This window comes from Nostoc sp. LEGE 06077, assembly GCF_015207705.1.
GTDB lineage: Bacteria > Cyanobacteriota > Cyanobacteriia > Cyanobacteriales > Nostocaceae > Nostoc_B.
The window spans coordinates 1-45,142 of record NZ_JADEWI010000052.1; the positions used below are offsets into that span (position 1 = coordinate 1).

The following is a 45,142-nucleotide window of genomic DNA, read 5'->3' on the forward strand; positions in this document are numbered from 1 at the left end:
TCCATTTATCCACAACTACAGATGCAAGCGCATCAATGTTAACTGCTGATACAGTCTTATCAACCAGCGATGCTAGTTTGTTTCGCCCACCGATAATTTCTAATAAGCCATTATCAGTTAGATAGTTAGTTACCATCAGCAAATCTGTCGGCAATTCAAGTGCATTGAGTTTCAGGACAGCATTATAGATTCGACCATGAGCGCTGATATAGAAGTGATACGGTTTCAAAATGTCGCGGACACGTTCTATAGCTACGGGGTCAAGTAAGATACCCCCAAGTATCGCTTCTTCAGATTCAATGCTTTGTGGTGGCAGCTTAGAGGCTGTAGTGCCAAAAGGAATTACGTTGTCGTCACTAGCGTACATATTCAGCTTTGATTCCCATTAAGGCTAAAGTTATACATTTATGCACTTAGGAAGTACAAGCAGTGGTGTGATTGTCGTTCCATCAATCGGGAATATCGACAAATCTTTCAGGGTATCTGGCACTCGCCCATTCATACCATTTGGCAGATACAATATGCTTGCAAAACTTAGACAGCCCTTCACTTAGGAGCATATTGTAGTAGTGATCATGCTTCCACGCCTCCCAGTTGAGAAAATCATACTTCTTGCGCTGTTTTTCTTTCTCTGTGGGGTCATCAGCGAAGTTGTTAATTTTCTGCTGTAATGTCCGGCAAGCCGCCTTCCATTGCTCGAACATACAAAGTACTTCAGTACTACCTTCATCTTGTTTAGAAAGTACTGTGGTCACGTATGAAGCAACGCTGTTAATGTCTTTGCCTTGCGCTCGCTGATAGGTTTGATAGTAAAGCAGGAAATCAACCTCTTTAACTGGATCTGAGCTAAAAACTAAGCTTTGAGAATCGTTCTCACGCGCCGCGCCGGAAAAATGGTTTTCATGAATGGATTGGTCGTTAGTTGTAGAGACTTTCTCTTTATTAACAGCGTGGCGATGATCTTGAACTACTTTGTTTTGTCCAGTGGCTTTGCTTTCTTTTTCCTCTTTTTTCTCTGTCCCTCCAGTGATCGATTGAGTTAATATTATTTCCTTGATCTTATTAGAGGGCTGAAAGCTTTGCTGTGAAGGAGTTTCAAGCTGAGTAGCATCCATTTTTGGCACTATGCCATCCACTTTTGGCACTATGCCATCCACTTTTGGCACTATCGGTGGTTTTGTATTATTTACATCATCCATTTTTGGCATCATGGATACTGATTCAGCCGATGTATTATTTACATCATCCATTTTTGGCATCATGGATACTGATTCAGCCGATGTATTATTTACATCATCCATTTTTGGCATCATGGATACTGATTCAGCCGATGTGTTATTTACATTATTGATTTTTTGTACTACAGATAAGTCTTGCAACAGCAATGCGCCAACTTTTACGGGGTCAACACGGTAAAACTTAGCCGCATTGCCCTTATTTTTTTTAAATTGACAAGAAATTACGTAGCCTGATTCCTCTAGCCCCAGTAACAAACGTTGAATACTACGTTGTGACCCTAGTGCTGGATATGCGTTTTCCCACTCTTTGTAAGTAGCACTAGTCCACCATTCCCCATGATGAAAGTAGCCATGCTTGTTGAGTTTGGCATTGCTTAAACACCAGCTTTCAATGACTTGAATCAATAAAGCTTGGTTAACACCTACTACGTTTGCTACGCTCCAATAGAGCTTAGTATATGCAGGTTCATAGCCGTGAGTAAGTCGATAAGCTGTAATCGGGCTTGCTGCGGTTAGTGTTGTAGTTCCCTGTATAGGATTCATTTGTATTACCTCGAAATCTTCTAGATTTCGGGTAACTCCTCATCTTGCAAACTCGTGCCGCTAAGTTATTATGATTATAGCGAGCGCGGTGTACCCAGTACCAAGAAGTGTCCAGCCTCTTATTGCACTTGGAGTTACCCGGCGTGTTTAAATCAATAAAAATCCAGCCTCCGCTGGTACGCGTCCCCTCTAGTTTCTGCTAGTGGGGATATCCGTTTTAAGGAGCGGTGCTAAATTTTCTACGCCTTTTCCAGGGCTGTCGGTTCTATATCGCCGCTTCTCTTTGGAATTGGGACTAGGATTTATTTTGAAAGATTTTTGCATTGCACTTTTCCTAAATACAAAATTGGTTTTACGCGATCGCTTAATCTTCGCTCCATTCCAACAATTCACCGGGCTGGATTTTATAGAAGTCACAGATTTTGTTAAGCGCTAATCTATTAGGTATTTGCTCAGGATTTTCATATAAGCTGTAGACAGTCGTTTTGCTTAAGCCTGTGCGCTCGCTGAACTCATAGCGCGTAATTTTGAGCTTTTCGTCAATAAACCTCCTTACTGTGTTGCGAACTGGCATAGAAACTCGTCTGGTAATAACAGACTCCTATTAAAGCATCTTACAAGGAATGTTGTTATACACAGCGTTATTTGATTAAAAGCAATTTGACATTAAAAGCTGTCTTGTATTAATATAGCCATTGTAAGGCTAAAAAGACAAGGGCAGTCAAAACAGTCAAGGGCTGACAAAGGTTTCACCCACAACGGCTTAATGACCGCAAGTATCCAAAAGTCTTGCACGGTAAATATTTTCAAAACCTTAATAACTACATAGAGCGGTAGTCATTCCGCTCACTAAACTTGATGCCTGCATTCATCAGGAGTTATTTATCAATGCGAGTCAGTATTAGACAGCCATTGCAGCCATTTATTAATGCAAAGGCTAAAGAATTGGGTGTTGATGATGCTGGCGAAGTGGTTAACTATTTGCTCTTGCAAATTATGTCAAACAACGCCACGAGCGAACCCGTACAGACACAGACTAAAAAGGCTTAAACGATGAATATCAATTTACGCAACTTAGAAGCAATCAACGAACTGCCTTCTGAGAGAGCAATATTCAATCAAAATCAATTACGAAGGTTAAAAACTTGCTCTCGCTGGCTTAGAGAAATTCAAAATTCCTCAGAATTCAAACAACTGCAATACTCTCCAGATGTAACACTTGGCGACGCAATTCAAGCTTTGGATGAACTACTTAATGAACAAGATTACTGTGACTGGGGGGAGAAAATAAGATGACTGATTTGCAACTTGTTGGATGCGTTACTTTGCTTACCCAGTCTAAAACCTACAGCATTGACGGCATTTTGTATCGATATCTATACAGCAACGGCAGTATTAAGCACACACAATATATGTTCCGTCCTCTGCCAAAACAAAGAAAAACCGCCGATTTGCAACTCAATCGAGACAAGGTATTACGCAGGGTTTATGAAGTACCAAGCTTGTACAACCAGCATCTAGCAACACAGACAGCTACAGCAATTCAACAGAGTTTGTTTTAAAGGTGATATCTGCTACCGCGCGGAGCGGACAAAAGCAAGAAGCGAGCGCGTCAACTAGCCCTAAAAGGGGTGTATACGCGGGGGTAAAATCGATAATTCAGTAAGTCTGCAATCGGTAAGTGCTTTGTTATTACGCGGTTCTAGCCATTGAGTGCAACACCGTCAAAAGCTTCTAAAAAGTTATTTTCTAAGGTTATTGACAGCCTCTAATAACAGGGGCATATCCATAACTCTGAATCAGTCTTGGGGGCTAGTCAAATACCTGAGAATCTCTGGACAGTCAGTTGGTTTTATACACACTTAGACAAGATTACAGAGGTAATGTGGCAACAAAGAAGTATTTAGCTAAGTATCGCAAGCTCAGACAGATTTATGAGCGAGCGCTAGATAAGACAATTTCAGACGAGACTTGGTATCGGGTGGTGTCTTTTCTCAAGCAGCGTTTTAGCTTGAGGGTTGAATCGGAGAATGCAGAAACCATAGTTGAGACATTTGCGGGACTTAAACGGCGTTACAGTGCGCTAAGTCCAACCAGAGAGGGATTTGAGGAGCGTTGGCAAGCATTCAAATATTTTTATGACTCAGAAGGTGGCTACAGCGGTATTGAAGCATTATCAGCCCTGTCCAAATATCTAAAAATCAATCTTGACGACGTACCCCGCAGCACTCGTTACTACTGGTTTAGTCAAGCTGGTCTGTCTTACAGCCTTCATGGCAGCTATCACAGCAAAGATTTAGCACTTGTCGCGTTTGTTGCAGCTAAATGGGCAATTAACAAGCGTTCGCAACCAGTTAAATCTGCTGAACCAAAAGTTTTAACACTAGCTAAATAAAGAGCAATCACCATGTCTGACAAATTTACTAATAACGTCCGCGCTCGCTTGTACAAGCAAGGCTATCAAGGATTTATTAAAGACGATTACACTCAAGCCGCCCTCGCTGTTGAATGCGATGACCTGAACAATCCCACCAAAGAACAATTGAGCCAAGCCGTTGACTATCTCAAAGCCAAAGCGACAAGTCAATTATCTGTAACTGATGAAAGAGTTGAAGAAAAATTTCTCACACCAGTAGAGTTTGAACAGGCCGAGACTGAAATTGAAATAGGTACGCTCACGGTGTCCCCTCAAGATGTAGGCGAGATGATCACGAATAAAGCCTCACAAATGGGTGTAATCCTTTCAGAGCAACAAATTAATGACATAGCCGATAGCGTTGACATCTCAGCCAACACCTTTGACGAAATTCTCGAACAGGTAGAAACAGCACTACTCGCTTATGCTGACTTTTCAGCCAATCAAGTTGACGCAAAGATTGACCAGACGTTGACCAGAGTACAAGAACGGGTAGTTAATCGCCATGAACAAAGCAGAGACAAACTATCTCGTGGACTAACGGGCATTAGTGCGGCTTTGGAGAATAGCCGTAATCAAACTAAAAGCCAACTTTCCGGGATACTCACCAGACTCAACGCGGTTCAATAGTGACGACTTAACACTGCTTGAATGCTTAGTAATTCGCTGTTCAAGGATGAATTACTTCTCCAGAATTGCTGTTAGTTTAAGTGCGCTTGCTGCTGTGATTTTGCCGTTACATTACTGGGTATATCTGCCAATTAAAGAGCATGATAACTATCAGCAATATCTCAAACGAAAGTCAGCTATTGAGCAATACGTAAAACGAATGGAATATCACTGCCACAAAATATTTACCCCAGAAAAAGAGTATGGCTGTAAAAAATTCAATGAAGCTCAAAAATCAGGTAACTTCCAAATCTCGCCACTTGGAACGCCAGTTAAAAAATAAGTTCAACGCATCTACTAACTTAGTAGTCAGAGCCTTAACAGGTGATAAATCAGCATTGAAGCTGATAGGACAAATGGGTAATGACGGGGCAAAGATTAGCGAATTCGCCCCACAAGTAAGAGAGCAAATGTTAGCTGCTATCAAAGGCACTGAGGACTTAAATCTAGTCCTGGGTGATATTTATAAACAGGCTGGTGTAAGCGGCGAAAAAATTGAAAGAGCAGTGCAGTCAGCAATTTTAGCTGACACTCATTTAGCGAACATCCTAGAAGAGATGAAGCTTGATTTCGCTTCGTCCCAGGATAAAGAAACGCTACGTCATCAACAAGCGACAGACCACATCAAGCTGAAAGCATGGGTCGATAAACACATGATGCAAGTTGATGGTGAATATAAGATGTTACAGACCGAATTACAGACAGATATTAGACAACAAACAATTGACCTGCAACATGATAAAGAACTGGGCAAGTATTACTTAGAAATGGGTGATAACGCTCGTGATGATTTTAAGCCGAAAAAGCAATATGCTCTACGTTCAATTGTCCAAAAAATCAAGGATGCCCTACTAGGTTTTTGACAGTTCAATCCCGATAGCTACCACCTAAATTGACTGTCGGGCAAGTAAATATCTTAGTGTTAACATGACATACGATATTGAGGAGAATCAAGAAGAATTAGTCAGTGAAATCTCCCCCGATACGCCCCTACCAAAAGATTTAATAGAACATCTGGAATCGCGTAAACAGCACCGTAAAGATGTTATTAATACAACTGATAAATTGACACGATTCTTTGTTACTTGGTCGCTAAATTCTACAGGATTATTTATAGCTAAGTATCTCTTAATAACTGGCGGTGGCGTTAACTTGTGGCTGGCAATTACGCTCTCGTTTTCTATATGCAGTGTTGGCTCTCTGGCTGGGCTAACGGGCTTGAGAGTTAATTACAACAGTGACGGACTAGAGGTAGATAATATGCAAAATCTGTTGAAAACTGCTGGGGGTTTGTTGTTTGCAGGTGTCACTACTTTGTTAGCAGTTAAAGACTATCAATATTTTGAGAATTTGACTAAAGAAACAGTCAGCCAGATTAGCCAAGACATCCAAACTATTGAAAAACAAAATCCACAATCAGACCCTTGGTTAAGTATTGCAGTCGCGTTGGCTTTATTCATTGGTTCCATTGCAATTATTTTTAGGGGACGAGAATGAAACAAGGTGTTTTCGAGTTAACGCTGGCTGGTGTGTGTGGTGTAGCTGCAATCATCGGGCTGGCAACATCGCAAACACGTCAGCCCTACGATTTGACACAGATTCAGTTCTGCCCCACGTCAATTAATGGTGTAGAAAGTCAAGTAAAACTAGATAAACGTTTTTGTAACCAGCCGCGTTTTGTCCTGACTGAAGAATGGCGACGCTACGGGCTGTATGGCAGTATCATTCCCTACAAAGGTGATGCCATTCAATGGGTGCGTGATTTGCCTACAGATAACCCTAATCAGTTGCTTGGATATGGGGTTGCAGTTGTGGGGCTATGGGGTATTGTGGGTTGCTTGCTTGTGCGTTCGCAACGGCTCAAGCGCACTGATTATGAATTGGGAGAGCTTGAAAAGACAGGCGACTATGCAACTTGGCAGCACAATTTGCACAAACGTGAAGTTAAGCAGCATTCAACCCAGCTTTACACTGAACGCTTGAAAGATGGGCTGTCAGGACTGGACACAGAAGAACGTTTTGCGCTGGGCTTGACAGATGAGGAAAACGAACGCGCTAAGGCACGTATCCAGCTAGAGGACTTTATGAAAGCCCGTGCTGTTAATCATTCTGTGATGGATAAAACCATTGCTGAGAACCTGAGAGATCAAGCCAAGGCTGAACAAGAACGCGGCAAGATTGAGGGTAAAACCAAGGGAGCGATCGCAGACAGCGACAATCAGCAGTCAGTTGATCAGCAACGAGCAACTGAACTCATAGAAGCGCTCAAGGCTCATGAGGATGGTTGGTTGTGGAAGATTATCGACAACTTAACCCCACTGTGGTTAATCGGTCGCCAGGGGTCAGGTAAAACTTACACGAGCGCGGCTATAGCTCTTGTTAGAAAGCATTGCTTAGGGATTCCTATTTACTACTTAATTGACCGTCACGCAACTGGGGACAACTCTAAAGCATGGCGATATCTTGATACTCAAAATATTGCAGAGTCCGAGTTAGAGATAGGTACTGCGCTTGATACTCTCTGTGAGCATTGGCTATTAAGAATTAAGGGTAAAAATGACTTAAATCAACCTGCTCAAATAACGCCGGAACAAGTTCTTATTGATGAATATACCAACCTGAAATCATTGATTGGTGAACCCGCAGAAAAGTTTTATAAACTGCATTTGACAGACACCAGAAAAGCAAAAGTAAATGTTACTGGTATTACCCATAATGACACTAATTCTAGCTATCCCGAAGGGACACAAGCAATGAGGGAGGCAGGTACAATCCTCATTCAAAAATTCTCAGCTAACGGTAAAACCCCACTGTCTAGAGTCAAGATTGTTCGTGGTTTGCTTGATGATAATGGGGAGGAGTTGAAGGATGCAGAGCGTACACTGCCAAGCTGGTTTAATCCAGAGGATATTTACAACCATTTCAACGGTAAGCCAATTGATTTTGATGCGTAAATTAATGTGCTTACTGAGGAGCATACCTGCAAACATAAGGGCGTTCTGCAACCATAAATAGACTGTATCACCCAGAAGCGCAGCAGAGCAAGTAATAAAAGTTACATAATTTATGTGTCTGCTTTTGCATAATTTTATGATGCTTATAAAATATAAAGATTGGTTATTTCCGCTCCGATGCAATAACCCGCTCCAACCCCTACCCTATGCGTACATTGAGGGTAGGGACTGCCGCGATTATTTCAAACGTGTAATAAACATACCAATTTCGCTTTCTTTCCAACAAAGCGACTTTACCCAGTCACCGGGATTTAAATATCACTATTATAGCGTTTTACTAAAACTATCAGCTAGCTAACCAATAAAGAATCTATAACTGCTAGAGTTAATCATTATGAGCTATTGTAAAAGTTGTTGAGCGACCAACAATACTCGACTCGCCCTTGACTGGCTAAAATACCTAAAACTCAAGCCAATAACGATAATTTTGAATTTATGACTCACCGATATACAGACATTGATTACAAAAATCTTCAGATAGCTATAGACAAGGTTGTTCTAAAAGGGGAACGTATTATTCTTCAAAGAGAAGGAAAAACTGTAGCGGCTATAGTTCCTATCGAAGAACTAGGTATACTACAAGAATTGGAAGAGTTGGAAGATGGTTTTGATTTAAAAGCAGTTCAGGAAGCGATGAAAGAGCCTGGAATAGTTCCTTGGGAAGAAGTGAAACTAAAATTTGGGCTTTAATTGTTCTTTTGTCTAATTTTCAGCATTTGCAAAATAAATTTGCTTGTGCTATACGTTTAAATAATCTATACACTCACTGCGGAGTTTCAACCGTGATAAAGATACTGCTAATCGATACAGGCTAACACGAGGGGAAACCCTGAGTATTTCAAACGTTGAATAAGCATAAAAATTAACTATAAAGCAAAATGGAATACAATACTGACCTAAAACCTTGTGCTGCGAGAGATTTTGGAAAACTTGCACAAGATGTTCAGAAGGCTGTTGCGGATGTCATAGACTCCTTGAAAGAAAATCCGCGACCTGTAGGAGTGAAAAATTTTTCTTTTAATAACCAAGACCTGTATAGAATTCACGAAGGACATTACCGAATCATCTACGAAATTAATGATGAAGCCCACGTAGTGTTAGTAGTAACAATTCGGAATCAATACGAAGGCTATCTGAATATTTGATACAAATGACATAGATAATACTTATTATTATCTATGTCATTTGTAGCACTTTTAATCAAATCTGCATCCTCTACTATATAAATCGAGAATACTAGCACTATGTAATGCAGATTAGACAAGCGCAAAATACGAGAAGTATAGTATTGACTTTGGCACACCTCAAATACAACCTCTTATGCTGTAACTAAGGTGTAAATTATTCAACTTTAAACAAATAGCATGTATCTGAATTGATGTCTACTACCATCTACACAGCCATCACTTTTGCACCCACACAGGAATTTATTGAAAAGTCTTGGAAACTGCGCGACTTGTACGGCAGTTCATTTATCCTTTCCTACCTAGCTCGTGCAGTATGCGAAGCTGCTAAAAAGCAAGGTTTTCATGTTGTCTCCCCAGCGATAATTAATGTTGTCGAAGGTATTCCTAACCAAATAATTATACGGGGAGCATTTCAGGAAAAGGATGCAATCGCTGTATTCAAAAAAGCCTGGAAAATTATCACTCGTACCTGTCAACAGTGGATGGAAAAACACCTTAAAGGAAAACCCCAGTGGCGTAAGGAATGGGAATTATGGACAAATCATGCTTGGGAGTTTTTTTGGGTACAGGGTGAAAGTATCCGTGATGTCTGGTGCAAGCTCCATAACATCAAGCTTCAGCGTAATTGGATTGGCATCAATTGGCAAGGTGAAAGTTCTATGCTTTCTGGTGTAGATGCTATTGCCTACTTTGGCATGGGAAGTCATCGCAACCCCACTCAACCCAATCTCAGCGTCGAAGCAGAAGAGATTCGCTTGTTTTACAAACAGTTGAGTCAATTAACGCTAGTAGAGAACGTATTTGTAGATGAAAGCGAACAGTTGAGCATACCTGAATTAATTAAGCGGCTAATTACTTTTGATGCTATTGCCAAGCAACTCAACCTTAAACCTGATGAACTCCCAAGTGTACAAATTCCCGAAAATTTCCGCGACTTAAACCGCTTGGCTGATAAATGCTGGACAGGGTGGTTTCAAGGCAATTGCGACAAAATCGTTACATTCTTAACAACAGTCTCAAATCATGAAAATGAAGAAGATATTCTCAACCAATTCAGTGAAAGGATGCTGAACTGGGGTAAAAATTGCTTGAAACCTTCTGTAGCAAACGGTCTTGGTCAAATTATTTATGCAGGCAGTGACGATTTTTTGGGAGTATTTTATCGCAATTCGCTAGGGAAATTAACAGCCCAAAAATGTCTGCGTTGGTTCTACGGTTTCCCCAGAGTTTGGCGTAAACACGAATATGCAGAGGATATTACAGCCAGCATCGGTTTTGTGTGGGCGGCACCGAGAGTGCCACAGAGCGATGTCCTGCAACATTGTCGAGAAGCAGAGAAGTCAGCAAAGGATAAGGGGCGCGATCGCATAGCATTGCGAATATTGTTCAACAGCGGTAACTGGCTCGAATGGGTTTGTCCTTGGTGGTTTTTGCAGGATGTATTGGAAAGTTATCGTGACAGGAACTATGGGCAAAAGTGGACACATATATATGATGATGTCGCGATGCTGGAGTCCCGCCATGCTTTCGATGGTAATCAATCAGAAGTAGCTTTGGCACTGTTTGAGGTTTACTTTGGTAGCGTCAATCGAGCCACGTTGGAGAAACACCTGTGGGATGTTCGGGCTAAAACAGGAATTTTAGTAAATCGTCAGGAAGACTGTAAAGACCTACATCAAAGTCTCAACGAATGGATTATCAATTTGGCGAAAGTCGGGTTTCATTTAGCTGATAGTTGACGTTCAATAGTTCGCTGTTAATTGTGATTTTTATTTTAACTCAGTTACGTATGTTTAAGTTCCTAATCATTATCGAACCCTTGGGATTTCTGTATGGCAGTGCGGGGCGTTTCCTCGAAGCAGAAAATTTAGTTGGGCGTTCAGGTAATAGCTTTCCTCCCAGTACGGCAACGGTGTCAGGGTTATATGCTGCTACAATAGAAACTGAATTAATCGCCTCACTCCAAATTGCTGGCCCGTTTTGGGCATATAATAACGAACCACAAAATTTTTACGTACCATTGCCGTTTAACTATTTGGTGCAAAAGGGGAAAATCAAACACCTATTGCATTGGGACTCCAACGCGCAGGAATGGCAAACGGAAACGGGCGACTCGCCAAGAGGCAAGTTTGATAAAAGCGAACGCTGGATTGCAATTAACTCTTGGCATAAACCGCAACAAGTGCATCAAAATCCTTGGAAATACCTACCGCACTTACATCCTCACTTGGGATTGGAACAGCGCAAGGTTGAAACTGACAGCAATCAAGGCAATTTGTTTTTGGAAAACGCCGTACAAATGCATCCTGATACCTGTCTAATATATCTTAGCAACACACCTTTAAATGATGGCTGGTATCGCTTCGGTGGCGAAGGGCACATGGTAGATGTGTATTGTGCAGAAATTGCGTATTCAACTCAAAAGTTGTTTGATCAACCTGTTGGGAGGCAGTTTGCCCTAATTACCCCTGCCGTTTGGGGTTCCACTCGCTTATCTTACCCCGAACCAATGACTTACAAGAATAACAACTGGGAACCTGCTTGGGACAACGAAGCTATCCTCACGGAACGCCCCAAACCTTTTCGGTATCGGCTTGGTGGTAGCGGCAAAACTAAACGCCTATCTCGCGGACGCTACGCCGTTCCTCCAGGTAGCGTGTACGTTCTCAAAAAACCACTGAAACAACCTTGGTATAAATGGTCAGAGCTATGGTTTCCCACAGAGGCTTATAACTTCAAACGTTGGGGATGCGGTCTAGCGCTTCCTTTGGGAGATGGTAAATAAAGGAGAAATAATTTTTAGCTGACTCGTTTCTAATTAAAATTTACCACTTTAAAACAGGAGCTACATATAAATGTATTTGAAAGGCTACGGCATAATTAAAACTTTAGCACCCCTGCATGTGGGAGCAAGTGCAGACGAAGAAAGTGGGAACTTAAATTTTATCTTCCGTGACCAATTTACACAGACTGGTATTGTTCCTGGTAGTTCAATTCGCGGTTCCTTCCGTGTAAATATGCGTCAATATTTTGGAGAAGCTGAGGCTAATTATTGGTATGGTGAAAGCCTTACTTCTGAAAAGTCGAATATTAATAAAGAATCGATTATTAAATTTGAATATGCTTCGATTGTTTGGCTTCCTGTATTTTGTCCTGGTCAACCAATCGTTTGGGTGAGCTGTCCCTATTTACTCAGACGCTACAAGCGTATTACTGGTAGAAAATTTGATATTCCTTACCCATATACAGGTTCAACAACCTTAAGAGCGCGTGAATCAAAAGGTAGAAAAACCTTATTTTTTAACTTGGGTTTTTTGACAATTAATCAAATTGAAAATATTAGCGATTGTTTTCCATCCGGAGAAGAATTACCCGCAGTTGTCGTAGACGATGCAGATATTTCTATGATTCACGATATGGCATTATATCGCCAAAGCCGCATTCGCTTAAAAGAGGATGAAAAAGTAGTAGTAGGTGGTGGTTTCTTTAACACCGAAGCATTACCTGAAGGAACACTACTAATTTTTCCTATAGCTATCAAGACTACTGAAGATAATCGTTATAAAGGGTTCCCATTTGGTGAATATCGGAAAAACGAATTAGAAATGTATCTAGGTGGATTAGAATCTATTGGTTTTGGTCATTGCTTAATTACTTTGGAGTGGAGCTAAAAATGACTTGGCAACCCTATAATTTAGACCAAGAAGCACAGCGTTTAGTCTTAAAATATCGTGATTTAAAAGGCGTAATTGGACAATCGCACAAAATGCGGGCAACCGTTGCTTTTGGATTAGAACGATTTTGGGGAGAACACCTGCGACTAATAGATAAAAGAAACTATGAGTATCAAAATCCAGGTCAATACTGGCACGATACTTGGAAAAGTTTTACAAACATTATGCGACCAATAGGGATATTAATTCCCTGTGAAGAAATTGAAAGCAGCGATACTAAAAATATTCAAGAAACCGCAGAAAAACTGTGGAGTATTCCTCTAGAAGACCAAAGAATATGTTTAGCTGTTCTCGCACAATTTTGTGACAGCTTAGTGTGGTGGAGTCAGCGATACAAACTTCCCGGAGATAGTGATGACGAATAATAACGCTAATGAAGTTCCCTTAATGTTTCAAGCGCCAGTTAGAGGACGCGGACAAATTCAATATATTCAAAACCCAGAAAAATTTGAAAGATGGGTTGATGAATGGGTAGAAGGTGCTGCAACAGACGTTCCTCAGTTTAGTAACAATATCAGAACAAAAGAATATAAAATCACCTGGCGTTTTGTTTCTAACAGTGGACAAAATGAAGATATGATTCGACCAGTCATCGCTGCAAAAGGATTTCCATTTTACCCTGGTGCAAGCATGAAAGGTGCTTTTTTACGCGCTTGTACTCCAGAACAAGCGCAAAGATATTGCGGTGGGAAACTTCATAGCAGCGATACCCAACCTGGATTTCTCCGTTTTCACGGTGGTTATCCCAAAGATGCAACTTGGGGTGAACAAAAGTTAATTGATGTTGTTCATCCTCAACAAGATTGGCAAGTTAAAAATAACAGTGGACACTCAGCATTTATTCAGATATCCCTTTATCAACCAACCTTAGTATTTGGGATTTCCAGCACCGAAACATTAGAAACAATTGAATGGGAGACTATTTGGAGTATCTGGGATAAAGCCATAGAAAGGGGTATTGGTTCGAGAGTTAGTGCTGGTTATGGTCAACCTATGAACCACTCACACACAAAATTAGTCACTGTTAATTTGTGTGGACAAGGATTAGCATCAAAATTAATTGATAGAACAGGCGAATTTCGTCCGAATATGTTTAAAGCCGCTTTACGAAATCATACGTTACGTTTATTTAGCGGTGTCACTGATGAAAATACAGCAGAGGAATTAACTAGAGAACTTTGGGGAGGATTCGCTGGTCTAAAAGGTGCTGTTGTCGGACAGTTAGGAATTGCTTTTCATGCTGTTGATTTAGAGATGAAAGCGTACCGATATGGTAAGGTAGCTGTGCCTATCTATGAATTAAATTCAGGAATTCTGAATATTGTTTGCATGGGTAACTTCTTAGAGGAATACAAGAAAGAATTAAAGAACTTAGCATTACTAATTTTAAGATTTTCTATGCTGCTGGGTGGTTTTGGTAAATCGTGGCGAAGAATTGACCATAGCTTATTCTTCCCAGAATATGAGAAACATCCGATAGGTTGTCATTGGGAATTTACTAAGCAATCAAATAAATACTACTTTCCGGTAAATCGCCTCAATCATATCACTAATATTTTGGATTTTGCTTACAATACTGTCAACAACTGGCTCAAATTAAAAGGTAAAAACCCAAGTAATAAAGTTAGTTCATGGCGCGAATCATTCCATCCTCAAAAAGTTCAAGTATGGGGGCGCATTGCAGAAGATGAAGACGATAGTTTAGCAGTGAAATGGTTTCACTGTAATTACAAAGAAAACAAATCAATTAAAAGCTCAAGCCTCACGGGTAAGATGGGTCAAATCGGTCGAATTTGGCATCGAATGTATCCGCATTATATCAAGACTAAGGAAGGAGAAATAAGGCGTAAAGGACGAGAATATGTAGAGTTACTCACGATTTTTCCAGATAAAAATGATGAAAAAACACAAGATTTTTTAAAATTTATAGAAACTAGCCAGTTTACCAAGCTTTGGGGTGAATAAATATATCTATTTGATTTGTGTCAACTGGTAATAGGGGCTAAACTAGCAAAAATACAGTAGTCACTTGTCATGAATCTGCATCCTCTACTCTGGTGGTAAATCCAACTGGGTACAAAAATCTTTGTCGTATTTTGCCTTCTCCCAGTTCATAGCAGATTTAATTTGATCAATAGTTATGTTTGTGGCACCAGTTAGGTCAGCACCAGTTAGGTCAGCACCAGTTAGGTCAGCACCAGTTAGGTCAGCATCAATAAAATAGGCACCATTAAGATAAGCACCATTAAGATAAGCACCATTAAGATAAGCACCATTAAGGTTCGCACTTTCGAGGTTGGCAATTCTAAGGTTAGTACTAGCGAGGTTGGCACTAGTCAGGTCGGCACTTTTGAGTTTGGCACAAAATAGTTCAGCATCTTTGAGGTTGGCACTAGTCAGGTCGGCACTTTCGAGTTTGGCATTAATGAGGTTGGCACTAGTCAGGTCGGCACTTTCGAGTTTGGCATTAATGAGGTTGACACTTTCGAGGTTGGCACTTTCAAGCTTGGCACCGCTTAGATTTAACTCACTTATAAGTTCTGCATCAATTAAAAATTCGATAACGTTACCTTTTCTTTCGCTATCTTTGTCTAGCCTCCGTAGCACAGATAATGTTCTAGCTCGTGCTACATCTAATGCTGCATCTCGCAAAGGGTTTTTAATGTCTAAAGTCTTAAAATTTTTATCAAGCAACAGTTGTGACATACGATCAATATAAGACTCTAAAGCTTCTTCTCGTAAATTTTTATCTGCTATTGCTTTTTCCACTTCAGCTTGTTTTTCAGCACTTTCTTTTTCTTCTTGGGCGCGTTTATCTGCACGCCTCTGTTCCCTACGCTCAAATTGGAATAGCACAATTGGAATTGCTAATGTACTAGCTAAACCTAACCAATCCCAAAAAGTTTTACCCGATTGAAAATTCTCTGTTGTCTCTGTAAGCTTAATAATTGTTCCATTTTTGGGATTTATTACCTCTCTGATAGCCACTGATTTATTTGAGTCTTCACCAAAACCACTCCAGTTAAATTGATAGAGAATAGTGATAACTCCAGCAGCAATAAAAACACCTATAAATAATTTTTGTTTATTAGGTAAAGACTTTATCAAATTAGTAAGCTTTTCGCGCCATTCGCTCATATATATTTTCAAGCATAGGTATCTAACTATACTTTACTATTAAGCACTCATTTACAAGAGTAAGCTTGTTTACTTCTCTAATTTTTTGAAAACTTTACTAACATGGGGTAGCCTCCTTTTCGAGCGTTTGTACAAAAAACCCCAGGTAGTAAATTCTCAAACCCACACAGGACAAGATGATCGCACAGAGTAGGTATCTCGGCGGCCACCCAAATAGAGTTACCTGCAAGCTGCTTTCCATCCTGCCCTATAGCGGGGTACAGTTTCAGCAGATTGGCCAGTCCCGTGACGAGGGCGAAGATGTAAGGTGATTTCCGTATCAAGTCGAGAAAAAATGATATCCGTTTTGATAGCAACGATTGATTAAGCAGGGGTATAGAAGCGAGTATAGACAGTTGAGACAGCCGCAATATGAGCAGATCCTATTTGCGTGGATTATACCTGTAAGTGGTCATCGCGCTGCAAACATAAGCAAGTTTAATCAGCCAACGAAAGAACAAGGGTTGTAGCGTTTGTGCTGTCGGGCTGAAGTATAAGTCTTGGTTAAGGGTGTGTCATCGCTGACGAAACAATAGGCTTTTCGGTCGCTTAGATTGTGATTTGACAATTAGTTGGTCATAGATTACCTAAATCCCAAAGTATGGATGCCCAATCTAAAAAAATTTTGCATAGGTTTGCATAGGTAAAACTAGATAATGCTATATTGAAAAACAAGAATTGAGGAAAAACCAATTTCAGAGTATGTAAGCCCAAAAGAGGCAGCACGACGGCTGGGAGTGAGCGTTGACTCCTTGAGACGATGGGAAGCTGCGGGCAAAATTAAGGCAATCCGAACCCCATCCGGGCAGAGACGATTTGACATTAACTCCTACGTGCCTGGCGATAAACCTGATACAAAGCCAAAGACAAGCTCAAAAAATGTCAAGACAACAGATGAACCAACCCTGCGTCAGATAGCTAAAGGAATAGTTCAGTATGCACAACAAATGCAAAAGCTCAAACTTTTCCCTTACCCAGCAGTTCTGCAACTGGGAGTAGAAAAATTACAAGCTAATTGTGTGATGCAAAGTAAAACCCAACCTCAAGGGGTTCCAGATTTCCTGAGTAACTGGGCGGAACATCCTATAAAAGATTGGACTATTGAAATTGACTGTCCAGAAGAGTGGAAGGATGTTCAATTTGTTGAAGACCAAAAGCCTAGTGGTTTTTGTATTGAATTAGATGGTTCATATATTAGCGAAGCCGAGCGAATTCAAAAAGAGGTGATGGAAGAAGTTTTTAGAAAATCTGCACAAGACCCAAACTTATATATAGAGTTTCGCCGCTTACTTGTTAGTAACCCTGTGATCACAAAAGGAGAGCGAGATGTAAAAGCAGTTCTGCAACTCAAGCCATTACAAAAGGTCTTAGAAGATAGTTATGAAGAAGCTCCAGCTTCTTACAAAAAACAGGGAAAGTTTTATTGCTGTGGTCACTGTAGCGGGTTAATGCATCGGACTGTGGACAATCAATTAAACTGTGAGAACAAACACTGTGCTAAACAAAAAAAAGCTCCAGTTCCTTTTGAATGTGATAAAGATGACCAAGTTTTATGGCTGAAAAAAGGGCTGCGATATTTTATTCATCGACCAGGGTGTGCAGAACTAAGAATAGAAAAACGTATGAAGGAGTTAGGATTAGAAGTAACTCTCTATCCAGATTTTGATAAATACGACCTGCATATTGTCTTTCCTGATAAAACAGTCTGGGCAGTTGACGTAAAGTTTTGGGAATCTGCATATAACTTAGCTAAAAAGGTTAACGAGCCTATACCTAGACTTACCCATCAGCCATACCACGAAGCATTTTTTGTATTCGCTGATGAAATTAAAGAGTATGGAGACGAGTATATTCAAGAGTTTATAAATCACTGTCCAGTTAAATTAAAAAAGTCTCAGGCAATGTTTGAAGGGACTTTTATGAAAGCAGTTGAGAAAAAATTAAGAAATTGTCAACTATGAGAAATACAAAAGAATGGCGGACTCGACTAATCAAAGAAGGATTAGTCGATAATTTATGTGATGTAGAGTTAGGACTGTATTTATTAAGTTCTTTAGTTCCTAATGCTCCCGCAAGTAGTCTATGGGTATTGCTGACTGGTTATCCTTTCTCTATTCCAGAATCCAAAAGCTGGAGTCAATTGCAACATAAAATGTATGCCTCTGGGCGTTATCTATTAACAGAGTATAGAAGACCTTATGTATGGTCAGAAGCACTGAATAATTATCGTAATTTGCCCACAGACCAGCGAGGCTATGAAGTATCTGAATCTCTAAAAGAGTTTAAAATTAATAGCAATATAACAATTGCCAATTTTAGATTTGACGTATATGCAAAAACATTAAAAAATCCTATCCCATTATATAAAAGACGCGAAATAAAATGGGCAGAAGCTGACCAAACATATAAGTGTGAAGTAAATGGAATCATAGAAACAATTGCAATCCCTTCTGCTCTTGTAAAGTCTCCGCCAAACGGACACAATTTAAGTGGTAAATCCCTACGAGAGCCACTTTGTATAACTTGGAGAGAGCTAGAAGATACCGCAGCATGGATGGATAGACAATGTAGTAAGCGGGGGCTAAAATCCCAGTGGAAAAGATGGATAAAGAATGTCAAATTACAGGTTTTTAATGATAATGATTGTTTAGTCCAAGTTGAATCTCTAACCATCAACAAGATAATGCATCTAGTAGGGATGGTATCATCAGGCAAATCCAACTTAATGAAAGTTCTGGCAGTTTGGGCAGCAATAAAAGGATTACACATCACGTTAATCGTAGGAGATATCCTTCAAATTTTTGAATTGGCTAAGACTTTTGCTGATGTAGGAATAACCGATGTTGCCCCAATTTTAGGAAATTCAAATAGAAAGAGTCATATTAATCGATTACATCAAGCTGTTTATAATAACCATCCTGAAGAACCATTCAATCAAGAACATCCTGCTTTTCAATGGATAAGTAATACTTGCTTGTTGAGCGGTTTGGTTAACCCTGAAATGTCAAAACCGTTTGAAATAGGAAAACAACCTTGTCTCTCTCTACAACTTATTAAAAAATCAGAATCAACGGATATAGAAAATCATGAGGCAGATGAGAAACAGTCAGAGTCACCAAAAGCGAAAATGGCTTGTCCTGCTTACAGCGTATGCTCTTACCATAAAAAGGAACGAGATTTAGTAAAAGGTTCCATCTGGATTGCTACACCGGGGAGTCTAATTTATAGTAGGTTGCCAAAGCAGATAAATCAAGAAAGCTTACTTTATGCTGAGTTGGTCTGGAGGCGTAGTGACTTAGTAATTGTGGATGAAGTAGACCAATATCAAGCTTATTTAGATAAGGCATTTAGCCCAGAGCAAACATTACGCCGACCAACAAGAGATGCTTGGTTAGATGAAGTTTTGCAAAAGGTTGAAGCTGAATTGGTACGTCAAAATTCTCAACCACTTAGCAAAAAAATCGTCAGCGATTGGTGGGATGCTTCTCAACAAGCTAAACGAGTCACAGACCAAATTTATTGGATGTTAGGAGGAGACTATCCTGAATTATCTCAATGGCAAAATAGTAAAAAATATTTTACAGATTGGTTGCTATTGCGAGAAGTTGCTATTGATTTAGCCGGAACAGAAAATGCCGATAATTTAATGAAGGATATATTTGAACCTTATATAAATAATCTAGACAATGACAAGGATTTACTTTTTACCCTCACTCATAAAGCCATTGATAAGAAAAATTCCCTTATTGAGTGGGTCAAGAAACAAGCCACTATTCCTTTAGAACCACAGAAGATTCAAGAAATTGCCGTTAAATTAGAGTTTGCATTATTAGTCTGCGTTTTACAAAACAAACTTTACTTTATGATGCGTCACTGGAGGCAAGTACAAGATACCCTCAAACTAGAAGCAGAAGATTCAATGTGGTTTCAAGCACCACCCGCAGACTACAACGCAATAATTCCCGCAATGCCAATGGGAAATCAGTTGGCATTTCAGTATCACAAATCTTATAAAGAACAGTTAGGAAGTCTGCGGTTTTTTCGTTGTACGGGTGTTGGTCGTTGGTCACTTCTACATTTCAATGATTTGTTCGCCAGTGACAACATAGCAAGTCCCCATATATTGCTGATGTCAGGAACAAGTTGGGCTGGTAAATCTCCGGCATACCACGTTGATGTACCAGTAACCGGAGTCCTGTCACCAAATACTAATAAGGGATTTTCAATCTCCTCTGAATTTTTACCGTTATACGATGAGCAAAATCGACCAATCTTTGTATCAGGAACAGGGGATAAAAAACAGAAGAACTTGGAGAAAATTGTCACGAAGTTAGTAGAGGAAGAATATTTAGCTCAGAAACTAATAGACCTTAAAGGACGAAAAATATTGTTAGTAGTTAATAGCTATGAACAAGTAAAAATAGTCCACGAACATTTAGTTCGTCTAGGGTGGGGAAATCGAGTTATAGCTTTAACAAGAGATGATAATAAATCTGAATGGCTAGATGATGATTCAGAGAATGAAAACCATAACACATTGCAAAGAGGACGAGTATCTGAGTTTGCCAATAAACCTGACAAGGTAATTCTAATAGCCCCGCTAAAAGCGATAGAGCGTGGTCACAATATTGTTGATGAGAAAGGAATGGCAGTAATTGGAGCAGCTTACTTCTTGGTTTTACCACACCCAAGTCCTGATGACCTCAGCTATGCAATTCACTCCATAAATCGTTGGGCAATTGAAAATTACAAAACATTTGAGGAAAAAAATCTGGAAGACTTAGGTAATAATTTTCGAGACACAGCTTATCGTCAATGGTTGCGGTTGCTACACCTACCAGTAAGGCTAAGAACTCTTGATGAGAAAAACTTACCTGCTATGCATTGGGATATTGCTGTTTCACTTTGGCAGGTAGTAGGTCGGCTTATTCGCGGCAGTAGTAATGCAGAACTCTTTTGGTGCGATGCCAAGTTTGGACTTAATGTTGCACAGATGAATGAACAAGAGGATACCCCTTCAACAAGTATCCTTATTGGCATCCGAGATTTGCTACAACCTTATTTTGAGGAGGATGATCTTCAGATTACACAGCGAGATAGACAGATAGTTCAAGCTCTTTATCGCCCATTTTATGAAGCGATCGCCAAAACTAAAAATCTTTTCTGATGTTCTTCTGTAAACATTTCACAAATTTACAAATAATTTGATTTATGTCATCACCTAAATACAACAAAATCCGCCTGTGTGCTTTCCGCCTCAAACACAACTTAGCCGCTAAAAATTTTTATGCACTGAATTTTCCAGAAACAGTTAAAGACTCATTAAAAAATCTTGTAGCCGAGAGAGATAGCCGCCCCAAAGATAAAGTTGGTATTCCCATCACATCACTCAATGAAGCTCTACGGGCAAGTATCCCTGGTTTAATTTACATTGGTAGAATTTGGGAGAAAATCTGGTTATACAGTCCAGTTGAAATTTCAATAGATAAATTATCAGTAATTTTCTCTCATTGGCTAGATACTGAGTTTCCAGATGAACACCCAAACAAGCGCAAGAAAGGGATAACCTTTGACCAACGACAAGCTGTAATGCAGCAACTGTCGAACCCTAACAATTTCAAGTGGGAAATGGTAACTCTAGAAACGGAATTATGGAAAAAATATGCTAATGGAACCGCCAATATTACTGAAAATGCAGATGGATTTATCCTATTGCCTGATATTCTAGCAACGCAATTGAGTGACCCAAACTTAAAGTTCAAATTAAGTGATGAAACAATTCAGTTCTATCGCTGTGCGCCAATAGAAGGAGCAGGAGCAGAGTTGATATCTTGGCCTCCGCTATCGTACACAGAAAACAAACATACTTACTATTACTCAATAGTTCTGACTTTGAAAGTACAAACGGTTCCATTCCAGCCATATCCTCAACTGCAATGTGATATGAGTATCCGGCGGTGGTGCAGTAGAAATGATACTGGTTTGCTACTAGGAGGGCAAGCTAGTTCTGTGTATATTCGTACCAAGCTTCAATGGAAGGGATTAAATCCTTACGGTTATACCGAATACTTTCAAGTCGCTCCACTGGTATGGAAAGGAGAGCCTAAGTGGAATAATAACTTAGCTGGGTTATTAGCTCAATTCAACCCGCTTCCATATACCCCAGAGCAAATTTTAGCTAATCCCACACAAGCACTTAATTTCTCAAATATTCCTAACATTTGTGTTACCTACAAAGATGGGATAATTCCAGGTCATAAAGTAGGTAAAGGATTGCCACCAAGCAACCGTCGTCAATTAGCTGAACAAATAGCATTGTTGTTAAAAGATCATTGGGAACTAATAGAATATGAGCGGTTCAATTATCAAATAAATACTAAGCAATCTGCTAAAATATTTGATTTACCCAAGCCTGATGGTACATCTTGGACTATGGGTATCCCAAAAAGAAAAAAAGCGGAATCAGAAGAGCAATTTAAAGATAGGTACGATAAATTTTTTAAAAAACAAGAATTAGAGAGAGAGCAACTTAAAAGTAAATATAATGTTTCCGAGGAGCAATTTAAAGCTAGGTACGAAAAGCTTTTAATAAAACAGGAATCAGAGAGAAATACTTTTCATAAAAAAGAAGATGAAACAGATGAAGAATTTAAAATAAGATACGATAATTTATTAGAAGAATTTACAGAAAAACTCCGTTCAGAGAGTAAAAGACTTTGTGAAGCCATACGTAACTGTATTGGCAAAGAGCTAACCATCGAAATTTGGTATATTAATGAGTCAACACGGGATGCACTTATAAAAGCGATATGGTATTGCCTGGGGTTGAAGACAGCGACAACGGGTATTCATAATTTCCCAGATATAGATTTGACTATAACTATACGTACACAAGAAATAGGTAAATTAGCAGAACGTTTAGCTTTATCTACAGATAAAACAAAAAAACCAAATTCCAAACAACGAGAAGAAGCTATTAAGAGTAGAAAAGCTGAAGTAGCAAAAACTGTTAATCAAATGCAACCTGTCACAGGGAAAGTAGGGGTATTAGTTGAACTTTATGGCGAAAACCATTGGAAACCTGAATGGACAGACCCCCAAGCAGCTATTCGTTTAGGCTTTGCTCAAGAGAAAATTGACAGGGTATCTAAGTTTATTGTCCCTGAACATGAGGAATTAAGAAAGGAATATGAAAAGGCAGCCAAAGATAAAGGAAGAGAGTTAAACAGGCGAGAGCAGAATGAAATTAACGAATTACAAGAAGAACTGCCGCAGAAAGCGATAACTTCTTTTTTAGACCTACTGCGGTCGTTGGGAGTACAAATAGCTCCGCCTCGCATAGTTATCCCATCAGCAATTCTTCCTGAACCTCTTACTTATGTTGGTTTATTTTTGGTTAACCGCACTTCTAAAACCAGCGCACATGGGAAACAACAACTCATCCCAGTTATGGTGAAAATGCGTTCTGACTCTCAAACAATAGAAGCTACTTTTAATGGTCTATCTGATTGGATACCCTACGATGAAGCTTTAAGAAAGATAAACTCAAAAGGAACATCTATTACAGGAGATAACGACAAGTTAAAAAAGGAGATAAAAGGATTTATCAAACGAATGCTACAAACCAAAGAATTAAGAGATAAAGATACATTACTCCTCTGTGATGCCCAAAACATCCGAAGGTATTGGACATGGCTACAAGATACACAAATATCTCAAGATGGGATAGTTTTTGGCACTGAATCTCCTCAAATGATGCCAAAACTTCGCGTAGTTCGGGTACGCCAGGATGGAGAAACTCCAGAATGGTATGCTCTGCATGATACAGAGAAACAGAAAGTGAAGTTGTTTGATAATTTGGTGGAACTTGAGCAAATAAGTGTGGCGACGGAGGGACTATTTAAGACAGACAGTAATGAACGTATATTTCTTAGTGTTGGGCAAAAGTCTAATACAATGCCAAAGGAAAAACGAGATTTCAGTAAATTGGATAAACCTCAACTCCACTGGTCAAACCCTGCAATACTTGAGTTAGTAGTAGCTTGCATACAACCAAAAGATGAACCTTGGCATTGGGCAGTATTGACGCATGAATTACGTTGCTTGGCATTGCAATACAAAGACACTTTAGCTCGTCCAATTGTTCTTCACTTAGCAGCGCAGATGGCAGATTATGTTTTGATGGTGGATGAAGATTCTTCAGATGTCATCTCATAGCTTGATCAAAGTAAAAACATGGGCTTGAATAGACCCAAAACAAGGGTAGCTGTCGCCAGAGCCAGCTGCTCAAAATTGATATCACTCACTGATAGCAATGATTTATCAACCAGGGGTATAGAAAGCAAGTACAGACGATTTTGATAGCAGTATTGCTATCAACTATTGTCATCCCTACCTCTGCTCAACACACCCTGTCACACTCTAACCCCAAAAGATGGATAGTGGTGTTCGTTGACCGTCAAATCACGTACTACTTCGTCAACCCTTACACTTTCATCGCAGAAAATTTTGAGATATCGCCCTCTCCAAACGTCAATTATCTGACAAATACTCTTCAAACCCCTCCCCCCACCGTGCTGGGACATAGTGCGACAATATCCGTTTTCACACCACTTATAAGAAAAAACACCTCTCTTCAACTAAGATATAGCTTGAGTATTCAACTTCCCAATCTCTGCTGCGCTATCACCAATGACACCCATTCACCCTGAAAATCTTAGTGTCTTAGAAAATTCGCTGGCCTTAGCGATCGGTGAGGATTTCTCCTTAGAGAATGACCCTGACGTTATTCAGCAATTGATTGGGGATAAGCGATCGCCCAACACCAAACGCGAATACCAAAAAGACCTGAAAGATTTTTTCCTGTTCGTCGCCAAGAAAGAACCCAGCCGGGACTTGGTGTTAGAGTTTCTGCACCTGGAACAGCGTCATGCCGTTGCTGTGGTTCTCAAGTACAAGGCACATCTCATCAAGAAAAAACTGGCTGAAGCTACGGTGAATCGTCGGCTCAGTGCTATCAAGTCGATGGTTGCAATGGGGCGGCGGCTGGGTGTCTGCAATTTCTCTTTAGATGATGTCAAAGGTGAAAGGGTCGAAACCTACCGCGACACTACAGGTATTGCCGCTACTGACTATGCCCAAGTTATCGCACTGGTTGACCAGAACACCCTTAAGGGCAAGCGTGATTATGCAATTCTGCGGTTACTTTGGGATAATGGCTTGCGTCGCAATGAGATTGTCAATTTAAATGTGCATGACTTTAACGCCAAAGAAAAAACGCTCTCTATTTTAGGTAAAGGCAAGGGTAGCCAAAAGGAAGTGCTTGACTTATCAGACAAAACTGCAACGGCGATCTCCGCTTGGATTAAAGCGAGTAAGAAGAAACGTGGCGATGACCCGCTTTTTACTGTGCTGGCCTATCACAAGAATGGAGCAAGATTAACCGGGGAAGCAATCAGGCGACTGGTGGATGGGCTGTGCAAACAAGCCGGAATTACTAAGAAGATGTCGCCCCATCGCATCCGCCACAGTGCGATTACTACAGTATTGGATCTTAATAATGGCAACTATCGCGCAACTCAGCGATTCAGCAGACACGCCCAAGTGCAGACAGTATTGAAATATGATGATAACCGCCAGCGTTTGCAAAAGCAGATGAGCGACTCAATATCAGAATTGATTTAGGTCGGACTTTGGCAGCTAGAGAGCGTTATTTGGGTGTTAATGAAAAGCATAAGCAAAACGCTATATCTGCTTTGGGCTTTTGAATATTTCTATACTAGATTCTACACGGGAGGAATCAGCAAAGGATTAGCGATGGCGTAATTACTTACCTGGGGTTTTTGGGATAAACCCTCGAAAAGGGGGATTATGAAAAGTGAGTTTTGATGCTATCACCCTATAACTCTTGCCAGATAAGATTCTTGGCTAAACCCCGTCTCAGAAAGTATACAATTTGAGACAAGTCTGAATTATGTCTCTTTACATGTCTCAAAATACCATTCTTAGATCGTCTAAGAAATAGTGATACTCTTCACACTGACTAGCTTTCACCGATCGCGTACTAATCAAAAGAGTGAAGTACCATTCAACAACAAATTCTAGAATCCCCCTTTTCGGGGGTTAATGCAAAAAACCCCTACCTTCTTGCCATCACTGTCTTACATTCCTAATTTATGAGGTTTTGTTTTTGTCGATATCTTAGTTGTTGATTGCGTCTATTATCTGGGCGTACTCTACGTCTTGGTTGTCGATTGCGTATTCTACTTGGCCGTATAATAGGTCTTTCTCCTGGATTAAGCCCTCCACCTGGTCTACCTCCTCCTGGAGGTGGTTTTAATGAATAACTAGCGATAGTAACTTGTGATTGCACAGATATCGGATAAATACACTCACTAATAACTATCAAGTTAGTTGTGCAAAATAGCGGTATAAATAATCGAAGAAGTTTCATTGAAGATATAACCCAAATTTATGGTTAATCTTGAAAGTGAATAATATAAAAACACCAATTCCTGATTGGTAACAATTTTGTTTCAAGAATTTATGACTGAAAAATTATAGCAGATTCGGATCATTCGTAGCAATTTAAAAGTAAACTAATTTTGTCAATATGCCTAAATATAGATAATGGATAAATTGATCAACTTGGAAAATGATGTTTATATTTTCGTAACATACATAATCATTCACACCTCATTCTGGTCTTTGGTTCAAAGATTTTTGTTACCCCCTCAGTACCAAACCCTGTTATTAACAAAGATAGTAGCGATGGTAAAAATGGTAGCCAGTAACCTTGAATAAGGATGATTAGACAAATCTGATATAAGATGAACGCTACAATAAAAATTGCAAATAATAGATATAATAACTTTCGTAAAAGTAAACCTAATAGTCCCCCTGTAAAAGAGCAAATTAAAACAAAGATTCCATCACCCCATTGAATACCCTTCCACTGAGGCAAGACTGCCAGTAAAGGTCGTTGATCCATTACAGCACTTATAATTTGACTTACCATATAAGCATGAATGTATACTCCTGGCTTTTCGCCATAAGGAGTATCAAACCAGTCTTTTGAACTGGAATCCGCATAACCAATTAAAACTACTCGCTCCTTGACAAGGCTATTATCTATTTTTCCTTCTAAAACCTTTTCTAGAGTGACTATTGGTGCCAGCTCGCCTGAACGGTAATTAATCAATATTTGATCACTTTCTCCCAATTTCTGATAACCGCCACTCCGATTTCCCAGTGATTTTAGGATAACTTTACCAAACTGCCATTCATTATTCTGATTAAGTTCTAATGGTTTGATACCTTCAAAAGATAAGAACCAAAATACTAATTGAAAACTGAAACTATAAGGAGTCTTGCAAGGAGATGGCGAAAAACTAGGTTCATAAGATAACAGTTGACGACGAATCAAATTGGTATTTTCGTCAGGAAAAAAATCACTAAAGCCTAGTTGCTTGATTTTCTGTTCTTCTGTCAATTCTTGAGGAGGAGCATAGTCTGAATTATCATTTGAATTGCTGAAAGAACATACAGTAAAAAAATTTTTATTTTTCTTGAAAATAGAAATTAATTGTTGACGACCTTGGCCTCTGGGCTTATTTCGATGTATATCTAAACCAATTACTCTTGGATTATACTGCTCTAAACGCCCAATTAGTTGGGCAACAATAGAATCTTCTAGTGGATAACCGCCATACTTGCTAAGGTCTTGATCTGTAATTTTAATAATAAGTAAACGAGAATCTGGAGCTTCCGATGGACGCGACCGAATTAACTGGTCAAAAGCTGTCAGTTCCAATTGCTCTATTTGTGGTATTCCTAACCAACGCACCCCCATTACTAAACCAGTAACCACGATACTAAAGGCCAGCATAGTCCTAACACGATACCAGACAGATCCACCATTCGCCTTTAATTTGCCAGGCAATGGCTGGCCTATTGTTTTTTTTAAAGCTTTTACATCATATATGTTTATCTTTGTTGCTAATTCTGATGCAGAATTCTCAATCCAAAAAAGTTTTTTTTTAAAACTGGTATTTGTCCCTCAGAAATGTTTTCCAGTTGAATAGCGACCATACCTTCATCAAAGGCTCTTTGAAACACATCTCGTTTGCCTGAATTTTTGTAACCCAACCCATCATAAAAGCCTTGAGCAAATGCAATTGCTGCTTTGTCTTCAATTGGTTGATTCATGCCAATTGCATAATTAATATATTGGCTAATTGCTATAGCAGTTTTTTCTGAATGACAGGCATTGAGCAGCACACAGTTAACATAATCAGCGTGTAACTTAAATAGTAATGCTAAACCCTCTGGTGCAACTGGCTTATTACTTCCCCCATCATCCTCTAATAGCAAGCTGCCATCTTCCAAACCATGTCCACAAAAATGAACAATTTGAGGCTGTTCTTCTGCAATGGCACGACGGATATCTTGAGGACGTACAGCAGTTCTAATGCGAATTTCAAATAAATCTCGATTGGTGGCTCGTCGTATAGCTTCCTCGATTTCTCGAATCTCTTTATCCAAACGTAGCCCATGAGGAATTGCTGTTAGAATCAAAATTTTCTGCTGCTGATTAGTTTGTTTTTGCGGAGTGTTATGTGAGGAAACAGAAGATGTTTCTGGGTCGGGATTTGGTAATATTCTTTCGGCAATAGCCCTAAGTGGTGGGTTTCCAGGGTTTGAATCACACGCAGCACGAACTAAATCTTCAACCCATCCCTGAGAATTAGCTGTTTGTATTAATTTAAAGACAATATCTTGTAAACTCCCTTCACCAGCAATAACTCTTAGATTTTTATCTAATTCAAATGCCAACATTTGCTCTAGAGATGCCAGAGTAGGAAAAGCATCAATTAAAGCCAATTGTAGTTCTTTACGTTGTTGACCAGATAAACTCATATTTTTTAATACAAACTATACCTAGAAGTTGAAGTAAGTTAGAAACTTTTCTCACCAGTTTCAAACGATAACTAAATTATTCTGTTACTCCTTAGTTACTTTGTTTTTATCTCAGATTTTCCAGATACAACCGTAGATGCAGAACCATCATTAGCCTTTAACCATTGCTCAATGAGTTCTGCCACAACTTGGCTCATCTTCAGTCCCCCGTAGGACGCAAGCAAGCTGCATGGAATCGTTTCTTGAGGTCGTCTGCAATACTAATGTGCATAGCTAGAGCGGTTTTTGTATCTTTTTAACGATTTTATAGTTAATTATGCTTAAACAAAAGTAGAAATGTACAAAATATATTAGACAGCTTTTAATCACAACATTCCTGTGACGATCCCGATTTGCGACATCAGGAGTTCATTGCTATTTATTAAGAGTGTTGGCAGTTACAATCGCCCCTTGCACTCTATCACCAGCAAGTGCTTAAACCAACGGTTGGGATAATGGGCTTAAACGAAATTGAAGGAGGGGCGGAAGTAGCAGCCGAAAGCGTGATCGCACTCTGGAAAAAACTTTATGAGCTACTGACACTTTATTCCCTCCAACAGGAAACGGTAATTATCGCAGGAATGTCGTGGCTCAAACTTATCTAATATTTTTTGTACATTTCTAACTTTATTTAAGCTTTATTAATTCTAAAATATTTAGAAAATTACAATAACTACTAAATATACACATTGGTATCTTGGACAACTTCAAAAAGCGGTGCTAGGTATATTGGATTAAAAATTAATAATCCTCTCTCTTATAGGCTGAATATTATCATATGAGATATAAATTAGCTCAGTATTAGAAATGTAATTAACTGATTTAATTGATTTTAATTCATAAACTTCAAATATTTGTAAGTAATTATTTTTATTATAAATATGAATATAAATGAGTATTAGACATAATATTTTTTTGAACGAGTAGTTATACAAACCTTTTATAAAATGAGGCAGGTAAAACCTAACAACAAAACAATTAATTTTCTAATCACGCCATTACTAAGTATTCTCAAACACTCCATATTCGGTATCTAAGCAGTTTATATTAAGCATATGCAATTATCCGGGCAACAACTTAAAGAACTACAATTGGCTTTGATTAATGCTTTTCCCAATACAACATCCTTAGAACAAATGCTGTTGTTTGAATTAGGTAAAAATCTAAACGCAATTGCTGGCGAAGGAAGGTTAGAAGATATTGTTTTTAAATTGATACAAGTAGCAAATTCTCAGGCATGGGTTACAAATTTAGTTGATGCTGCGTATAATTACAACCCTGGAAACCCAGGACTTAGGGCTATTGCCGAAAGACTATTGCCGAATCACGACGCACAAACCTATGATGCAAATTTTAGCTCAGGCTCAGACGCTGTATTAGACTCCAAAAATGATTCCTTAATTATATATGAATTTGTCTTAAGTGGACGTGTTAGTGAAGTCAGTAAGCAAAGATTAGAAGCTATCGTTGAGCATCTTCGAGAAATCACAGGAGATGTTCATCTTACTCTTATAAAAATTAGCTCTGGAAGTATAAAGTTGGTTTTAGAAGGTTCGGAAAAAGGTTTTCAATTTCTCAAATTATTGCTTGAATCAGGTGAATTGATTCAAATATTGGGTATTTCTGTTCAGGAAATTAGACAATACACATTAGATAATTCTTTAAAACCTCTGCTATTAGATATATTAAGAAATTCTAAAAAACAATGGAATGCTTGGAGAGAGAATAATTCATCTATGTTAATAGATCTCAGAAATGTAGATCTTAGTGGTGTGTATCTTGGTAAGACTAATAGAAGAGGAAATAACGTCAAAGCAGATTTGGAGGAAATAAACCTTAGTGGTGTAATTTTAAGTAATGCTGTTTTAAAAGGGGCAAACCTCAACGGTGCAAATCTCAGTGAAGCAAACCTTAGCAAGGCCAATCTCAGTGAATTAAATGGTAAGATAGTAGTCCTTAATGATGCAAATTGTAGTAGAACGAATTTTGAAGGAGCAAATCTTAAAGGAGCCTGCCTTAGACGTGCAAATCTTAGCAGTGCTGATCTCAGCAATACAGATATTAGAGATGCAGATTTTATTGACGCTAATCTCAGTGGCACAAATTTTAGTGGCGCAAAAGTTCAGGGAGCATTGTTCGGCAATAACTTAGGTCTTTCACAAAAGGCAAAATCTGAATTGGTAGCAGACGGTGTTATCTTTTTTGAGCCTCCTGAGTAGACGCAGCATAATAAGTGGTTGCACCGAAAACTGGAAAGGTTATCTGTTGTGTTTGAGAGGTATCCATGTGCGATAACCTTTTGTTATACGCCTTCCTTAATTTGTGTGGATGTGGCAAAACTGACTCATACGGATCTGTGGCGATATCCTCGAAACTGCTGTAATTATTGTGTAATCGAGGCTAAAATAATCGCTTCCAAGGTGCGACCGGGCAATGAGGATACACAGCCGAAGCTCTCAATCACCTTGCTATTACTTAGCTTGTGACAACTATTGGTAAGAAATTAATTCCTAGAGTTTCTTAATGCTGTATAACTCAATTGTGATAATTTCGCATTGGCGAAATTTCGCCAATTAACAAATCTATATTTTCGCCTTACTGCCATTTTACGTTGTTAAATTCCATTACATTTTGACCTTCTGCTACTGAAATAATTCTGGGTAGAACTAATCAAGCGCAGGTGAGGATAAGAAATGGGACTTACAGCCAAGATTCAACAGATAATGTTTTCACTTGTTGAATCCTCTGAAAGTCGCTGTCTGCTGACACAACGATAAGACCATGTTGTAAAGCTACAGCCGCAATCCAAAGGTCATTTTCATCAAAGCCTAGATCAGTTATTTTCGTTTTTCTGCGCTTACTTTTCTCCTTCGGTGCAAACTGATTGAATAAAGCGGCTTTCAATTGCCCGTAGATAGTAGCAGTAGATCCATCAATATTATGGATGTAGATACCCGTTAGAAAACCGTGAATTAGTGCTAAGTTACTTTCCTTGCGTTGAGAACGTTCTGCCATGTCTATCAGTTCGCCTTGAACGATGGCGCAGGTTGTAATTACAGAATTTTCGACTTTCGCAAGGCGATTAAGCAAATTGGGATTACCAAGTATTGCTTGGCTACAGTGATTTGTATCTAACAGGTACATTATTCAAAAGGGTTTTCATAATCAAATTTGGCTTTGCCGCGAGTGGCATAAACTAAAGAAAGACATTCTTCTAAATCATCACCTGACCATTTACCAATTGTTTTTAAGTGTTCGAGCAGTGAGCGACCTGTGGAATTTACCGTAGTGTGAGGGGCGGAAGGAGAAACTTCAGAAACAGGCTGTGTTTGAGTTGACTTTGTTTTTAAAAAGCGTATAAAGTCTAGCGTTTCAGCCAGAATGGCATCTGGGGTTGATTCGATTTCCGAAAGAAGCAGTTCTTTGATAGTCATATTGGGTATGTCCTCTACTGGAGCGAAAATCCAGGTATAGCAGCATCAGTCTTTTTCATTATCGCAATAGTTTCTTTTAGCGTTACTACATTACGTTCCAAGCGTTCAGCCAGGGGTCAATCTAATTCGGAATTTCGCCAAGGCGTAAATTCACCAATTAGTAAATCTATATTTTCACCTTGCTGCCAAACTATGTTTTAAGTTTTCAGCCAGGGGTCAATCTAATTCGGAATTTCGCCTTGGTGTAAATTCGTCAATTAGTAAATCTATATTTTCACCTTGTTGCCATTTCACCCAGACAGCCATCAGAAAATCTACCAATTCGCTTTTATCAATCTCTACACCACGTCTTTTGAGTTTGAGTAATTCTTCCTCTACATCTAAATCTGTTGAGCGTTTCACATAGTAAGTGCGCCCAATCCAAGCATCATCAGACCGCTTTCCAGTTGCAGGTCTGCCACGTTTGCGTGGTTCATTTTGAGTTGGTGCTGGTGGTGGTAAGGTTGGAGTCGGTGTCACGTTACTTTCTGTGGTTGCTTGTGTTGGTTGTTCTGGCTCAATTTGTGCTTCTTCTTTGGTTTCAAATAACTTTTTAAAGGGGCTAGGCTTGCTCATGACAGTATCTCCTTACCCACCTCTTGATATTCGCGCCATGCTATTTTGCTGCTACGGTCTTTTACTTGATAAACTGGCAACCCTTCCAGTGCTGCTTTTTCATAAACAGCAAATCGTCTAATCCCATATTGAAACAGTGGTATTCCCTCTGCCTCTAATGCTTCCCGTGCTTGCTGTCCTGTTAAGCGAGGGGCTGGGGGAATGATTGTGAGCAACACACGATAGCGATCGCTGCCCAATGATTTGAGAGTGCTTACAGTTTGCAACAGTGCATCCATCGCTAAAGCATCAGGGGTAGTAGGCAAGATTAATAAATTACACCCATCGGCAAGAGCTTCTAAATCTTCAAAGCTTGGTCGGGCTGCTGTGTCAATGACCACATGATCATAATTACGGCTGTGCATAGGGGCCTGCAATAAATCCACAACTTTAAAAGGTAATGCCCCTCGCTTTGCCCATCCTGTAGCACTGTGGTTTGGGTCGCCATCGACCAGCAATGTGCTGCCATGCTGAGATAAAAAGCAAGCAATATGGATGGCGCTTGTCGTTTTTGCTACGCCTCCCTTGAAACTAGCTAGGGTGATAATCACTCCATATACTCCAATAAATGCTGCTAGTTTACCCTCAAAATAACGAAAATTTGTATTTCTCAATTTATAAAATGGTAACTGGGCGACAATTCAAAATTTCGCCAATTCAAAAATACAATAGTCTATAAGGGGATTGAGCCGAGATATGTGTAATTTTGAGCAAGATGGTCTGTAAACTCCTACTATATATAGGTTTCAGCAATTTTCAAGTAAAATTGACGCAAGGGTACAAATCTTGGGTATCTATCGCTACAAAAACCAGAGTATCTATTAACTTTATTTACAGGTTTTACAACTTAGACAATAAACATCTTTTACCGGGAATTGTCTGAAACTCTTACAGGAGAAAATTTGTATTCATTTCAACCACACAGTATTTATTATTCTCTTTGGTAGGCGAAAAGCAATTATTGACCCTCACACTGCAAGTATGCGCGGCTGAAATCAAGCAGAACTATTAAAAACGCTAAAACCTATATGCAGCAAGCTTTTCCAGACCATCTTGCATCTTTTTACACATATCTCGGCTCAATACCAATCTAGTACTTCAAACGATGTTGCCTCTGGTTTTAAACTTTTTCTTACCAAGTTTTTGCACCATTATTTCGCTACAAGCTCAAGATTACAGGATTTCCGCTCTTCTCTAGTAAGTTTTGCCACGCTAGATTATTTCTCAGTACGCATAAAAAGAGACACAGTTATTCCCAACCCGATCACTCCCCAAGCTAAAAAATTAGTCATATTAGAGGAATAATCTAATTGAATTGGTGAAGCATTTGGATTCTGGATTAAAAAATTAATCTTTCCTGCGACAGCTTTGGCTTGTGTCGAGTCTTTTCCATCTTGACCAATTTGGTAACTAATACCTTTTCCTGTTACCCCTAACACCCGAAAAAACTGTATATCCTCACTAGCTCCATCTACATCAGATCGGATAGCATTAATTATGGCGACTTTTGCCTGTGTAATATTATCAATAGTTTTCTCATCAATTATCTGTTGACTAAATGCTAAACGTTCAGTTATTGTGCAAGATGCAGTTTTCGACTTAGTAGCTTTGCAGATAACAAGTGAACCCCCAGACCCATACCGTAGAATAGTTATACCAATTAAAACCAAAGCAGCACCAAAAAATAAGCGCAACAGTATATCAGGTAAATTTTTCATATTTATGCACCTATCTTGGATGGGACATGACGCTGACAATCCCTTTGTTATAATTCCCAAATATTTTCCGTAATAAAAGATAAAATTAGCTTTTTGGGGCAGATATAGCCATTCGTCACATCAATATATATCTAGTCGCGCTACACGTTGTTAGAAAAAAGTGGAATCGGCAATATTGGTGAGTGTGAATGCAAAACTGCGCTCATTGAAAAGAAGGTTAAGTTTATTCAATGGCAATGAGAAAGGCGGTCACAAAGGGGTAGTTATAGAAAAGTCTCCAAACAGCTTAAAGCAGAAGAGAATTATTTCTCAATCTGCTCCCATTAATCACTTAAGATTGCCCATAATCTGACACCCAGGGATCTAGCTTAAACTCATTAGACAGGAAATCAATCAAACAAAGCACTTTAGCTGGCACAAATCGACCTCGACGATAGACAGCGTAAATTGGTAGTGGGACAGGTTGATAGTCTTTGAGAATCACTTTTAGATTGCCATCACCCAGGGCATCACCAAATAACCAGACCGGAGAAACCGCAATCCCTAACCCGGCACACACGGCGGCTCGAATGGCAGTAGAGTTATTCGCCTGAAAATTGCCACTCACCACAACTTGGATGACTCCTGAAGTTCCTTGAAAATGCCATTCATTACCTGTAGCAAGGCGGGTATAAACAATACAGTTATGCTTGACCAAATCTTCTGGTGTTTGCGGTTCACCTGCTCGCTCAAAGTAAGATTGATGTCCAATTGTGATTCGCCGTGTAGTCCCAATGCGTTGTGTAATCAGTGAAGTATCCTGCACCTTGCCAATCCGAATTGCCAAATCCACTCCTTCTTCTATCAAGTCTACAAAGTGATCTGCCATCATCAAATCAATTTTGATATCTGGGTAGCGTTCCAGAAAAGCTTTTAGTCTTGGTACTACTTGCAGTTGACCAAAAGCTACAGGGCAACTCACTCGCAATACCCCCGCCAGCTTTTGTCGTTGTCCCACACTCGATTCTGCCTCTGCAACTGCCTCCAACACCCGTTGACATTGCTCGTAGAAACGGATACCTTCATCGGTCAAACTCAAGGTGCGCGTAGAGCGAACGAGTAACTGAACCTCCAAATATTCCTCTAGTGCCGCAATCTGCTTACTAATAGTGGGTTGAGTTGTGTCTAGTTCGCGGGCGACAGCAGAAAAACTGCCAGTCTCTACCGTCCTGACAAAGCTTTTCATGCAAGCAATACGATCCATAGCTAAATTCATTCTTATTTGGAATAAATCATATTCTTTTTCGCTATCTTCTCAAATATTTGAGCATCAATCATGATGAAGATGTCAGCAATAAATGGCATATCAAACGCTAGGAGGTTTTTATGAATACCAATGGTTCTGTTGCTCTGGTTACAGGTGCAAATCGAGGAATTGGTCAGGCTTTTGTCGAGGCACTGGTTCAAGCAGGCGCAACCCGGATCTACGCCACTGCGCGTAACGTGGATTCTTTGAAAGATGTCATGGCGATCGCTCCTGACCGGATCGTACCTCTGGCACTGGATGTGACAAATCCTGAACAAGTTGCTGTCATCGCCCAAACTGCTCCTGATGTAAATCTGCTGATTAATAACGCTGGAGTGTCAGGTACAGGTGGCTTCTTTGCTACTGCCAGCTTGGAAACGGCACGTTGGGAAATGGAAACTAACTACTTTGGTTCACTGAATATAATTCGTGCCTTTGCTCCTATCCTCAAACAAAATGGCGGTGGGACGATTGTCAATTTGCTCTCAATTGCATCGATGGTCAATGTTCCAGTTTTCGCCTCCTACAGTGCATCTAAAGCAGCGTTGTATTCGTTGACACAGGGAGTACGAGCAGAATTAGCTCAACAAGGAACGCTAGTTGTAGGTGTCTTTCCCGGCCCTGTCGATACAGCAATGGCTGAAAATGTCCCCCTTGATAAAGTACCTCCCATTCAGATTGCTCACGCCACATTGCAAGCAGTAGAGCAGGGAATTGAAGATGTACAGCCTGACCCCGTTTCTGAACAAGTATTTGCAGGCATTCGACAAGACCCCAAAGCAGTTGAAAAACAATTTGCGAGTATGTTACCTCAATAGCATTTCTTTATAGTTGGTGTAAATAAAAGGTTCGTGCAATCAAGGGCTGTTTCTTCACTCCCTATTCCCTAGTTTCTTCATCTGTACTACTGTCTTTACTTCAACGTTTAAAAACGCGCTTTGTCAATTCCTTTTTATCAATAGACATCTTGAACAGTTTCCTAAACAATTTTGGATGTATTTATGGCGAAATCATACTTCAAAAAACTGATTTCAATATAGAACTGCTTGAACAAAAGAAATCTGTTATCTCAACTTTAAATCCATATCAGAACAAGTCCACTAATCCTATAGAATTAATGGTGTTTTAAGTGTGAATTTAGTATCTTTTCCCACAATGCCCAAGAGGTAGCTGTAGGGGTAGCTCTAGTGGTGATACTGAGCTACCAGTAGAGACATCAAAAAATCAATTGTTACCGTTTCTTGACTTCCCCTACTGGTAGCTGTCGGGTAGCTCTAGTGGTAGCAGTAGAGACAGAAAATTTTGGCGACAAAATGCACTCGAATCTTTATCTAGTCCCAGTATCAGCTATTTTTTCTGCCTGTTTACATTCTCAATAAACCCCTAGCTTATTGAGAATACACAATACTGCAATGTTACGAACGTAATTCAAAAAATCTGCTCTTGATTAACTGCTCAACGTTGTCAATCTGTAATTTCAATTTTGAGTTCAGCAGTCATTTCATATATTTAGCGTTAACTGAAATCGAAACTCATCATACACAAAAACTCAAATTAAATCCTGTAACTCTATAGATTTAGTGTTGTTATCAGTAGTATTTTAGTCTAATCCGATACTTGAATTTTTGGCCGTCCAAAACATCAAAAAACAGTGATTTGTTGCCTTGTGGGACAACTAAAAACGCCTTTGTTAATGAAACTTTATGCTCTGTGGAAAAATCTCGGCCGTCCAAAAGGCGCAAAATGACCCAAATTGTGTCCCAAGGGACACCCATTATTTTTGAAAAAATCTGCGTGTAAGCCTTATCCCGTCTCAATTACAGCCACTTTTTTGAGGCGGTTTTATTGTCAATAAGCCGAGGTCTTATTGACAATGCGTAATCTGGCGATGTTGCAAACGTACTTCAAAAAATCGGTTTCAATTGAGTTACTAATTGGGCAAGAAAATCTGTAATTCCAAATCTTGTTTAGTTCAATGAGAGCCACTAAGAACAGCCAGCACTTTCTATATTTGAGTTCCTTCTAGCTTTCACTTTTACCAAAACCAGCAGATCCCATCACCCAAGTCAACCACTGTTTTAGTTCGCTCGACCAGAATTTTACTCAGGTTTTGGGCTGAAAATCCAGCCTCAGTATTCCATATAAGACTTGAGTTGAGCTTTAATAATCAAGGTTTTTGAGCCACCATGACCCGCGCAATCGGTAAATATCAGTCATCCAAAAAGCTGGTTAGTTGCTGGTTTTAGAGCAGCACAGGTAGGGTGCAAATCAGCACTGAAACGGTGCAGATTTTGCACAGGTTTTGCACAGTTTTAGACCAAAAGCTGTGCATACTCATGACTAAAAGTGCCAAATTAGCCGTACCGAATTGTGCAGAGTCTGTGCAGAACTGTGCGATTTTTGCACTCGGATTGTGCCAAGTGCTTTCAATTGGTGGCGGTGGATGGGCGGTAGCAGAGAACTTTGGGATGAGGGTACTAATATGGAGGTGTACTCACTACACTTCCGCGCCCTGCGGGTGGGCTGCGCCCATCTTTCGCTACGCTCAAGACGCAGAAGTTTCGTTCGCCCCTACGGGGTTTTGCACAGCTTTGGCACACTTGAAAAATTCGAGAGAAAATCAATGGCGGCTTTAGCGATTCTGCGCGTTGAAAAACTCAAATCTTTCGGCAATGTTGGGGGTAGCGAAAAGCATACCGCCCGTTTACAAGATACCCCAAACGCTGACAGCACTAAAAAAAATATCCGCTTGATTGGTCAGGAGGACGGTACAGCATTGGAAGATTTGGTCAAAACCAAGATAGCCAGCACCACTAAGCACAAACCCCGCAAGGATGCCGTGCTGTGTAGCGACATATTTTTATCGGCATCGCCCGAATATTTCCGCCCTCATGACCCATCTAAGGCTGGTGAGTGGAATCATGAGCGCATGGTACAGTTCGCCAGGGCTTCCACTTTTTGGTTAAAAGAAAACTATGGTGATAAGTGCGTCCGGGCAGAATTGCACTTGGACGAAGCTACTCCCCACATTCATGCTTACGTTGTACCCATCAACGATAAGACCAAGCAACTAAGTCACAAGGAAATGTTTGGCGGTGATGGTCGGGCTGCCAGCATCAAGTTGTCTAAACTCCAAGACAGTTATGCAGAAGCACTCGCTCCTTTGGGCATTGAGCGGGGAGTGAAGGGCAGTAAGGCAACCCACACGAAAGTAAAAGAATATTACCAAGCTGTTAACAGTGAACCACTAAGCAACGTTTGGTCAAATCAACAATTAGCACCCTTACCTTTGGAACCAGCTAGGGCTTACGTTGCCCGGATTCAGCAGCATGACGATTTTCAAGCCATTAACCATCAACTGGCTGACCGCGCTTTCATGCAAGAGCGATTATCCCGTGCCGAGCAACGGGCCTTAGATAGCGAGAAGGAACGGCAGCGACTTGAAAAACGAGTGCAACTTTTGGAATCAACCAGTCAACTGCGTGATTTACCGCTTGCTGATGTCGCTTGGGAGTTGGGGCTAAATTACGATCATGAAAGGTGGAAAGGTCACGGTCACATCATTAATATAGATGGGCCAAAGTTCTACGACTTTTCACCCGAACAACAGAAGGGCGGCGGCGGTGCGATTGATTTGGTGATGCACGTTAATGAGTGCAGTTTCCGGCAGGCGATCGCTTGGCTGCATGACCGATTTGGGGAAGCAGGAGCAGAAAGAGCAGCGATCGCCCATGCCAGGAAGATGACTAGTGAGATTATCCAGTCCCAAGCGCGTCCCCAATTTCAGCTACCAGTTGAGGATAATGCCAAATGGCAGTTAGTCTCTGACTACCTCACCCAAAACCGGGGCATACCCCAAAATTTTGTGCAACTTCTACACAGCAAAGGTCTGGTTTACGCTGATGACCAACAAAATGCTGTGTTCATGATGCGGAATCTTGACAACCAACCTAACGGTGCATTCCTACGCGGAACACGAGGTGAGAACAACACTTTCAAAGGCTACCAAAAAGGAACCCAACGGCGTAATAGCTGGTTTCACTTCCAATTTGGTGGTCAGAAGAATGCGGCTGTAGAAAAAGTTGTCCTGTGTAAGTCGCCCATCGATGCTATTTCCTTCGCCATGCTGGAACATCAGCTTAGAGGAGATGTGCCACCGATTAGAACAATGTACATGGCTGTTGATGATCTTAAAAGTTTGCCCATAGAAGAATTACGACTCCTTCCTCATGTACAAGTGGCGTTTGGTAATGATTTGGCGGGACAAGCGGCAGCAGGGCGTGTTTTAGAACTACTGCCACAATCCAAACCTCTCAATTGCACGGCTAGTGATTGGAATCAGCAGCTTCTCGATTATTGGCAGCAGTTACGGCAACAGCAAAGGCAACAGCACGAAGAAGATGATTTAAGTCTTTAAAAGCTATTTTGTAGTTTCAATGTAGTTTTTAGTAGTTCTTTTTTCCAATTACTCTGCTTTCACTCGTGACTTTTCGCTCAAAAACTTTCCGCCAATTATGGCGTACTGTGCGTCAAAAAGCAAAATCAGGATAACATATAATTGCCAGGAAAGTGACTGGGATAAGCCGCGTAGGCATCTGATGTTCATCACAGAATTAGCATAAAAGCCATTTTTAAGAAGTTACAAGAAGTACTGAGAATTGACCGAATAATTACATAAATAAATCAGATACTTCCCTAGTTTTTATCTGATTTTGACTGACAATTAACACAGAAGTAACGCATCAGCAAAACCGCTATACTGATGTGTTTTGTTACTAAAAAAAAGTTATTTGTCAAATTAAAAGTGAAGTGGTTTGGATGAGTTTGCTGAGGTTAGTTGTAGATCCAGATACTTCACCTGTGATGATTACCAAAAGCATTGCTGTATTGAAGCGTCTTATTCAGCTAAAGCGCGGAATGGGAGTTGTCCGGCAACTGAGTCTGCATTCCACGAAATAGCCCAATCGTGTAATTCTGCATTGCTTGTAAGTCGTAACATCAAATCTGAAATATTGGTATAATTTTTTACATTTACATAGAGAATTCAGTTAATACTTTGGGAATACTAAATCCAAACATTTTAAAGATTTAGGGTATGACTAGCACTCTTGTTGAGAATATTCCCGGATATAACATCAGCGAAGAACTCTATAATGGCTCCCGAACCCAAGTTTATCGAGGTTATCGAAAAGTTGATCAACAACCAGTAGTCGTTAAATTACTGAAAAATCCTTATCCCAGCTTTAACGAACTTTTGTTGTTTCGCAACCAGTACACAATTGCCAAAAATCTCAACTCCTCCCTGATAGTTAAAACCTACAGTCTAGAACCTTGTCGAAATGGTTATGCACTAGTTATGGAAGACTTTGGAGGAATTTCTCTGAAGGAGTGGCTAACTAGAGAAACCCAACAATCTTTAGAAGAATTTTTAATGATAGCGATCGCACTATGCAATACCTTAGATTTACTCTATCATCAGCGGATTATTCATAAAGATATCAAACCCGCCAATATTTTAATTAATCCTGGAACCAAACAAGTTAAATTAATTGACTTTAGTATTGCTTCTTTACTACCACGAGAAACCCAAGAAATTCAAAATGCCAACGCTCTAGAAGGCACACTTGCCTATCTTTCGCCAGAGCAAACTGGACGGATGAACCGTTTAATTGATTACCGGAGTGATTTCTATTCATTAGGTGTCACCTTTTACGAATTACTCACTGGAGTTTTACCATTTATCTGTGACGATCCGATGGAATTGGTACATTGTCATCTTGCCAAAACTCCCATTCCAGTACATCAGAAAAATCCCAATATTCCCTTAGTTTTATCGGAAATTATCAGCAAGTTGATGGCGAAAAATGCCGAAGAGCGGTATCAAAGTGCTTCGGGAATTAAGTATGATTTAGTGATTTGTCTAGAACAATTACAAAAAACAGCAACAATCAAACCTTTTGCACTGGGAGAGGGAGATATTAGCGATCGCTTCCTCATTCCGGAAAAACTCTATGGTCGAAAATCCGAAGTATCAACCCTCTTAGAAGCATTTGAAAAAGTGAGTTTTGGGGCAACCCAAATGATGTTGGTAGCAGGTTTTTCTGGGATTGGGAAAACTGCCGTTGTGAATGAAGTTCATAAACCAATTGTGCGCCAACGCGGTTATTTTATTAAAGGGAAATATGACCAATTTCAGCGTAACATTCCCTTTAGCGCCTTTGTCCAAGCCTTCCGAGACTTAATGGGGCAATTACTTTCTGAATCAGATGCACAACTACAAGCTTGGAAAACCAAGATTCTGGAAACTGTTGGGGACAATGGACAAGTTTTGATTGACGTAATTCCAGAGTTAGAACGCATTATTGGCACTCAACTCCCAGCTACAGAACTATCAGGGACTGCTGCCCAAAATCGCTTCAATCTGCTGATGCAAAAATTTGTGCAAATCTTCACTAGCATTGAACATCCCTTAGTGATGTTTTTAGATGACTTGCAGTGGGCAGATTCCGCATCGCTGAAATTGCTGCAATTGTTGATGGCAGAAACAGGACATTTATTAATTTTGGGTGCATATCGGGATAATGAAGTATCACCAGTTCACCCATTCATCCTCACTGTAGATGAAATTGTCAAAAATGGGGCAGTAGTTAATACGATTGTGCTGCAACCATTAAGTGAAATAGATATGAATCAATTGGTGGCAGATACGCTAAATTGCGAATTATTGCTTGCCCAACCTTTGACAAAATTAATCTATCAAAAAACTCAGGGTAATCCTTTTTTTGCTACCCAGTTTCTCAAGGCATTAAATGACGATAAACTAATTATATTTGACTTAGAATTCCGCCATTGGCAGTGTGATATCGCTCAAGTCAGAGCCTTAGCAATTACTGATGATGTGGTGGAGTTTATGGCACTGCAATTGCAGAAATTGCCGAACCAAACTCAGAATATTCTCAAACTAGCAGCTTGTATTGGGGCGCAGTTTGATTTGCAGACATTGGCAATTGTTTCAGAACAATCTTTAGAAGCAACGGCGGCTGATTTATGGAAAGCCTTGCAAGAAGGGCTGATTATTCCAAATACGGAAATATATAAATTCTTTATTCAATCTGATAGTGCCTCAATTTATGATGCCGCAGCTAATCCGATTTATCGGTTTTTACATGACCGGGTTCAACAAGCTGCTTATTTCCTAATTCCTGATGACCAAAAGCAAGCAACCCATCTCAAAATTGGCCAGTTACTTCAGCAAAACTCCTCAGAAATAGAACGAGAAGAAAAACTGTTTGATATTGTCAGTCATTTGAATTTAGGACAGGCATTAATTACTCAACAGCAGGAACGAGAAGCTTTAGCGCAACTCAACTTAAAAGCTGGTGGTAAAGCCAGAAGTTCAACTGCATACGCTGCCACCAGACTGTATCTACAAACTGGAATTGAGCTACTAGAGGTGGATTGTTGGCAACATCAGTATGAATTGACTCTGAATTTGTATGTCGCAGCTGCGGAAGCCAGTTATCTCAATGGTGACTTTGCGGGTATGGAACTCTTCGCAGCATCGGTGTTGCAGCAGGCACAGACGATTTTGGACAAAGTGAAAATCTACGAAATTCAAATCGTGGCATTAGTGGCTCAGAGCCAAATTTTAGCAGCGCTCGCAGTGGGAAGAGAGGCTCTAGGGCAATTGGGGGTAGAATTCTCGACAGAAGTAGACGAAGCTTTAATTGGCAAGGCCTTACAAGAGCTTAAAGAGCAACTCCAAGGCAGAGAGATTGCTGGGTTGATTGACTTGCCCGTGATGAGCGATCGCACCACCATCGCCGCAATGCAACTGTTAGGTATGTTGTTTCCACCCGTGTTGCTAGGAATGCCAGGTTTAATGCCTCTGTTGAGCGCGACAATGGTGCGGTTATCGCTCCAATTTGGCAATGCCCCCACCTCAACGGCAGGATATGCGATTCATGGCATAGTGCTGTGTGCCTTTTTGGGTGAAGTCGAAATCGGCTATGGGTTCGGTAAATTAGCGCTCTCGTTGCTAGAGAGGTTGAATGCTCAGGGCATGAAGTGCATCACTCTCAACCTGTTTGGAACTTTCATCCAACATCGTCGGCAAGCGCTCTTGGTAACGCTAGCAACACTGAAAGAAAGCTACACGGTTGGTATGGAAAACGGCGATTTTCTCTACGCTGGTTACAGCATAGTAGGGTACACCCAAACGGCATTGTTCGCCGGTGTAGACCTAGAGGCCTTGACCCCTGAATTATCTGCTTATAGTGCTGCCCTGGCTCAGGTGAAACAAGATTCGGCACGTATTTATTTGGACATGGTGGGGCAAACAGTGCAGCAATTGAGAGAAACGGTGAGCCAACCCGATTGCTTAATTGGCTCAATGTACGATGAAACAGTGATGTTCCCGAAGCACCAGCAGGATAAGGATCTCACAGCGTTCGCCTTTGCCTACAGCTACAAACTTTTGCTTGCCTATTCTTTTGGCAATTATCAGGCTGCCCTCGACTATATCACCCAAGGCAAATCCTATTTGATGGCAGTATCAGGAATGCTTTTTATTCCCATCTTCCATTTCTATGCCGCCTTAACGCACCTGGCACTTGTTCCCGCACAGCCACAAGAGCAAGCTGAAATTCTCGCCGAGGTCGAAACCCATCAAACAGTTCTGCACCAGTGGGCGGAAAATGCCCCGATGAATCACTTGCATAAATGGCATCTAATTGAGGCAGAAAAGTATCGGATTTTGGGCAATAAAGCAGAGGCGATCGCTCTTTACGATCGCGCCATTCAACTCGCCAAAGAAAACCAATTTCTTAACGAAGAAGCTTTAGCCAACGAACTCGCCGCCAAATTCTATCTCGATTGGGGCAAAGAAAAAATTGCTCAAGTCTACATGCAAGAAGCCTATTACTGTTACAGCCGATGGGGAGCAAAAGCCAAAGTTGTCGATCTAGAAACCCGCTATCCTCAACTACTCGGCGTAAATAGAAGGTTCGTGCAACCAGGGGCAACCAGTCATTGAAATCGTTGACCAGTAAGAGGTTCAGCCATTATCCATTTCTAATGATTGACCCCAGTTTTTCCCCTTTTACTATAAGTAAACT

General features: G+C 40.2%; 35 protein-coding genes and 1 pseudogene. 24 read left to right on the top strand and 12 right to left on the bottom strand.

The annotated features are described in order from the left end of the window. From IQ244_RS24820 to IQ244_RS24830, 3 genes are all read right to left on the bottom strand, one after another. Positions 1 to 367, bottom strand: a 367-nt coding sequence (locus IQ244_RS24820) for a DnaB-like helicase N-terminal domain-containing protein (RefSeq protein ID WP_322746100.1), incomplete at its 3' end; no start/stop codon positions are given. A gap of 82 nt (positions 368 to 449) precedes the next feature. Next, positions 450 to 1,781 (bottom strand): hypothetical protein, encoded by a 1,332-nt coding sequence (locus tag IQ244_RS24825; RefSeq protein WP_193898933.1) that lies wholly within the window; start codon positions 1,779 to 1,781, stop codon positions 450 to 452. 364 nt (positions 1,782 to 2,145) lie between these two features. Then, entirely contained in the window at positions 2,146 to 2,355 is a 210-nt protein-coding gene (locus IQ244_RS24830) for a helix-turn-helix domain-containing protein (protein ID WP_193898936.1), read from the bottom strand. 314 nt (positions 2,356 to 2,669) lie between these two features. Here IQ244_RS24830 and IQ244_RS24835 point away from each other — a divergent pair, with 314 nt between their 5' ends. The 15 genes from IQ244_RS24835 (at position 2,670) to IQ244_RS24910 (ending at position 14,766) form a co-directional block, all read left to right on the top strand. Then, positions 2,670 to 2,831: a hypothetical protein gene (locus IQ244_RS24835; RefSeq protein WP_193898938.1), complete on the top strand. Its 162-nt coding sequence runs from the start codon at positions 2,670 to 2,672 to the stop codon at positions 2,829 to 2,831. 3 nt (positions 2,832 to 2,834) lie between these two features. Beyond that, positions 2,835 to 3,077 carry a hypothetical protein gene (locus IQ244_RS24840; RefSeq protein ID WP_228059126.1) on the top strand — a complete coding sequence of 81 codons (243 nt, stop codon included), beginning with the start codon at positions 2,835 to 2,837 and terminating at the stop codon, positions 3,075 to 3,077. Continuing rightward, positions 3,074 to 3,343 (top strand): hypothetical protein, encoded by a 270-nt coding sequence (locus tag IQ244_RS24845; RefSeq protein ID WP_193898940.1) that lies wholly within the window; start codon positions 3,074 to 3,076, stop codon positions 3,341 to 3,343. Before IQ244_RS24840 ends, IQ244_RS24845 begins: the two co-directional genes overlap by 4 nt. Before the next feature lie 323 nt (positions 3,344 to 3,666). Further along, positions 3,667 to 4,176 (top strand): hypothetical protein, encoded by a 510-nt coding sequence (locus tag IQ244_RS24850; protein WP_193898942.1) that lies wholly within the window; start codon positions 3,667 to 3,669, stop codon positions 4,174 to 4,176. A 12-nt stretch (positions 4,177 to 4,188) separates the two neighbouring features. Next, positions 4,189 to 4,827: a hypothetical protein gene (locus IQ244_RS24855; protein ID WP_193898944.1), complete on the top strand. Its 639-nt coding sequence runs from the start codon at positions 4,189 to 4,191 to the stop codon at positions 4,825 to 4,827. A gap of 242 nt (positions 4,828 to 5,069) precedes the next feature. After that, positions 5,070 to 5,729 carry a hypothetical protein gene (locus tag IQ244_RS24865; protein ID WP_228059127.1) on the top strand — a complete coding sequence of 220 codons (660 nt, stop codon included), beginning with the start codon at positions 5,070 to 5,072 and terminating at the stop codon, positions 5,727 to 5,729. Between the two features lie 64 nt (positions 5,730 to 5,793). Then, positions 5,794 to 6,363: a hypothetical protein gene (locus IQ244_RS24870; protein ID WP_193898950.1), complete on the top strand. Its 570-nt coding sequence runs from the start codon at positions 5,794 to 5,796 to the stop codon at positions 6,361 to 6,363. Continuing rightward, on the top strand, positions 6,360 to 7,820 hold the full coding sequence (locus tag IQ244_RS24875; protein ID WP_193898952.1) for a hypothetical protein: 1,461 nt from the start codon (positions 6,360 to 6,362) through the stop codon (positions 7,818 to 7,820). Before IQ244_RS24870 ends, IQ244_RS24875 begins: the two co-directional genes overlap by 4 nt. 495 nt (positions 7,821 to 8,315) lie before the next feature. Then, positions 8,316 to 8,570 (top strand): hypothetical protein, encoded by a 255-nt coding sequence (locus IQ244_RS24880; protein ID WP_193898954.1) that lies wholly within the window; start codon positions 8,316 to 8,318, stop codon positions 8,568 to 8,570. A 188-nt stretch (positions 8,571 to 8,758) separates the two neighbouring features. After that, the gene (locus IQ244_RS24885) at positions 8,759 to 9,025 is read left to right on the top strand and encodes a type II toxin-antitoxin system RelE family toxin (protein WP_193898956.1); all 267 of its coding nucleotides are present in this window, start codon (positions 8,759 to 8,761) and stop codon (positions 9,023 to 9,025) included. 233 nt (positions 9,026 to 9,258) lie between these two features. Further along, positions 9,259 to 10,806 (top strand): Cas10/Cmr2 second palm domain-containing protein, encoded by a 1,548-nt coding sequence (locus IQ244_RS24890; protein ID WP_193898958.1) that lies wholly within the window; start codon positions 9,259 to 9,261, stop codon positions 10,804 to 10,806. Positions 10,807 to 10,856: 50 nt separating this feature from the next. Continuing rightward, positions 10,857 to 11,852 carry a type III-B CRISPR module-associated Cmr3 family protein gene (locus IQ244_RS24895; RefSeq protein ID WP_193898960.1) on the top strand — a complete coding sequence of 332 codons (996 nt, stop codon included), beginning with the start codon at positions 10,857 to 10,859 and terminating at the stop codon, positions 11,850 to 11,852. 70 nt (positions 11,853 to 11,922) lie between these two features. Continuing rightward, positions 11,923 to 12,738: an RAMP superfamily CRISPR-associated protein gene (locus IQ244_RS24900; protein WP_193898962.1), complete on the top strand. Its 816-nt coding sequence runs from the start codon at positions 11,923 to 11,925 to the stop codon at positions 12,736 to 12,738. Positions 12,739 to 12,740: 2 nt separating this feature from the next. After that, a complete protein-coding gene (locus tag IQ244_RS24905) occupies positions 12,741 to 13,166 on the top strand; it encodes a hypothetical protein (protein ID WP_193898964.1) in 426 nt (141 codons plus the stop codon). Beyond that, positions 13,156 to 14,766: a hypothetical protein gene (locus tag IQ244_RS24910; protein ID WP_193898966.1), complete on the top strand. Its 1,611-nt coding sequence runs from the start codon at positions 13,156 to 13,158 to the stop codon at positions 14,764 to 14,766. Before IQ244_RS24905 ends, IQ244_RS24910 begins: the two co-directional genes overlap by 11 nt. 84 nt (positions 14,767 to 14,850) lie before the next feature. Here IQ244_RS24910 and IQ244_RS24915 read toward each other — a convergent pair whose 3' ends face one another. Then, positions 14,851 to 15,939 (bottom strand): pentapeptide repeat-containing protein, encoded by a 1,089-nt coding sequence (locus tag IQ244_RS24915; RefSeq protein ID WP_193898967.1) that lies wholly within the window; start codon positions 15,937 to 15,939, stop codon positions 14,851 to 14,853. Positions 15,940 to 16,670: 731 nt separating this feature from the next. On the opposite strand from IQ244_RS24915, the gene IQ244_RS33265 reads away from it, so the two are divergent. From IQ244_RS33265 to IQ244_RS24935, 4 genes are all read left to right on the top strand, one after another. Next, entirely contained in the window at positions 16,671 to 17,939 is a 1,269-nt protein-coding gene (locus tag IQ244_RS33265) for a MerR family DNA-binding transcriptional regulator (RefSeq protein ID WP_193899000.1), read from the top strand. Further along, the gene (locus tag IQ244_RS24925; RefSeq protein ID WP_193898969.1) at positions 17,936 to 21,145 is read left to right on the top strand and encodes a hypothetical protein; all 3,210 of its coding nucleotides are present in this window, start codon (positions 17,936 to 17,938) and stop codon (positions 21,143 to 21,145) included. Before IQ244_RS33265 ends, IQ244_RS24925 begins: the two co-directional genes overlap by 4 nt. Positions 21,146 to 21,189: 44 nt before the next feature. Further along, positions 21,190 to 24,195: a pPIWI_RE module domain-containing protein gene (locus IQ244_RS24930; RefSeq protein ID WP_193898971.1), complete on the top strand. Its 3,006-nt coding sequence runs from the start codon at positions 21,190 to 21,192 to the stop codon at positions 24,193 to 24,195. Between the two features lie 474 nt (positions 24,196 to 24,669). After that, positions 24,670 to 25,662 carry a tyrosine-type recombinase/integrase gene (locus tag IQ244_RS24935; protein WP_193898973.1) on the top strand — a complete coding sequence of 331 codons (993 nt, stop codon included), beginning with the start codon at positions 24,670 to 24,672 and terminating at the stop codon, positions 25,660 to 25,662. A gap of 1,000 nt (positions 25,663 to 26,662) precedes the next feature. Here the strand turns inward: IQ244_RS24935 and IQ244_RS24940 are convergent. Together IQ244_RS24940 and IQ244_RS24945 are read right to left on the bottom strand one after the other, a co-directional pair. Next, positions 26,663 to 27,865, bottom strand: a complete 1,203-nt coding sequence (locus IQ244_RS24940; protein ID WP_193898975.1) for a CHASE2 domain-containing protein — start codon at positions 27,863 to 27,865, stop codon at positions 26,663 to 26,665. A gap of 110 nt (positions 27,866 to 27,975) precedes the next feature. Continuing rightward, entirely contained in the window at positions 27,976 to 28,896 is a 921-nt protein-coding gene (locus IQ244_RS24945; RefSeq protein ID WP_193898978.1) for an effector-associated domain EAD1-containing protein, read from the bottom strand. A gap of 494 nt (positions 28,897 to 29,390) precedes the next feature. Here IQ244_RS24945 and IQ244_RS24950 point away from each other — a divergent pair, with 494 nt between their 5' ends. Together IQ244_RS24950 and IQ244_RS24955 are read left to right on the top strand one after the other, a co-directional pair. After that, positions 29,391 to 29,540, top strand: a complete 150-nt coding sequence (locus tag IQ244_RS24950; RefSeq protein WP_228059128.1) for a hypothetical protein — start codon at positions 29,391 to 29,393, stop codon at positions 29,538 to 29,540. Positions 29,541 to 29,990: 450 nt separating this feature from the next. After that, the gene (locus IQ244_RS24955; protein ID WP_193898982.1) at positions 29,991 to 31,154 is read left to right on the top strand and encodes a pentapeptide repeat-containing protein; all 1,164 of its coding nucleotides are present in this window, start codon (positions 29,991 to 29,993) and stop codon (positions 31,152 to 31,154) included. Positions 31,155 to 31,635: 481 nt separating this feature from the next. Here the strand turns inward: IQ244_RS24955 and IQ244_RS24960 are convergent, their stop codons facing one another. From IQ244_RS24960 to IQ244_RS24985, 6 genes are all read right to left on the bottom strand, one after another. Continuing rightward, positions 31,636 to 32,079, bottom strand: coding sequence for a type II toxin-antitoxin system VapC family toxin (locus IQ244_RS24960; RefSeq protein ID WP_193898983.1), 444 nt, complete (start codon positions 32,077 to 32,079; stop codon positions 31,636 to 31,638). Beyond that, complete coding sequence (locus IQ244_RS24965; protein WP_193898985.1) at positions 32,079 to 32,369, bottom strand: DUF2281 domain-containing protein; 291 nt, start codon at positions 32,367 to 32,369, stop codon at positions 32,079 to 32,081. The genes IQ244_RS24960 and IQ244_RS24965 overlap by 1 nt, the downstream gene beginning before the upstream one ends. Positions 32,370 to 32,585: 216 nt before the next feature. Next, entirely contained in the window at positions 32,586 to 32,984 is a 399-nt protein-coding gene (locus IQ244_RS24970; protein ID WP_193898988.1) for a hypothetical protein, read from the bottom strand. Beyond that, a complete protein-coding gene (locus IQ244_RS24975) occupies positions 32,981 to 33,574 on the bottom strand; it encodes a ParA family protein (RefSeq protein ID WP_193898990.1) in 594 nt (197 codons plus the stop codon). The genes IQ244_RS24970 and IQ244_RS24975 overlap by 4 nt, the downstream gene beginning before the upstream one ends. Positions 33,575 to 34,240: 666 nt before the next feature. Beyond that, positions 34,241 to 34,741: a hypothetical protein gene (locus IQ244_RS24980; protein WP_193898992.1), complete on the bottom strand. Its 501-nt coding sequence runs from the start codon at positions 34,739 to 34,741 to the stop codon at positions 34,241 to 34,243. A 331-nt stretch (positions 34,742 to 35,072) separates the two neighbouring features. Then, positions 35,073 to 35,984 carry a LysR family transcriptional regulator gene (locus IQ244_RS24985; RefSeq protein WP_193898994.1) on the bottom strand — a complete coding sequence of 304 codons (912 nt, stop codon included), beginning with the start codon at positions 35,982 to 35,984 and terminating at the stop codon, positions 35,073 to 35,075. A gap of 122 nt (positions 35,985 to 36,106) precedes the next feature. On the opposite strand from IQ244_RS24985, the gene IQ244_RS24990 reads away from it, so the two are divergent. The 3 genes and pseudogenes from IQ244_RS24990 to IQ244_RS25000 all read left to right on the top strand — a co-directional run. Continuing rightward, entirely contained in the window at positions 36,107 to 36,844 is a 738-nt protein-coding gene (locus IQ244_RS24990; protein WP_193898996.1) for an SDR family oxidoreductase, read from the top strand. Between the two features lie 1,595 nt (positions 36,845 to 38,439). Then, the gene (mobV, locus tag IQ244_RS24995) at positions 38,440 to 40,443 is read left to right on the top strand and encodes a MobV family relaxase (protein WP_322746101.1); all 2,004 of its coding nucleotides are present in this window, start codon (positions 38,440 to 38,442) and stop codon (positions 40,441 to 40,443) included. Positions 40,444 to 41,121: 678 nt separating this feature from the next. Next, a pseudogene (locus tag IQ244_RS25000) lies at positions 41,122 to 45,015 on the top strand (ATP-binding protein); the annotation flags it as partial. Positions 45,016 to 45,142: the final 127 nt, after the last annotated feature.

What these genes read in the sequence shown, in the direction of transcription:
- IQ244_RS24825 (WP_193898933.1), bottom strand. Translation starts at nt 1,781, where the DNA reads ATGAATCCTATACAGGGAACTACAACACTAACCGCAGCAAGCCCGATT.
- IQ244_RS24830 (WP_193898936.1), bottom strand. Translation starts at nt 2,355, where the DNA reads ATGCCAGTTCGCAACACAGTAAGGAGGTTTATTGACGAAAAGCTCAAA.
- IQ244_RS24835 (WP_193898938.1), top strand. Translation starts at nt 2,670, where the DNA reads ATGCGAGTCAGTATTAGACAGCCATTGCAGCCATTTATTAATGCAAAG.
- IQ244_RS24840 (WP_228059126.1), top strand. Translation starts at nt 2,835, where the DNA reads ATGAATATCAATTTACGCAACTTAGAAGCAATCAACGAACTGCCTTCT.
- IQ244_RS24845 (WP_193898940.1), top strand. Translation starts at nt 3,074, where the DNA reads ATGACTGATTTGCAACTTGTTGGATGCGTTACTTTGCTTACCCAGTCT.
- IQ244_RS24855 (WP_193898944.1), top strand. Translation starts at nt 4,189, where the DNA reads ATGTCTGACAAATTTACTAATAACGTCCGCGCTCGCTTGTACAAGCAA.
- IQ244_RS24865 (WP_228059127.1), top strand. Translation starts at nt 5,070, where the DNA reads ATGGCTGTAAAAAATTCAATGAAGCTCAAAAATCAGGTAACTTCCAAA.
- IQ244_RS24870 (WP_193898950.1), top strand. Translation starts at nt 5,794, where the DNA reads ATGACATACGATATTGAGGAGAATCAAGAAGAATTAGTCAGTGAAATC.
- IQ244_RS24875 (WP_193898952.1), top strand. Translation starts at nt 6,360, where the DNA reads ATGAAACAAGGTGTTTTCGAGTTAACGCTGGCTGGTGTGTGTGGTGTA.
- IQ244_RS24880 (WP_193898954.1), top strand. Translation starts at nt 8,316, where the DNA reads ATGACTCACCGATATACAGACATTGATTACAAAAATCTTCAGATAGCT.
- IQ244_RS24885 (WP_193898956.1), top strand. Translation starts at nt 8,759, where the DNA reads ATGGAATACAATACTGACCTAAAACCTTGTGCTGCGAGAGATTTTGGA.
- IQ244_RS24890 (WP_193898958.1), top strand. Translation starts at nt 9,259, where the DNA reads ATGTCTACTACCATCTACACAGCCATCACTTTTGCACCCACACAGGAA.
- IQ244_RS24895 (WP_193898960.1), top strand. Translation starts at nt 10,857, where the DNA reads ATGTTTAAGTTCCTAATCATTATCGAACCCTTGGGATTTCTGTATGGC.
- IQ244_RS24900 (WP_193898962.1), top strand. Translation starts at nt 11,923, where the DNA reads ATGTATTTGAAAGGCTACGGCATAATTAAAACTTTAGCACCCCTGCAT.
- IQ244_RS24905 (WP_193898964.1), top strand. Translation starts at nt 12,741, where the DNA reads ATGACTTGGCAACCCTATAATTTAGACCAAGAAGCACAGCGTTTAGTC.
- IQ244_RS24910 (WP_193898966.1), top strand. Translation starts at nt 13,156, where the DNA reads ATGACGAATAATAACGCTAATGAAGTTCCCTTAATGTTTCAAGCGCCA.
- IQ244_RS24915 (WP_193898967.1), bottom strand. Translation starts at nt 15,939, where the DNA reads ATGAGCGAATGGCGCGAAAAGCTTACTAATTTGATAAAGTCTTTACCT.
- IQ244_RS24925 (WP_193898969.1), top strand. Translation starts at nt 17,936, where the DNA reads ATGAGAAATACAAAAGAATGGCGGACTCGACTAATCAAAGAAGGATTA.
- IQ244_RS24930 (WP_193898971.1), top strand. Translation starts at nt 21,190, where the DNA reads ATGTCATCACCTAAATACAACAAAATCCGCCTGTGTGCTTTCCGCCTC.
- IQ244_RS24935 (WP_193898973.1), top strand. Translation starts at nt 24,670, where the DNA reads ATGACACCCATTCACCCTGAAAATCTTAGTGTCTTAGAAAATTCGCTG.
- IQ244_RS24940 (WP_193898975.1), bottom strand. Translation starts at nt 27,865, where the DNA reads ATGCTGGCCTTTAGTATCGTGGTTACTGGTTTAGTAATGGGGGTGCGT.
- IQ244_RS24945 (WP_193898978.1), bottom strand. Translation starts at nt 28,896, where the DNA reads ATGAGTTTATCTGGTCAACAACGTAAAGAACTACAATTGGCTTTAATT.
- IQ244_RS24950 (WP_228059128.1), top strand. Translation starts at nt 29,391, where the DNA reads ATGGGCTTAAACGAAATTGAAGGAGGGGCGGAAGTAGCAGCCGAAAGC.
- IQ244_RS24955 (WP_193898982.1), top strand. Translation starts at nt 29,991, where the DNA reads ATGCAATTATCCGGGCAACAACTTAAAGAACTACAATTGGCTTTGATT.
- IQ244_RS24960 (WP_193898983.1), bottom strand. Translation starts at nt 32,079, where the DNA reads ATGTACCTGTTAGATACAAATCACTGTAGCCAAGCAATACTTGGTAAT.
- IQ244_RS24965 (WP_193898985.1), bottom strand. Translation starts at nt 32,369, where the DNA reads ATGACTATCAAAGAACTGCTTCTTTCGGAAATCGAATCAACCCCAGAT.
- IQ244_RS24970 (WP_193898988.1), bottom strand. Translation starts at nt 32,984, where the DNA reads ATGAGCAAGCCTAGCCCCTTTAAAAAGTTATTTGAAACCAAAGAAGAA.
- IQ244_RS24980 (WP_193898992.1), bottom strand. Translation starts at nt 34,741, where the DNA reads ATGAAAAATTTACCTGATATACTGTTGCGCTTATTTTTTGGTGCTGCT.
- IQ244_RS24985 (WP_193898994.1), bottom strand. Translation starts at nt 35,984, where the DNA reads ATGGATCGTATTGCTTGCATGAAAAGCTTTGTCAGGACGGTAGAGACT.
- IQ244_RS24990 (WP_193898996.1), top strand. Translation starts at nt 36,107, where the DNA reads ATGAATACCAATGGTTCTGTTGCTCTGGTTACAGGTGCAAATCGAGGA.